This window comes from Leeuwenhoekiella obamensis, from assembly GCF_055391795.1.
In genome coordinates this window covers 1,047,058-1,104,728 of sequence record NZ_AP029251.1, presented here as the reverse complement: position 1 = coordinate 1,104,728, position 57,671 = coordinate 1,047,058, and the positions used below count along the sequence as shown (strand labels likewise).

The window sequence follows — 57,671 nt, the reverse complement described above, 5'->3', positions numbered from 1 at the left end:
TCTTTTTAAGTTCTGCAGCTGCGGCAAGCATGAGCTTTTTACGATCAGCGAAGGATGTTTTTCGCCATGAGCGAAATCTATTATCTGCTGCATTGATAGCGTCATTCACTTGTTTTTTTGTGAAGGACTTAATTTTAAACTCTTCCTTTTGGGTATATGGATTGATCGAAGTAATCATCTTTGAATTTTTCATAAAATTACCCGTTAGCCCGCAGAAATTATGGTGGATTAAGAGTGATTTAACGTTGTTTACAACCGGTTGAAAAGTAAGATGACGAACTTGCAGCGTGAACGATCATTCTGTGTAATTTTAAAAAACCACTTTCAAAAATGATTGACAGAGACCATAACCTACTAGCAATCAGACCTGAAATTCCGAATGCGCAAATTCATGCAAATATGAGTGATGATGAGCGTTTTCAAAATCAGACTCTGCGCCCCGTGGCGAAACTTCAAAACGATTTGCTTATTGAAGCTTTTCGAAACTATGTGGCGAAACACAAAAATGTCTTTTACACCTTAACTTTAGAGAAGCGATTAAACTACATCGCAAACGCTATACAGAAGGATATTAAATTTAGAAATAGTTTAAAGGGAATGATCATTGGCCAATTTACGGTTGATGAATACCTTAAGTATATCGAGAATTCTTCGGCGTTAAACAAACGCATGATGAATATCGTGAGAGAACGTTTGCAAAGCCAGATACAATTGCTAGACAGGCAACCTATCTTGGCATAATATTTTGGCTTAAAGCCAAAAAAATAAACCCACAAAGTCAATGACCTTGTGGGTTTTTATGTTTTAAAGTAAAACGAAATTATACGTTGAAAAGGAAGTGCATGATATCGCCGTCCTTAACGATATAGTTTTTACCTTCTACTCCCATTTTACCAGCTTCTTTAACTTTTGCTTCGCTGCCAAACTGCACGTAATCTTCATAACCGATCACTTCTGCACGGATGAAACCTTTTTCAAAGTCTGTGTGAATCACACCAGCAGCTTGTGGCGCAGTCGCACCGATGTTTACCGTCCAGGCGCGAACTTCCTTCTTACCAGCGGTAAAATATGTTTGCTGATTAAGCAGTTTGTAAGCAGAGCGGATCAATTTTGAAGATCCTGGCTCATCAAGACCGACGTCTTCTAAGAACATTTGGCGCTCTTCAAAATCTTCTAGTTCGTTAATATCAGCCTCTGTCGCAACTGCAAGAACTAGAACCTCTGCGTTCTCATCCTTTACTAGTTCGCGTACCTTTTCTACATGAGCGTTACCAGAAACCGCTGAAGATTCTTCTACATTACAAACATAAAGTACAGGTTTATCTGTAATTAACTGTAATGGTTTTACGAACTCTTCGTAAGTATCTTCATCAAAATCTAAAGCTCTTACAGATCTTCCTTCTTCAAGACCAGCTTTTATAGTTTTAAGTAATGCTTCTTCAGCCTGAGCTTCCTTCTGACCTGTACGTGCAGCACGAGAAACTTTCTCCAGTTTCTTTTCAACGGTCTCAAGATCCTTAAGCTGTAGCTCAATATCTATAGTCTCTTTATCTCTCACTGGATCAACAGAACCATCTACGTGAGTGATGTTATCATTCTCAAAACATCTTAGCACGTGAAGAATCGCATCTGTCTCACGTATGTTTGCTAAGAATTGATTTCCTAGACCTTCACCTTTACTTGCTCCTTTTACAAGACCAGCGATATCTACGATCTCTACAGTTGCTGGCACTACACGCTCTGGATTTACCAGTTCTTCTAGTTTTGCTAAACGTGGATCTGGTACGTTTACCACACCCATATTAGGCTCAATAGTACAGAACGGGTAGTTTGCACTTTGCGCCTTAGCGTTAGATAAACAATTAAAAAGAGTGGATTTTCCAACATTTGGTAGGCCTACGATTCCTGCTTTCATTATTTGTCCTTATTTTTAACGGCCGCAAATATAGTAAAGATGCTAATGATAATGGCTGTGAATATTTAAAAGCACTATGCTTAGTGAAATAATAAAAGGATTTATTCTTATCAGAAATTTCACATTGCTTTTAACTTTTTTAACATTTCAAGCTATTACATTTGTCACTAAGATTTATTTTTGCAATTATCAATAACTATAAAGCAATCTAATTATGAAAAAATTTACCCTAGTATTAGGTCTAGCACTAACCGCAACTGTATCTTCTTTTGCACAAGGAACTGTAAAAGATGACGTTGATGCAGAGCAAACCATCTCTATTAAAGCTGTAGGTAGCGTAGATGGTACAAGCGAGCTTACTCGTGAAAAGCACATCACATGGAAAAAGACTTCTAAGTTTGAAGCTTCAGATAGAGGTCAACAAGATCAAAACCTAGAGGAAGTTTCTTCAACTTATGAAAGAGAAGTAGTTTATTCAACTGGTGGAACTAAGTATGTTCTTAAGAACACAAACAACAGTTACAACGGTTCTATGAACGCAGGAGATGCTAACCTTAAGGCTAAGAAAAACGGTCTTGCTTACTATTTTGACGATGGTGTTATGTCTTCTTACGCTTTCTTTAACACAGATGGTGACCTTGTAGTAAAGACTCACGATGTAAAATCTGATAAAGTAATGGTAGAGACTTACGCGCTAGACAACAGCTCTGACATGTAAGATATCTCACAAGATAAATTAAAGAGTCTCCTTCGGGAGGCTTTTTTTTTGGCTTAAAGCCAAAAGAATTTAGGCTAAGATTAGCAAGTCGTTGTAGATTCTTAACAAAGCTTCTAGGTAATTTTGAATTACTAAATTATAAGAAACATGAAAAATCTATTGCTAATAGGTGCACTGGCGTTATCTGTAACAGCCTTTGCTCAAGAAGATAAAGTAGAAAAAATAGTAACTACAAAAACTACCGTTAACAATGGTAGAGATACAACTACTAACGTCACTAAGAAAATCAAGACCGTTGCTACAAAGGATGTAAAACTAGATCCTCGTGATGCCGGTAAAGTGAATCAAAGAATGGTGCCAACGCAAGCAACCATTAAAACAGATGTGATCTACTCTAATGAAGGAAATTCATACGCATTAGAACAAAATGCTAAAGGATACAATTTTGTCGCTGTAGAAGGAGAAACTAAAACGCCTATGGCAAAACTGCGTAAATTGAGTAACGCAGGATATATCTATATGGACGAAGAAGGAACTTCTTTTGCCCACTTTGATGCAAATGGTAATCTAGTGGTTGAAACTTATGACAACGCTACAGATGAAATTATTGTAAAGAATTTTACGATCAACGGTAAAGCAAAAAAAACTAAGGAAGACGAAGAAGTCTTTATGATCGATGTAAATTAATATTTGGCTCAAGGCCAAAAAATAAAAAGCCCGGCAAAATTTGCCGGGCTTTCTTTATGCTTATGCTTGCAATGCTATTCGTGATGCATAAATGCCTGCTTAGCTAGAAGTTCTTCTTCAGTCTCTTCATGATCCTCATCAGGCACACAACAATCTACAGGGCAAACCGCTGCACATTGTGGCTCTTCATGAAAACCTTTACACTCAGTACATTTATCTGGCACGATGTAATAGATCTCGTCGCTTATAGGTTCCTGAGCTTCATCAGCGTTTACGCTTTTGCCATCAGGAAGCACTACATCTCCTTCAAGATCAGTTCCATCATTATAGCGCCAGTCATCTGCACCTTCATAAATTGCTGTGTTAGGGCACTCTGGTTCACAAGCCCCACAGTTAATGCATTCGTCTGTTATAATGATAGCCATGCTTATTCTTTAGTTTATACTTACTTTTGTGGGCAAAATTAAGGGTTGAACCTCATCCTGCCAAACCATTTATGAATTTAGAACAAAGAATTTCCGCTTTCGCAAAACTGGGTAATTACCTGCAGAAATTTTTAGATTTTGACGCATCAAACGTTGATAGCTTACAAATACTTGAAAATTCTGCTGCAGATCTTAATGAGATCATCATAAGATCTAAAGTTTCTAACGCCTGGTTTACAAACGATCATGTGCGATTTGCTTTAAAAAATTGGGCAGACGCACTTACAGCTGAAAATCTAAATACTTGGCTTAACCCCTACTCTTTAATTGACAAACCTAAACAGCAAACCGTCGCAATAATTATGGCGGGTAATTTACCGCTGGTAGGTTTTCATGATTATCTTTCTGTTTTGATCACAGGACACAAAGCTTTGATCAAATTGAGTAGTGATGATCAATTCTTGTTACCTTATTTACATTCTATTCTTTGTGAGATCGAACCTGGTTTTACAGGCAGCGTAGATTTCGCGAAAGCGAAATTAGAAAACTTTGATGCGGTGATCGCAACGGGTAGCACAAACACCTCTCGCTATTTTGAATATTACTTCAGAAACAAACCTAGCATCATACGCGGCAGCCGCAATGGTGTGGCAGTGTTAACCGGCAAAGAGACTAAAGATCAACTACAATCGCTAGGCGACGATATTTTTACCTTCTTTGGGATGGGATGTCGCAGCGTTTCAAAATTATTTGTGCCGCAGGGTTATGATTTTAAGGATTTCTTTGAGTCGATCGTGAACAAAGGTTACCTTATAGATCATCATAAATACGCCAATAATTATGACTATAACAAGGCGGTGTATTTAATGAGTTTGTTTCCTGTGCTTGATAACAATTTTGTGGTTTTAAAAGAGGATGAGAACTTCTCCTCGCCTATTGCGGTGATCTTTTATGAAACTTATCAAGACACGGCAAAACTTAAATCTCATTTAGACGCCCAGGCCGAAAAGATCCAATGTATTGTTGCTGATGGTTTTGATGAGAATGAGATTCCCTTTGGGCAGGCGCAGCAGCCAAATCTTTGGGATTATGCAGATGGTGTTGATTCCATTGAATTTTTATCAAAAATCTCTTAGAAATAGAGTTTTAATTATTGATTTTTCAGCTGCTATTCTTCTCACATTAAACATCTTTGCAGCTGTCAATTATTAGGTTATAAATTCATGTAATTAAACCTAAAATTGACCAACAAAATGTTTTGAATTGATTAATTTTCAAAATTCAAAACCAATAAAAACCATCTGACCGAAAAATCATTTTACAGATGAAAAAACACAATTTTAGTGCAGGACCATGCATCCTGCCTCAAGAGGTATTTCAACAAGCATCTCAGGCAATATTAGACTTTAATAATCTAGGACTTTCTTTAATTGAAATTTCGCATCGTAGCAAAGACTTTGTAGATGTTATGGAAGAAGCGCGCGAACTTGCGCTAGAGCTTCTAGACCTACAGGGAAAAGGATATAAAGCGCTATTCTTACAAGGTGGTGCTAGTATGCAGTTTTTAATGACTGCTTACAACTTGCTAGAAAACAAAGCAGGTTATATCAACACAGGTACTTGGAGTGATAAAGCAGTTAAAGAGGCTAAGCTTTTTGGCGAAGTTGTAGAAGTTGCTTCTTCTAAGGACAAAAACTATAATTATATCCCTAAAGGATATAGCGTTCCTAAGGATATAGATTATTTACACCTTACTACAAACAACACCATTTTTGGTACGCAGATCAAAGAATTTCCTGATGTAGACTGCCCAATGGTAGCAGACATGAGTTCTGATATCTTTTCGCGTAAGCTAGATTTTACAAAATTTGATCTTATTTATGCTGGTGCTCAAAAAAATATGGGTCCTGCTGGTACAACGCTAGTTGTGATCAATGAAGATATTTTAGGCAAAGTAACTCGCCAGATCCCTTCTATGCTAGATTATGCTACGCATATAAGCAAAGGAAGTATGTTTAACACTCCTCCTGTTTTTGCGGTTTATACTTCGCTATTAACGATGAGATGGCTTAAGAAATTAGGCGGTATCGCTGCTATTGAAGAAGAAAACGAGAAGAAAGCAAAACTGCTTTACTCTGAGATCGACATCAACCCATTGTTTAAAGGATATGCAGAGATCGACGATCGTAGCGCGATGAACGCAACCTTTAATATCGTAGAAGATAATCTTAAAGAAACCTTTGATACCATGCTTAAAGAAGCAGGGATTAACGGTCTTAACGGTCACCGCAGCGTAGGTGGTTACAGAGCATCTATGTATAACGCATTAAGTCTTAAAAGCGTGGGTACACTTGTAGATGTAATGAGCGAACTAGAAAGAAAAGCATAACAAACCAAAATATTAAAACATGAAAGTTTTAGCAAATGATGGTATTTCTCAAAGCGGTGTAGATGCTCTAGAAGCTGCAGGTTTTGATGTAAACACCACAAAAGTTGCTCAAGAGCAGCTTGCCAACTTTATAAACGAAAATGAAATTACGGTTATTCTTGTGCGTAGTGCAACCACTGTGCGCAAAGAACTTATCGATGCTTGCCCTAGCCTTAAAGTTATAGGTCGTGGCGGTGTAGGTATGGATAATATTGATGTACAGTATGCAAAAGACAAAGGTCTATCTGTGATCAATACTCCAGCCGCTTCATCAGAGTCTGTAGCAGAACTTGTTTTTGCTCACTTGTTTAACGGTGTACGTTTCCTTTATGACTCTAACCGTAACATGCCATTAGATGGCGATAGCAAATTTAAAGATCTTAAGAAGGCTTACGCCAAAGGTGTTGAGCTGCGTGGTAAGACATTAGGTGTTATTGGTTTTGGCCGTATTGGTCAGGCAACCGCAAAAGTTGCTCTAGGCGTTGGGATGAAGGTTATTTACTTCGATCCATTTATGGAAACTGCATCTGTAAGTCTCAATTTCTTTGACGGTCAGACCGTTTCTTTTGACCTTAAGAGTCAAAGTAAAGAAGACGTTCTTAAAGAAGCAGATTTTATTACTTTACACGTTCCTGCTCAGAAGGAATATGTTATCGGTAAAAGCGAATTAGAACTTATGAAAGACGGTGCTGGTCTTGTAAACGCTGCTCGTGGTGGTGTTGTAGACGAGGTTGCTCTTGTTGATGCTTTAGAGTCTGGTAAATTATCTTTTGCAGGTCTTGACGTTTTTGAAAACGAACCAAAACCAGCTATCAAAGTCTTAATGAACCAAAAAGTTTCTTTATCTCCACACATTGGTGCTGCGACAAACGAAGCACAAGATCGTATAGGTACAGAACTAGCTGATCAAATCAAAGCTATTTTCAATAGTTAATAATTGATCTATCAGTATATTAAAAGTGAGCTTAACGGCTCACTTTTTTATTTTAATCGTATTATTTTTTCAGTTCTTTTTATATTTAATCAATCGAATCAAAAAAACATAAATCATGTCTGGAATATTAGATTTGCTTAACAGCGAAATAGGTCAAAAATTAATCAACGGTGCCAGCGAAGAAACAGGCGCGTCAAAAGATCAAACAGCAAGCGTTCTAAGTATGGGATTACCGCTACTTATGGGAGCGATGAAAAAAAATGCATCTACTCCAGAAGGAGCTTCTGGTTTACTGGGCGCCTTAGGAAGCGGTAAACACGATGGTGGGATCTTAAATAATCTTGGTAGTATATTAGGCGGCGGTGTAGATAAAGATGTAATGAGTGACGGCGCAGGAATTTTAGGTCACATTCTAGGCGGCAAACAATCTGCTGTAGAAAGCACATTGAGCGCAAAAACCGGTCTTGACGCTGGTACAGTTGCAAAAATCCTAAAAATCGCAGCACCTGTACTTCTAGGACTTATTGGTAAACAGAAGAGAGAAAACAACATTGATAATGGTAATGATCTGTCGTCACTGTTAGGAAGCTTTTTAGGTGGACAACCACAAGAAAATCAAAACCTCATCACCAGTCTTATTGATCAAGACGGCGATGGCAGCGTTCTAGATGATGTTGCAGATATGGTTCTTGGCTCAAAGAAAAAGGATGCCGGTGGCCTAGGCGGAATGCTTGGCGGTCTCTTTGGTAAATAACCTCAGGCAATATTCTTAAAAAGCTGCTAATGCAGCTTTTTTAGTTTCCATACACTGTATTAGTTCGTATATTTAGTAAAAACCGGGTTATGAAAACTACACTCTACGTGGTTTTAGCGCTTCTCCTCGTTTATGGCTGCGCTACAACTAAGAACAATGATGCAAATGGCATGCAAGCAAATACCATCGGTAATGACACCGTGCGCATTACTAACGATAGCTTAGAATATGAGATCATTATTATAGAGCCAGGTTTTAATTCATTTTTAGCAAGCCAGGCAAGACCAGAAGGTTTTTACTCACAAAGCTATCTAGAGAATAAAAACCGTTTTCTCGTGGCAGATTACAACAGCCGCGTGATGCAACCCTCAATGTACGGCCCAGAACTTTATCCACAGCGCATAGATTACAGTCCGCATATAGATTATGGTTATGAAGTGAACTACAAGCTGTATTACTACTTTGTGTATTTTGCTCGCACCTACAATCAGCGATTTAGTGTCTCTACCCGAATTTAGAATGATTCTATTTAAAAAATGCGCACTATATTTGCTTCGTGAAGCGATTTAAACAACACTGGGAAATCTCAAAAAACTGGCAACTCATTCACCCAATTCTAGGTGTGATATTGTCACTATTTTGCGGTTGGCTTATTGCAGATAGAATTTTATCTGGTTTTAGCCTTTCGGCGAAAGCTACGCTGCCAGTATTGATCGCGTTAACATTTATACTTACTTGGCTAATTATTAAGATCTGCCTCTATTGTTTTAAAAAATTAGAAGGCCGCTGGAAGGTTGATGCGCGCTGGGAATTCATAGCCATTTTTATAGCCTTTGCCGTTACTGGCTCTACCGCCGGAAGGATCTCAAGTCCGTTAATGGATTTTATAGGCTTAGGACGTGATACTACTTCCGGATGGATTTACTGGCCATTGCGCATTTTGATCATTTTTCCTATCTATCAAGTTATATTGCTTATCGTGGGATGGATCTTTGGGCAATTCACTTTCTTTTTCAATTTTGCCAAAAAGATGTGGAGCCGCATGGGCTTAGGATTTCTTTTTGGCGAAAGCCAAAAATAGAATCTATCTTCTCTGCCCTTGCTCCTGAGGGTTTTGTTGTGGCTGAGCAAAAAGCTCTTTAAAAGCCTCACTGATATTTTCAATGATATCGCCCGCGATCACTGACTCATAGCCCAACTTACTTGAAGCAATATCGCCCGCGCTACCATGCAAATACACTCCGAAAATCGCAGCATCAAGCGCATCATACTTTTGCGCACGCAAACCGGTAAGAATCCCAGTTAAGACATCACCGGCTCCAGCTGTTGCCATCCCAGGATTTCCTGAGGTGTTTATATACATCATATCCTCATGGATTATAAAGGTGTACGCACCTTTGATTAGCAGAATGAGTTTATACTTTTTGGCGAAAGCCTGTGCCTTTTTAAGTTTATCAAAATCGTCTTCCCACTCGCCTATCAAGCGCTCTAACTCCTTAGGATGCGGAGTAAGAATTGTTTTTTCGGGTAAAAATTCTAGAAATTTTGGATTCTTTGCCAAGATATTGAGACCATCTGCATCAATTACTAAAGGTTCATCATTTTCCTGAAGAAACTCACCAAAGGCCTTTGCTGTGGCATCATCAGTTCCCATACCCATACCTACGCCAATAATGTCAGCATCTGCGTCGATATCAAATTCTTCAATAAATTTCCCGTTTTGACGATCTGCCTCTACCATGGCCTCAGGAATTGCAGTTTGCAAAATATCAACTCCCAACTGCGGAATATAAGCCGTTACGAGTCCAGCGCCAGTTCTAAGCGCTGCTTTTGTGCTCATGGCTACACTTCCCATTTTTCCATAGCTTCCGCCGGCGATGACCGTATGACCAAAAATGCCTTTATGTGAGAACTTAGGTCGTGGTCTGTACAATTGCACAGCGTGCTCCTTCCCTATTAACAGTGTGTTTGATTTGGCTGTAGCCAAATATTCTCTATCCAGACCAATATCCAGAATTTCCCAGCCATTGAACATTTTACCCGTCTCTGGCAAGAAGAAAACCAACTTAGGTACTTGAAAGGTAAGAACCGTAGTCGCATGAATTATCTCTTCATTCTTAGCAGGAGCTTTATCCATATAAAGACCAGATGGCATATCAATACTTAAAATATAGGCTTGTGAAGCGTTGATCTTTTTATAAAGATTCTGCACCCATTGCGGCGCTGGGCGATTAAGACCTATCCCAAATACAGCATCAATAACAAGATCTCTCTCGTCTATTTCTGGCAGATCATCACCTTCTCTTAAGGTTATAGGCCAGTTTTTAGTAGCATTCTTTAAAGAATCATACGCTTTAAGAAAATCCTCGCTGCGCTTATCGCTGTAGTTTACAACATATGTAGTAACGTGATAATTATTCTCAATAAGATATCTGGCAATTACAAGTCCGTCGCCACCATTATTACCAATACCACAAAAAACTTTAATAGGAACCGGCCCATTTTGCAGCCGCTGATGAATCCATTGAAAAGCATACCCACCAGCACGCTCCATGAGGTTAATACTATTAATATCTTCTTTTTCAATGGTTATTTTGTCTGCCTGGCGCAATTGTTCCAGCGATAATATCTTCATTTCTAATACGATTTATTGAAGGATTCATAAAGAATTAAGGATAAAGCAAGTATTATTATGGAAAAACCCGTGTATCTCTAGATGGGTATTAAATCCTCAAAAATGATGTATTGCTTTGCCTTTGTAAGTAAAAATAATACTTTTGATAGCAACAGGATTACAATAATGACCGCAACTACAAATACATATTTTTCCCCTGCTACCATTCTTGGTACAGTTGCTATCATTATTACTATTATTACCCCTTTGGGGTATGCTCTTTAAAATATAACCTTCGTCCTTATTTCGTTTTACACGAAAAAAACTCAAACGCAATCTCTTTAAAAACCTTTGAACCATGCGAGTTCTCAAATTCGGTGGCACTTCCGTAGGCAGTGTTGAAAACATAAATAAAGTGCTTCAAATATCATCTGAAGCCGCACAGAAAGAAAAAATAATCGTTGTTGTATCTGCACTTGGTGGTATCACAGATATGCTCTTAGAAGCAGGTTTACAAGCGAGTCATAAAGAAAGCTACGTAGATACTTTTAATGCTATAAAGCAGAAACATCTTGATTTCACTAAAGGCATTGTTCCAAAAAACAAAGCGGTAAAAGAAGAGATCACAAGTTTACTCGACGATCTAGATTCTTTACTTCAAGGTATCTATTTGATCAACGAGCTTTCGCCAAAAACTAAAGACAAACTCTCTGCCTATGGCGAGATCATGTCTTCTACACTTATTGCTCACGCATTACAAGCTCAAGGTCTTGACGCTGTAAAAAAAGATAGTAGAGACCTGATCACTACAAACGATAATCATACGCTAGCAGCTGTAGATTACAGCGTTACAAACAATCAGTTAAACTATTACTATAGCAGAGCAAATCACCAGATCACGGTAATGCCAGGCTTTATCTCAAGTACTGCAAATGGCGAGATAACAACACTAGGACGTGGTGGTTCTGATTTTACGGCAGCTATTGTTGCAGCAGCCTTAGATGTAAAACAGCTAGAGATCTATACAGATGTAAGCGGTATGTTTACCGCAAATCCTAAAATGGTAAAACAAGCTCGCCCTATTGATTCTATATCATATCATGAGGCGATGGAGCTTTCTCACTTTGGTGCTAAAGTCTTATATCCTCCTACAATCGTACCGGTGATGGCAAAGAACATTCCGATACTCATTAAAAACACCTTAGAAGCAGATGCTCCGGGAACCAAGATCCACAATAGTGATATTGGCAACGGCAGTCCTATAAAAGGGTTGAGTAACATCAGCAACATTGCCCTTCTTACGTTAGAAGGTGGCGGTATGGTAGGAATCCCAGGAATAAGCAAGCGTTTATTTGAGACCCTTTCGGCGAAAGCCATAAATGTAATAATGATCACACAAGCGTCTAGCGAGCACAGCATATGTCTAGGCGTTATGGAAGATGATGCAGAAGCTGCTAAACGCGCCGTGGATACTGAGTTTGAAAACGAAATTTCCCTTAATAAAATTCAGCCGCTTGTGGTTGAAAAACATCTGAGCATTATCGCGCTTGTGGGCGACCGTATGAAAAGCCACCAGGGAATCAGCGGTAAAATGTTTAGTACGCTAGGGCGAAATAACGTCAACATCCGTGCTATTGCGCAAGGAGCTAGTGAGAAAAACATAAGTGCAGTCATCGCTGAGAAAGACGTGAAAAAAGCGCTAAACGTGTTGCACGAAGCTTTCTTTGAAGCACAGCGCAAGCAATTGAACCTTTTTATCACTGGTGTGGGTAATGTAGGCTCTAGACTTTTAGCACAAATCCAGCAACAGCAAAAATACCTGCGCGACGAACTCAACGTAAACCTGCGTGTTCTTGGTTTGAGCAACAGTCGCAAAATGGTAATCCAGAAAGATGGTATCGACCTAGACAAATGGCAAGATGTGCTTGATGCAGGAGCACCGGCAAGTATTGAAGGATATTATGAAGCAATCGTTGCACTGAATCAGCGTAACAGTATTTTTATGGATATTACCGCAAATGCTGAAGTTGCTGATATCTATGGCAAATATTTAAAGCAAAGTATCGCCGTGGTGGCTTGTAATAAAATCGCAGCTTCATCAGATTATGAGAAGTATGCTGAGCTTAAAAAACTTAGTAAAGATTACAACGCTCCGCTCCTATTTGAAACTAACGTTGGTGCGGGATTACCTATCATCGACACGCTGAATAACTTGATTGCTTCTGGAGACAGGGTTCGTAAGATACAAGCGGTGCTTTCTGGAAGTTTGAACTTTGTGTTCAATAATTTCGCTCCAGGCGGAAATTTCCATGACGTCGTTCAGCAAGCCAAAGCAGAAGGTTATACCGAGCCTGACCCACGCATCGATTTAAGCGGTGTAGATGTTGCTCGTAAAATATTGATTCTAGCCCGTGAAAGCGGACTGAAAATGAATCTTGAGGATATCAAGAACAAACCTTTCTTGACAGAAGAAAACCTAAATTCTGACTCGGTTGATGATTTCTTTGAAACATTAAAAACAGACGCTGACCATTTTGAGAAATTGGTAAGTGACGCTGCCGCGGAAGGAAAACGTCTTAAATACGTAGCTGAACTTGATAACGGCAAAGCAAATGTTGGTTTGCAAGCCGTACCACAAGGGCATCCATTCTATAATCTTGAGGGAAAAGACAACATTGTACTTTTCTTTACAGACCGTTACCCAGAGCAACCGCTTATCGTTAAAGGTGCCGGTGCTGGTGGTGATGTAACGGCTTCAGGATTATTCAGCGATGTGATGAGAACCCGCAATATGTAAACGATGGAAAAAATCAGAGTTTTTTCACCAGCTACGGTGGCCAATGTCAATTGCGGTTTTGATGTTCTTGGTTTTGCCTTAGATGGTCTAGGCGATGAACTTGTACTTTCTAAAGTTGACAAACCGGGCATTCATATCACAAAAATCGTGGGAGCCAGCCTTTCGGCGAAAGCTGAAGAAAATGTAGTAGGCGTCGCGGGATTGGCGATGTTAGAGTATTTGGCGCCAGATTATGGTTTTGAAGTAGAGATTTACAAGAACATCCGTCTAGGAAGTGGCGTGGGAAGTAGCGCTGCGAGTGCTGCCGGAATCGTTTATGGCATCAATCAGTTTCTAGAAACTAAGCTTTCTAATCTGGAGCTCACAAAACTGGGCATGAAAGGTGAAGCGCTTGCCAGCGGAAATGAGCATGCTGATAACGTTGCGCCTTGCCTGTATGGAGGTTTTACGCTCATTACCGGCTATCAACCGCTGAATATCGTTGAGCTTCCGGTTCCTGACGAATTGTATGCAACGATTATTCATCCGCATATCGAGATAAAAACAAAAGAAGCCCGCGAAATTCTACCGAAGGAGGTTTCGCTGCAAAGCGCAATATCACAGAGCGGTAATCTCGCCGGCCTTGTCGCCGGACTATATTCTAGCGATTATGAATTGATAAAAGCTGCGACAAAAGATGCACTGATAGAGCCGTATCGCAAACAGTTGATTCCGCATTTTGATGTATTAAAACAAACAGCTTTAGAAGCCGGCGGATTGGCATTTGGGATAAGTGGTTCAGGACCTTCGATGTTTACGCTTTGTAAAGGAGAAGCTTCCGCGAAAGCGGTAGAAACCGAATTAAAAAGTAAACTACAAACTGTAGATCTTGAGGCAGACAGCTACGTAAGCAAGGTTTCAAAACACGGAAATAAGGTGATTGAATAAATGACGAAGGACGAGCGAGAAATGATGAATATTCAATTCGCTAATTATCAAATCAACATATTGATTAATTGACAAATCAACTACAATGAACTATTATAGCCTTAACGGAAAAGCGCCAGTTACAAGCTTTGAAGAAGCAGTAACTCGAGGAATAGCGCCAGATAAAGGATTGTATTTTCCAGAAAAAATAAGTCCACTACCCGATTCATTTTTTGAGAATATCGAGGAAATGGACGACCACGAAATCGCATTTCAAGCGATTCATCAGTTTGTGGCAGGTGCAATTCCTGATGATGAATTGAGAGCGATTATTAAAGACGTACTTTCTTTTGATTTTCCAATTGTAGAAATTGAAAAGAATGTCGCAACGCTAGAGCTTTTTCATGGACCAACGATGGCATTTAAAGACGTTGGCGCACGATTTATGGCGCGTTGCCTAGGTTATTTTTCTAAGCAAAATGAGAATAAAGAAGACGTCACGGTACTTGTCGCGACCAGTGGTGACACCGGTGGCGCTGTGGCTCGCGGATTTTTAAATGTTGACGGCGTTGATGTTGTTATTCTTTATCCTAGCGGAAAGGTGAGCGATATTCAGGAAAAGCAATTGACCACGCTGGGAGCAAACATCGCTGCACTAGAAGTTGATGGCGTTTTTGATGATTGTCAAAGCATGGTGAAGCAAGCTTTCCTAGATGAGAGTATCACTTCTGAGAGGAAATTGACGTCAGCCAACTCCATAAATATTGCACGCTGGTTACCGCAAATGTTCTATTTCATGTTTGCGTACAAACAGGCCAAAAAACATGGCAAAAAACTTGTTTTCTCTGTTCCTAGTGGGAATTTTGGGAATATCTGTGCCGGGATGGTCGCTTATAAATTAGGTATGCCGGTGAAGCATTTTGTGGCTTCGGTGAATAGCAACGATATCGTTCCTGAGTTTTTAAAATCGGGGAAATATTCTCCTAAACCTTCTGTGGCGACGATAAGTAATGCGATGGATGTGGGCGACCCGAGTAACTTTATCAGGATTCAGCAGTTGTTTGATAATGATTTTGAGGCGCTTTCGCGAAAGCTATCCTCATACTCCTACTCTGATGCTGAAACCCGTGAGGCTATGCAAACCGTTTTTGCCGAAACCGGTTATGTAGCAGACCCGCACGGCGCTGTGGGATATTTAGGATTAAAGAACTATCTCAAAGACAATCCTGAAGCCTATGGGATTTTCTTAGAAACTGCGCATCCTGTAAAATTCTTACCCGTTGTAAATGACGTAATTGATAAGGAAATCGAGATTCCTGAGCAAATCAAAGAAGTCATGGACAAAGAAAAAGTGGCGACTAAGATTAAAACATATGATGATTTAAAAGCGTATTTATTGAAGTAATTACTTTCAAATATTGATAGGCTTTATATAATTTGATTCCGTCAACCTGAACTTGATTCAGGTTCTTATTATTAATTGTTTCAAGCAGCATGAGATTCTGAAGTAAATTAAGAATGATGAAGATTCAAAAGTTATAACAACCTATTGTTTTTGGCGAAAGCCAGATTTGAACATTTCTTAGCAAACCTCACAGGTTTTCAAAACCTGTGAGGTTTATCTTTTGGCGAAAGCCACATCAAAATAACACTTATACTCATCAAGTGTTTTTCTTTGCAATTTGAGTACATTTGCACTCTCAAAATTGAACGATGAAAAACACTGCACTTTCACATATACACGAGTCTCTGGGCGCCAAGATGGTAGAGTTTGCTGGTTACAATATGCCGGTACAATACGAAGGCGTAAATGCTGAACATGAAACGGTACGCAATGGCGTGGGCGTTTTTGATGTTTCGCACATGGGAGAATTTTTGGTTAATGGTCCGCAAGCGCTTGATCTGCTTCAAAAAGTATGTAGCAACGATATTTCTAAGATCGCTATTAACCAGGCGCAATACAACTGCATGCCTAATGCAGATGGTGGTATCGTAGATGACCTTATCGTGTATCGTATGAAGGAAGAGCAATATTTACTTGTGGTAAATGCTTCAAACATCGATAAAGATTGGAGTTGGATAGAAAAACACAATGTAGATGGTGCAGAGATGAGAAATATCTCTGATGACTATTCTTTACTTGCTGTTCAAGGACCTAAAGCTACCGAAGCTTTACAGGCATTGACAGATGTAGACCTATCTGCAATAAAGTTCTATCACTTTGAAGTTGCGCCTATGGCAGGAATTGAGCATGTGATTATCAGCGCTACAGGATATACAGGTAGTGGCGGTTTTGAGATCTATTGTAAGAATAGCGAGGCAGAGCAACTCTGGGCAAAAGTTTTTGAAGTTGGAGCTGAATTTGGAATCAAACCTATAGGTCTTGCAGCACGTGATACTTTGCGTCTTGAAATGGGTTATTGCCTTTATGGTAATGACATTAATGATACTACTTCTCCTATTGAAGCAGGTTTAGGTTGGATCACAAAATTCACTAAAGACTTTGTAAATAGTGAAGCGCTACAAGCGCAAAAAGAGAACGGTCCTGATCGCAAACTTGTAGGTTTTGAGCTAGAAGGTCGCGGTATCCCTCGTCATGGTTATGAGATCGTAGATGCTGATGGTAATGTAATTGGCGAAGTGACTTCTGGAACTATGTCTCCATCATTGAGCAAAGGTATTGGTTTGGGTTATGTTCCTAGTGATTTGGCGAAAGCCGGAACAGAAATTTTAATCCAAGTACGCAAGAAAGCGATACCTGCTACCGTTGTAAAATTACCTTTCTACAAAGGGTAAACTTTAAAATTTCAGTCTATTCCTAAGTCTCCTAAAATATTGATCTTAGGTGCCAGTGGTTTCCTGGGCAGCGCGCTCTATAAAGAGCTGTATCGCTATTATGATACTTATGGCACCTATCATACAGGCAAAATATATTCTGACAATAAACACTATATCCATTTTGATATGGTGCAGGATGATATTTATACACTTTTAAACGAGATCAGGCCAAATATCATCATTTCTACCGTGCGTGGCGATTTTGATGCTCAGGTTGAGATGCATGAGCATTTAAGTTATTATGCCGCTCGGGCGGAATGTTTTGTGGTGTATGTATCGTCTTCTAATGTTTTTGACGCATTTACAAACTACCCGTCTTACGAACTTGACAAGACATTTTCTGAGAGTAAATTTGGGAAACTGAAGATACGCTGCGAGAACTTCTTCTTACGCAATTTGCCCGAAAAGCAATATGCCGTGGTGCGTTTACCTATGGTTTTTGGCAAGAATTCTCCACGTGTAAAAGAGATCAAAAATCAGGTTTTGCTTGGTGAACCTATTGAAGTTTTTCCGCATCTTATCATCAATAGCACGACAGATCGCAAATTCTCTCAGCAAATACATTATATCTTAAACCGCAATTTAAACGGTATTTTTCATCTGGGAAGCAGAGATCTTATTCATCATCAAGAGTTGATGAGCGAAGTGATCACAAATCTTGACCTTAAACGTGAACCAAATTATAAAATGGTTTACACATCAAACTACGATCGCTATCTTGCCGTACTGCCGCGAGACAACAAACTTCCAGAACATTTAAATATCACAAATGAGGAAGTCGTAGCAGAATCTCAAGCCTATTAAACTATGAAAATCAAAAAGATCCTGATCTATGCCGCGCTTCTGGTTATTCAGATTTTTTTGATCAAATGGGCAGCAGCAAATCCGGCATGGATCGAGCAATATTATGCTAACGGCCTCTACCCCTATCTTTCTAAATTTGAGCGCTACATTCTGGGTTGGATACCATTTTCAGTAGGCGATGTATTTTATGGCGTTGCTATAATTTATTTTGTTTTGGCTGTAGCCAAATTGTTTAAGAGACGTTTTCGCAACAGCGGAAAATTTATAAGAGACGGTTTATTGATCGCCAATATTGTGTATTTCTCATTCCATTTTTTATGGGGTTTGAATTACTACCGCGAGCCGCTACACAAAGCTTTAAAAATAGAAAGTGAATATTCTACCGAAGCCTTAATTAGCTTGACGCAGCGCATAATTAAAAGAGCAAACACGCTGCATGAAGAGTTGCAGCCAGACGATAGCCTCGCAGTAGTTTTTAAAGACGATATTGACGAAGTGTTTGGCAAAACACTCACGGGTTATAACATCACAGAAGACAATTTCCCAAAACTGGATTATCCGCCAAAGAGCATTAAGAATTCGTTGTTTAGATATCCACTAACGATCATGGGTTTTAGCGGTTATCTTAATCCTATAACAAACGAAGCTCAAGTAAATGGAATGATCCCTAAACATCGCTGGCCACTTGTAAGTTGTCATGAACAGGGACATCAACTGGGTTTTGCTAAAGAAAATGAAGCAAACTTCATCGGCGTTATGGCGACGACAAATAATCCTGATCCATATTTTAAGTATTCAGGATACATTTTTGCTTTGCGCTATTGCCTAAGCGAAGTGTACTTGAGAAATCCGCAAGCCGGTAAGATATTAAGAGCAAAAATTCGCCCAGGAATTCTTAAAAACTATCAGGAATCTTATGACTTCTGGCTAGAACATGAAAATCCTTTAGAACCACTCCTCGAAATCTTCTACGGGCAGTATTTAAAGGTTAACAATCAACCAGACGGAATGATGAGCTACAATTATGTCGTGGCTTTGCTAGTCAACTACTTCAATAGCAGCACACAACTGCCTTAGTGTTAAAAAATCCTTAAACGACCCTTAAAAATTCATTAAATTTTATCTTTAAGGATACACTAAAACAATTAACTGATATGATTAAAAAGCTACTGCTTTTGGGAATTTTCAGTTTCTTGGCCATACCCATAATGGCGCAGGATTACTTCCCAAAAAACGATGGTGTAAAAGCCAGCAAAAACACGAATTATACCGTGTTTAAAAACGTAACGCTTCACCCAAGTCCCGGTGAAACTATTAAAAATGCAACTCTTGTAATTCAAAACGGAAAGATCGTTTCTGCAGGAAAAAGCGCAACTACACCAGCAAACTCTGTAGTTGTAGACTTAGCAGGTAAGCACATCTACCCTTCTTTTGTAGAGCTTTATTCTGGTTTTGGAATTGAGGCTCCTTCTAGAGAAGGTTTTAGAAGAAGCGCACAGTACGGTCCGTCACGAGATGGATATTACTGGAATGATCACATTCGTCCTGAGACAAACGCTCTTGAGGATTTTAAATTCAGCAGCCGTGACGCAGATAGTTACATTAAAGCTGGATTTGGTGTTGTAAATGCACACAAACAAGATGCCATTGCGCGTGGCACCAGTGTGCTTGTAACGCTTAATGAAGAAGGAGACAACGGCAACAGACTTCTAGACACAGAGGCTTCTGAGTTTTTCTCTTTTGAAAGAAGCAACCTGTCTTCTCAATCTTACCCTAGCTCTGTAATGGGTATGACTGCACTAGTTAGACAACTTTATGTTGATGCAGATTGGTATGCAGGTGGTAACGTTGACACGAAAGACCTTTCGCTTGAAGCGCTTAACAAAAACAAAAGTCTTCCACAATTCTTTATTGCAGATGGTCTTTATGCAGATCTACGTGTAAGTAACCTTGCAAAAGAAACAGGAACTAACTGGATCATTGTAGGTGGTGGAGATGAATACAAGCGTGTAGGTGAGATCAAAGCTACAGGTGCAAAATTTGTACTTCCATTAGATTTTCCTGATGCGTATGATGTAGAAGATCCTTATCAAGCTAGTTTTGTTTCGCTTAGCGAAATGAAACATTGGAATCAAGCGCCTACTAACCCAGCTAAACTAGCTGAAGCAGGTGTAACTTTTGCTTTGACTTCTCACGATCTTAAAAGCCCAGATAAATTACTTGACGCAGTAAAAACTGCTATTAAGTATGGTCTTGATGAGAAAACAGCGATGGCTGCTCTAACAACAATTCCTGCAGGATTCTTAAACAAATCTGAAGAAATAGGCTCTATCAAAACTGGTGCTTGGGCAAACTTCCTTATCACTTCTGGTGAAATGTTTGACGAGGAAACAGTGATATATGAAAACTGGGTTCAAGGTTCTAAAAATGTACTTAACGATTATGCGATCACTGATATTGATGGTAGCTACACAGTAAACCTTGACGGTAGTGATGTTTCTATCAAGATCTCTGGTTCTACCGAAAAACCTCGTGTAACTGTAGAAGGTGACTCAAAAAGAGGCGCTAAGATCAGTTATGCAGACGGTTGGGCAAATATCACTTTCACCGGTCCTGCTACAGACAAGAAAGAGTTTATCAGACTTATCGCGCAAGCTGACGAAGATGGTAAACTTGTAGGTAAAGCGATCAAAGCTGATGGTAGCGAAGTAGCTTTCAATGCTACAAAAACTGCTTCGGCTGAAAAAGAAGATAGCGATGACGAGGATAAAGAAGATGCTACTGAAGCACCAGAAGTTCTTCCTTTGAGCTACCCTAATGTTGCTTTTGGCTTTAGCCAAAAACCAGAAGAAGAAACTGTATTATTTAAAAACGCTACTGTATGGACCAGTGATGAAGCTGGTGTTTTAGAAAATACAGACGTTCTTGTTAAAAAAGGTAAGATCGCTAAAATAGGTAAAGACCTAAGCGCTGGCGGTGCAAAAGTAGTTGACGCTACTGGAAAATATCTAACCGCTGGTATTATTGATGAGCACTCGCATATTGCTGCATTTAGCATTAATGAAGGCGGTCACAACTCTTCTGCAGAAGTAAGAATGAGCGACGTGGTTGATCCAGATGATGTTGCGATCTACAGAGATCTTGCAGGTGGTGTAACTACAATTCAGCTTTTACACGGTTCTGCAAACCCTATCGGCGGACAATCTGCTGTGATGAAATTAAAATGGGGATCATCAATTGACGATATGGTTATTGATGATGCTAAGTTTATCAAGTTCGCTCTTGGCGAAAACGTAAAACAATCAAACTGGGACGGAAACAGATTCCCGCAAACACGTATGGGTGTTGAGCAGGTTTTTGTAGACTACTTTCAGAGGGCAAAAGAATATGGAGCGCTTAAAGCAAGTGGACAGCCATATCGTAAGGATTATGAGCTAGAGACTCTTCTTGAGATCCTTAATGGCGAAAGATTTATCACAAGTCACAGTTATGTACAAAGTGAGATCAACATGCTTATGAAGGTTGCAGAATCATTTGACTTCCGTATAAACACATTTACTCACATTCTTGAAGGTTACAAAGTAGCAGACAAGATGAAAGAGCACGGTGTAGGTGGATCTACTTTTAGCGACTGGTGGGCATATAAATATGAGGTAAATGATGCCATCCCTTACAACGCTGCAATCATGCACAGTCAAGGAATTACAGTTGCCATTAATAGTGATGATGCAGAGATGAGCCGTCGTCTTAATCAAGAAGCAGCTAAGACCATTAAATATGGTGGCGTTGAGCCGCAAGAAGCATGGAAGTTTGTTACTATCAACCCTGCAAAACTTCTTCATATAGATGACAGAACAGGAAGTATCAAAGAAGGTAAAGATGCAGATCTTGTACTTTGGTCAGCTAATCCTTTATCTGTTACCGCTGTTGCGGAAAAAACTATGATAGAAGGTGTGACTTATTTTGATATCGAGAGAGATCAAGAACTACGCGAAGAGTTGGAAAAAGAGAAAAATAAACTTACTACAATGATGCTTGCAGCAAAAAACAAAGGTTTAAAAACTCAGCCAGCTAAGAAGAAGGAAGATCAGCAGATGACCTGCGATACAATGGAAACAATACACTAAGAAGATGAATAGATATATATCAACATTTATACTACTTTTCATTGCCAGTATAACATTTGCACAGCAAACTCCGGCTCCTGAACAAAAGGGAACCATAACGCTTACTGGTGCTACTGCCCACATAGGTAATGGAGAAGTAATAGAGCACAGTGTCATCGTGATTAAAGATGGCAAGATCACAGACGTTTATGATGGCACCACTACTAGAAAAAAACTAGAAGGTGAGATCATCAATGTAGACGGTAAACATGTTTATCCAGGTTTTATAGCACTAGATACTACATTAGGTTTAGTAGAGATCTCTGCAGTAAAAGCAACTAATGACGAAGATGAAATAGGTGAATTCAATCCTCATATTGAGGCTGTGATCGCTTATAATGCCGAGTCTAAAGTGGTAGAAAGTATGAGACCTAACGGTGTTCTTGTTTCTCAAAGTGTACCACAAGGAGGTACGATCTCAGGAAGCTCTGCAATAGTACAACTAGATGCATGGAACTGGGAAGACGCGATGATCACAAGAAATGACGGTATTCATTTAAACTGGCCTAACAGTTTCCGTCGTGGTAGATGGTGGATGGGCGAAGATCCTGGTTACAGCTCTAACAAAGACTACGAAAAGGAAATTACTGATGTAAAAAACTTTATCGCACAGTCTAAGGCTTACAACGGTGATACATCTGTGATGAATTTACCTTTCGCAGCAATGCAAGACGTAATTGAAGGTTCAGCGAATCTTTATGTGCATGTAGATGGCGAAAAAGAAATTCTTGATGTCCTTAAGTTTAAAAAAGACATGGGTATTAAGAATGTTGTACTTGTAGGCGCTTACCGTGGTTATGAAGTAGCTAAAGAAATCGCAGCTGCTAATGTACCGGTAATTCTTGCAAGAGTTCATAGCTTACCAGGCGCAGAAGATGACGATTATGATGTTTCTTACAAAATGGCAAAGACATTATACGAAGCAGGCGTTCTTGTTGCTTTAGGTAACAGCGGTGAATTCTGGGAGTCTCGTAACATTCCATTTTATGCCGGGCAAACCGTTGCCGAAGGACTTGAGTGGGAAGAAGCACTACAATTGATCTCTGCAAATGCAGCAAAGATCGTAGGTCTTGGAGATCAATTAGGAACTATCGAAACCGGAAAAGATGCTACTCTATTCATTAGCGAAGGAAACGCACTAGAGATGATGGGTAACATTCCGTTTAAGGCTTATATCAACGGTAGAGATGTAAGCTTAGAAAGTCACCAGACAAAACTTTGGAAACGCTATATGGAAAAATATAGCAGACAAGAGTCTAAATAATTTGGTTTAAAACCAAAACAAAACCCCTTAAGCTAATGCTTAAGGGGTTTTTTATTTCAAGTTATGCAATTGCTTAATCTAGATATTAAACTTCTTAATACGCTTTAATTACAAATGCGTTGTGTGTTATTTTATTTGGCTTTAAGCCAAATAAAGAAAGATATAAACTTATAGGTAGAAACTGAAACCTATAAACTCTAATTCTTAAAGACTGCAAATCATAAATTCACTAAGCTTATTACCTCCTGAAAGTTGGTGTATAGACAATAAAAAACCCGCCAAAAGGCGGGTTTAATTTTATGCTTAAAGGAAAGATTAGTTTCCTTCTAAAGCGTCAAGTTTAGATTTATACTCATCAGCTTTATCCTGATTTTCTAATTGTGTGTAGTAGTTAAACATTGTACGAATTAACTCTACATCCTTAGGATTAGCCTCAACAGCTTTTTCAAAATATGGTAGTGATTCCTTACGGATCTCTAATAACTGAGCTTTGTACTCATCATATTTGATGTTATCAGCTTTAGACATGCCTAGGCTGTTCATCTTATCTACAAGTTCTCTTTCTTGAGAAAGGATAGCAACACCCATGTTCTTGTTTGCAACACCATTAGCTGGATCGATCTCAAGAGCTTTAGCGTAATATTCTTGTGCCTTTTCAGGATTGCCAGCGTTAGCTGCGCTTACACCAAGGTTTACATAAAGAGATGGATCTGATGGATTGTCTTTAAGCATTTCTTGAGCAGCTGCATCATACTCTTCCATCATACCTAGTTGTTGGTAAAGGTTAAGTCTGATTGTTTTAAGCTCAGCTTCATTAGGGTTAAGCTCAATAGCGTCATCAATTACATCAAGAGCTTCTTGATTCTTGCCTTGAGAAGTGTAGATTCTAGCGATCATTTCAAAAATGATAGGTCTTCTAGAGTCTGTTTTAGTTGTTTTAGGATCTTTGTGAGATTTTGCCATTACAGCTATATCCATTTGCTCCTTAGAACCAAAACGTTGCTCTTCTCCACTCTCAGTATCTGTTGCTAGATATTGCGTCTCGATACCTTCGTAACCTAGATCTCTAAGTTCTGTAAGTGTATTAAGAGCGTTATCATAATCCTGAGCTTTGATGTAATCATTAGCTGCATAGAAAAGGTAGCTTGTATCCTTAGGACTTGCAGTATAAAGTTTCTCTAATTTACCTGCTGATTTACCAAAGTTACTAGCAGCTTCATCAGCTTGCACGTCCTTAATTATTGCGTTAACCGCATTTTGAACTAGTGCAGAAGCATCTTCACCAAACTTATCACCGCTATTGTATTCTTTAACTTTAGCTAAGGCTTCAAGACCTTGTAAAAGCTCTTCAGAGTTAGTGTTACCCTCTGCGCCTAAATAAGCTTTACCCTTAAGAAAGTAGAATTCTTCCTTTTGCTTATCATCCATCGCAGACATCATACCTTCTAATGCGGTAAGTTGTGTCTTTGCAGATGCAAATTCTCCTTTATCAATTGATTTGTCTAGCGTTTTCAATTCCTTCTTTTGCGCAGTTGCTGCAGCAGAAAAGCCTAGAGCCGCTATAAATAGAAATTTAAGTTTCATCTTTTTATTAAAAATTAGTTTTGCCAAATTTAATTATTCCTCTTCGTCTTGACCATCTTTTTTGATTTCTTTAATGTTTGAATCAGTCGCTGCTTCTGGCTTTTCAGCGATTTCTTCATCTTCATCAAGATCGTCTTCGTCGTGTTTTACTTTCGCGACAGCGGCAATGCTATCATTATTTTTAAGGTTAATAAGTCTAACACCTTGCGTTGCTCTACCCATAACTCTAATGTCTTCTACAGACATTCTGATCGCAATACCACTTTTGTTGATGATCATAAGGTCATCTTCATCAGTAACGTTGTTGATCGCAACTAAGCCACCTGTTTTGTCTGTTACAGAAATGGTTTTTACACCTTTACCTCCGCGGTTAGTAATTCTGTAATCTTCAACAAGGCTTCGTTTACCATATCCATTCTCTGAAACAACCATTACGTTGCTCTCTGGATCATCAACTGCTACCATTCCGATTACCTCGTCATTATCATCTGCAAGAGTTATGCCACGCACACCTGATGCGTTTCTACCCATAGGTCTAGTCTTGCTTTCTTCAAAGCGAATTGCCTTACCAGATTTAACCGCAAGCATCACCTGGCTATTACCAGTGGTAAGCTTTGCTGCTAGAAGTTCATCATCATCTTTAATGGTAATTGCATTAATACCGTTTGTTCTAGGACGAGAATATTGTTCTAGGGATGTTTTCTTAACCTGACCTTTTTTCGTCGCCATGATCACAAAATGACTATTGATGTAATCTTCATCTTTAAGATCATTAGTACAGATAAAGGCTTTTACTTTATCATCTGGCTCTATATTAATAAGGTTTTGAATCGCTCTACCTTTAGAAGTCTTAGATCCTTCTGGGATTTCAAAGACACGCATCCAGAAACATTTTCCTTTTTGAGTAAAGAAAATAAGATACTGGTGATTCGTTCCTACGAAAAGGTGTTCTAGGAAATCTTCATTACGTGTAGTACTTCCCTTCTGTCCTACTCCACCTCTATTTTGAGTTTTGTATTCAGTAAGCGAAGTTCTCTTGATATATCCAGCGTGAGATATAGTTAGAACTACTTTCTCATCTGGAATAAGATCTGTGATCGTCACATCACCACCCGCAAATTCTATATCTGTGCGACGCTCATCACCGTACTTGTTTTTAACTTCTTCAAGTTCATCCTTGATGATCTGCATTCTGCGCTCTTTCTTTGCAAGAATATCTTTAAGATCTTCAATAGTCTTTAAAAGTTCTTCATATTCTGCTCTTAGCTTATCTTGCTCTAGACCTGTAAGCTGACGAAGACGCATTTCTACAATGGCTTTCGCCTGAATTTCGCTTAGCTCAAATCGCTCGATAAGTTTATTTCTCGCTTCATCTGCATTAGAACTTGATCTTATCAGCGCTATTACTTCGTCAATATTATCTGAAGCGATAATAAGGCCTTCAAGTATGTGTGCTCTGTCTTCAGCTTTCTTGAGTTCGTATTCCGTACGGCGTGTAACAACTTCATGACGGTGATCAACGAAATGAAGAATCATATCCTTAAGATTCAACATTTCTGGTCTACCTTTTACAAGAGCAATATTGTTTACACTAAAAGAAGATTGTAGTGCAGTATACTTATAAAGCGTATTAAGAACGATATTAGGAATTGCATCACGCTTAAGAACATAAACGATACGCATTCCATTTCTGTCAGACTCATCTCTAATAGAAGAAATACCATCTATCTTCTTATCATTAATAAGGTCTGCAGTTTTCTTGATCATGTCAGCCTTATTTACCTGATAAGGTATCTCGCTCACAATGATACATTCTCTTCCTTTTACTTCTTCAATTCTAGCTTTAGCACGCATTACAATACGCCCTCTACCAGTTTTAAAAGCTTCTTTAACTCCTTCATAACCATAGATAGTTCCTCCTGTAGGGAAGTCTGGTGCAGTAATGTGCTGCATCAATTCATCTATAGTAATATCGTGATTGTCAATATAAGCAATAGTGCCATCTACAACCTCAGAAAGGTTGTGCGGTGGCATATTTGTCGCCATACCTACTGCAATACCACTGGCTCCATTAACTAGCAATCCAGGGATACGTGTAGGAAGAACAACAGGCTCTTTTAATGTATCGTCAAAGTTTAATTGATGATCTACAGTATCTTTATCAATATCTGCAAGCATCTCCTCAGAGATCTTCTGCATACGCGCCTCTGTATAACGCATTGCTGCAGGGCTATCACCATCTACAGATCCAAAGTTACCCTGACCATCTACCAATAAATATCTCAAACTCCACTCTTGCGCCATTCGCACCATGGTGTCGTAAACAGATGAATCACCGTGTGGGTGATACTTACCTAACACCTCTCCTACAATTCTAGCAGATTTTTTATGTGACGTGTTAGAACGAACTCCTAATTCATGCATTCCAAATAAAACCCTTCTATGAACAGGTTTTAGACCATCACGCACATCTGGCAGTGCACGTGACACGATGACCGACATCGAGTAATCGATGTAGGCCGATTTCATCTCATCTTCAATGTTTATAGGGATCAACTTTTCTCCTTCGGCCATATATCAATGATTTAATTTTATATCAAAACTTAACGGGCAATATATGGAAAAAATGCCTTGAAACGGGCTATTTCAGCGGTTAGAAGTCCATTTTTTATTAACAAAAATTAACAGCAGTTTTTAATAAGTATCCATTGCTTCCTTTGTATCTTTCAAAACATTTTTGTCAATTTACTTTACACTAACCATCTCCACACTGTTTTGGCAGAATATTTGAAGGATTAAGAATAAAAGAAAGATTGAAAAGATTTATGGATGATAATTTTTCGCCAAGAGTAAAAGACGTAATAGCATACAGCAAAGAAGAAGCTTTGAGATTAGGCCATGATTTTATTGGCACAGAGCATCTTATGCTTGGGCTTTTGCGTGATGGCAGCGGCAAAGCGATAGAGATACTTCAGGCATTAGATGTAGATCTAAGCCATTTAAGAAGAAAAGTAGAGATTCTAAGTCCTGCAACCCCTTCTACCACAGTAAGCGGTAACGAAAAGAAAAATCTACACCTCACAAGACAAGCAGAAAGAGCGCTTAAAACAACGTTTTTAGAAGCAAAACTTTTTCAGAGTTCTTCTATAAATACAGCGCATTTATTGCTTTGCGTATTGCGAAATGAAAACGACCCTACAACCAAGCTTCTTAATAAGCTTAAGGTAGACTACGATAATGTTAAAGATCAATTTAAGCTTATGATGACGAGTGATGATGATTATATAGATCCTATAAAAGATGAGTCATTTAGCGATGATGAAGATACAGGTACAGAGGGGACAAAAGACAATCCCTTTAACGCACCTTCTAATAATAAAGGAAACAAGAAGTCTAAGACTCCGGTTCTAGATAACTTTGGCCGTGATCTTACGGCTCTTGCCGAAGAAGATAAACTTGATCCCGTTGTGGGACGAGAAAAAGAAATTGAGCGTGTTTCTCAAATTCTTAGCCGTCGCAAGAAAAACAACCCATTGTTAATTGGTGAACCAGGTGTAGGTAAATCTGCAATTGCCGAAGGTCTTGCTTTGCGTATAGTGAAGCGCAAGGTTTCAAGAATTCTTTTTGACAAAAGAGTTGTAACTCTAGATCTTGCAAGTCTTGTTGCAGGTACAAAATACCGCGGTCAGTTTGAAGAACGTATGAAAGCCGTGATGAACGAGCTTGAGAAAAATGATGATATCATTCTTTTTATTGACGAGATTCACACAATTGTAGGTGCTGGTGGAGCAACTGGCTCTTTAGATGCTAGTAACATGTTTAAACCTGCTCTCGCTCGCGGCGAAATACAATGCATTGGGGCCACAACGCTAGATGAATATCGTCAATATATTGAGAAAGACGGAGCCTTAGAAAGAAGATTTCAAAAGGTTATGGTTGAACCAACTAACATTGAGGAAACCATCGAAATTCTTAATAACATAAAAGATAAGTACGAAGATCATCATAATGTAATCTATACACCAGAAGCAATTGAAGCTTGTGTGAAACTTACAAATAGATACATGACAGATCGTTTTCTTCCAGACAAAGCGATTGACGCTCTGGATGAAGCCGGATCACGCGTTCACATCACAAATATTGATGTACCAAAAATGATCCTTGATCTTGAGCGCAAGCTTGAAGAGGTTAGAGAACTTAAAAACAGCGTGGTTAAAAAGCAGAAATATGAAGAAGCTGCAAAATTGCGTGATGATGAGAAGAATATAGAAAAAGAGCTTGCAGTTGCACAACAACGCTGGGAAGAAGAATCTAAACTCCACAGAGAAACTGTGGATGAAGATAATGTTGCAGATGTTGTCTCAATGATGAGTGGCGTGCCGGTTAATAGGATCGCTAGAACTGAGAGCAACAAACTTGCACTGCTTCCAGAAGCTATTAAAAATAAAGTAATTGGTCAGGATGAGGCTGTAGCCAAAGTTGCTAAAGCGATACAACGTAACCGCGCAGGTTTAAAAGATCCTAACAAGCCTATTGGCTCGTTCATTTTCCTTGGACAAACCGGTGTTGGTAAAACACAATTAGCAAAAGTTCTTGCTATAGAGATGTTTGACAATGAAGATGCTCTTGTAAGAATTGATATGAGTGAATACATGGAAAAATTCGCTGTATCAAGATTAATTGGAGCACCTCCAGGATATGTAGGTTATGAAGAAGGTGGACAGCTAACTGAAAAAGTTCGTCGCAAACCTTACTCTGTGATCTTGCTAGATGAGATAGAAAAAGCGCATCCAGACGTATTTAATATGTTACTGCAAGTGCTTGATGATGGTTATTTAACAGATTCTCTTGGTCGTAAGATTGACTTTAGAAATTCTGTAATCATAATGACATCAAACATCGGTGCGAGAAAGTTAAAAGATTTTGGTCAAGGTGTAGGTTTTGGAACTTCTGCTAGAAAAGAGCAGGCTGATGAAAACACTAGAAGCATTATTCAGAATTCTTTGAAAAAGGCTTTTGCTCCAGAATTCTTGAACCGTGTGGATGACGTGATCGTATTTAATGCTTTAGATCGTGCTGAGATCCACAAGATCATTGATATTGAACTTAAGAAACTTTACAACCGTATTGAAGGATTAGGTTACCACTTACAACTTAGTGATAAAGCTAAAGACTTCATCAGCGATAAAGGTTTTGATAAAGGTTACGGTGCAAGACCTCTTAAAAGAGCGATTCAAAAGTATATTGAAGATGCTCTTGCTGAAGAGATCATTACTTCAAAACTAGCTGAAGGTGACCGCATCTTTATGGATATTGAAGATGGTAAAGAAGAGCTTACTATTAAAATAGAAAAGCCTCAGGATACTGAAGAACAAGAATCAAAGTAGATTTTAAATTCTTAATACATAAAAAAAAGCGCCTCGTGAATGAGGCGCTTTTCTTTTTGGCGAAAGCCATATTATTTATTTCTAACTAACTCTGGTTGTAAAACTCCGGCTTGTTCCTTTTTTGCAGATAGAACATAGGTGTAAATCCACATCAAAGTAAATGAAGGAATAATGTCTGTAAATGGTAAGATCTCTTCAATAAATACTAAAACCGAAGCTAATTTACCCTTTTTACCGGGATACATTTTATTCATTTTACTGGCTGCAACTGGCGCCCAAGCCATATCAAGAAATGGTCCGATCACAGGAATTGCCATCGTTGCCATACCTACAAGATCATAAAATATCCCTTTGTATAATTTAGTTTGTTTATCGTTTTTCATGGCATATTAATTTGTTACTTAATACATAACAAAAAAAGTGCCAATTTATGATAGATCAGAGCTGATCAATTTTAAGAACTCATTGCGGGTTTCTTGCTTTTCAAACTGACCTCTAAAACCTGAAGTCGTTGTTGTGCTATTCTGTTTTTGCACACCGCGCATCATCATGCACATGTGTGATGCTTCGATCACAACTGCAACGCCTTTTGGTTTAAGCGTATCGTTTAAACATTCAAGGATATCGTGTGTTAATCGTTCTTGCACTTGCATTCTACGTGCAAAAACATCCACAATACGAGGAATTTTACTCAACCCTACAATGTGACCATTGGGAATATACGCTACGTGCGCCTTGCCAAAAAACGGCAACATATGATGTTCACACATTGAGTACAATTCAATATCCTTCACGATCACCATATCATCATAATCTTCTGCAAACATGGCTTCTTTTAAAATCTCAGAAGCATCCATATGATATCCTTGTGTAAGAAACATCATCGCCTTTGCTGCACGCTCTGGAGTTTTAAGGATTCCTTCTCTGGTAATGTCTTCTCCTAAACCAGAAATTATCGCTTCATAATTAGACTTCACTTCGTCTTTAACCTCAATGTTATATTCTTCAAATGATCTGTAAGGCGCCATGTAATTAGTTTGAATATTCTGGTTTTAATTTATCTTGAAAATGCTTTCTGAGTTTATTTACTTTAGGATCGATAATGTATTTGCAATACATCTGCTCCCTATTTTGATTGTAATAATCCCAGTGATCTTCTTCTGCAAGGTAAAACGTTTCGAGCGCAGTAACCTCTGTTACTATAGGATTTTCAAAGATCTTTTGCTCTTCTAGCATTTTTATGAAAGCTTCTGCTTCCTCTTTCTGCGCATCTGTTGTATGAAAAATAGCGCTTCTATATTGCGTTCCCACATCGTTACCTTGACGGTTTAACGTTGTAGGATCGTGGGTAGAAAAGAAAACAGTAAGAAGATCTTTATACGAAATCACCTCAGGATCAAACTCCATTCGTATTCCCTCAGCGTGGCCAGTGCGACCCGTGCAAACTTCACGATATGGCGGATTTTTAACAAATCCACCGGTATATCCGCTCACAACATTATAAACACCTTGCAGACGTTGAAAAACAGCTTCGGTACACCAGAAGCATCCATTTGCAAAAACTGCAGTCTCTAGATTGTTTGTCATCTCGCAAAGATAGCCCACGAAAAGGGCAACTTTTGGCGTTTAACTTTATATTAATACGCTGCTTTTCGCCGCAAGGCAAGCAATTAAAACATCTATCTTATCTTTGAACTTCAAAACCCAAAATGCGCAAATGATACAGGCCAATAATATTGTAAAAACCTATGGCGACCTTAAGGTTCTTAAAGGCGTTGATCTCACTATTGAAGATGCAGAAGTTGTAAGTATCGTGGGCGCCAGCGGTGCTGGTAAAACTACATTGTTACAGATTTTAGGAACGCTAGATCGTGCTGATAAGTCAAACAACACCAGCCTGATCATTAATGATACAGATGTGTCACGCTTACGCGAAAAGGACTTAAGTAAGTTCAGGAATCTGAATATTGGGTTTATTTTTCAATTCCACCAGTTGCTGCCAGAATTTACAGCGCTTGAAAATATTTGCATCCCAGCATATATCGCAAAAAAGGAAAAATCACCTACCGAAAAACGCGCAGAAGAATTACTTTCTTTCTTAGGATTATCTGGAAGAAAAGACCACAAACCTAGCCAACTTTCTGGTGGTGAGCAGCAGCGTGTGGCTGTAGCCCGAGCACTGATCAATGATCCTGGTTTAATTCTCGCTGATGAACCCAGCGGAAATCTGGACAGTGAAAGTGCTGAAAATCTACACAAACTATTTTTTAAGCTTCGTGAAGAATTTGGCCAAACCTTTGTGATCGTAACTCATAACGAGGATCTCGCAACCATGGCAGATAGAAAATTAACAATGGTAGATGGCAAAATCCTTTAAACTCAAAAAATCTGAATTAAAAGATTTTCTGGATGAAAAGGCACATTTCTATGAAAATCCAAAATTTATAGAGAGCGACCCTATACAGATCGTTCATCAATTCTCGTCAAAGGAAGATCAAGAGATCGCCGGATTTTTAACGGCTACGATCGCCTGGGGAAATCGTAAAAGCATCATCAACAATGCAACAAAGATGATGCAGTTGATGGATAATGATCCTTTTGACTTTGTACTTAACCATAAAGAAACTGATCTAGATAATCTTTCAAATTTTGTGCACCGCACTTTTAATGGTGAGGATCTTAAAACCTTTGTACGCGGACTTCAACATATTTACACAAAACACGGTGGCCTAGAAGAAGTCTTTTTGGCGAATGCCAAAGAGAATGATCTTCAAACTTCTATTCATCATTTTAAAAAGCATTTTTTTGAGATCGATCATTTACAGCGAACGCAAAAACACATTAGCGATCCTTTAAAAAAATCTGCGGCAAAGCGCATTAACATGTACCTGCGCTGGATGGTAAGACCAGCTGATGCTGGAGTAGATTTTGGCATTTGGCGAAAGCTAAAACCCGCGCAACTCTCTTGTCCGCTTGATGTACATTCTGGTCGTGTGGCGCGGCAATTGGGACTTTTAAAGCGTAAACAAAATGATGCCACTGCCCTGCTCGAGCTAGATACTGCCTTAAGAAAATTAGATCCTGCTGATCCTGTGAAATATGATTATGCGCTCTTTGGTTTAGGCGTTTTTGAGAAGGATATTTTTTAATTCTCAGATTATTTTGAGTTGTCGCTAATTATGGTGCATTAATTCGCAAATAACCCGTATTTTCGTCAGGACAATTCAGGAATATGTTGTTTCGATACCCACAGGTACTTTATGCACTCTTTCTTCTACTCATTCCTATAATTGTTCACCTATTTCAGCTACGCCGATTTAAGAAAACATACTTTACAAATGTTGCCTTTTTACAACGTGTTACTCAAAATACGCGCAAAAGTTCACAGATAAAAAAATGGTTGATCCTCATCACTAGAATGCTTGCGCTTGCCGCGATCATATTAGCATTTGCGCAACCCTATTTACCCAATTCTGAAAAAGCAACAAGATCTAGCGAACTCGTATTTTTTGTAGACAATTCGTTTAGCATGCAGGCTAAAGGCGAAAAAGGCCCTTTGCTTTCGCAAGCTGTTCAAGAGATCATTGCAAATGTGCCAAGTCAGCAGAGCTTCAGCGTTCTGACTTATGATGATGCTTTGCGTAATATTGATCTCGAAACTTCACAAAACGACCTTCTCGACATTAGTTACGCACCAGCAACAATCGATGCAGAGGCGCTGAGTTTACAACTTAAGAATTTGTATTCTAAGAATTCTGAGACACTTAAACAGTTGGTTTTTATTTCAGATTTTCAGGATGTAGATGTTTTGGCTTTAAGCCAAATGAAAGACGTTGATCAACATTGGGTTAAACTCGATCCTGAAGTTAGCGAGAATCTAGCGATAGACAGTTTAAGCATCATTCCTGGCGCGACAGATTATAGTTTAGAGGTTTTTGTGCGCAGTAGCGAACCTATTGAAAGATCTGTGCCGCTTTCGCTTTATGACGATGAGAAACTGGTGGGCAAAGCTGCTGCAAAATTCACTGATAATGTGACGGCGACAGCTACGTTCACAATTTCGGCAAATGAAGCTTTTAACGGCAGGATCACAATAAATGACCCTAATTTACTTTTTGACAACGACTTTTTCTTCAGCATTAATACTCCTAATCCGCTTAAGGTTCTAAGTGTGAATAATGCTGATGGTGATTTTCTTAAGCGCATTTATCTTGAGCCAGAATTTGAGTATCAAGCGGTAGAAGTTTCAGGGTTAGATTATGGTTTGATCTCAGAGCAAAACGTTATCATTCTCAACGAACTTAAAAACGTTGAGCCCGCTCTGGTCAACACGCTCACAGCTTTTGCAAACAATGGCGGCAAAGTCGTTTTCATTCCGGCTGCAGACGTTAGTCCGCAGAATTATGATGCATTGTTAGGAGCGTTTGGTTTTATGCCTTTTGGCGAAAGCCAGAAAAACACAAAAAGAATTACTGGTATTAATTATGACCATCCACTGTATAATAATGTGTTTAGCAAACGTGTGGATAACTTGCAATATCACACGGTTGAGAATGCGTACAACTGGCAAGCCAATGATGTGATCTTGTCGCTTGAAGATAGCGGCGCTTTTCTTGCAGAAAGTAACGGTCTTTTTGCTTTTGCTGGCGCAATAGATAGCGAGAATAGTAATTTTATAAACGGTCAACTTATCGTTCCTACATTCTACAAAATGGGAATTTCTGCCCTCGCTCTGCCGCAGTCTTATTATAAACTAGGGCAAAATAATAGTTTTGAGATCGAGACTACAGTGAATAATGACTCTGCTTTAAGCCTTTCAAAAGATGATGTAAATATCATCCCTAGACAAGAAAGAAATGGCGATAAGATCAGAATTTTTACTGGAGAAGGAATCCCAGAAGCTGGCATTTATACTGTAAAAAGCAAGGAAGATGCAATTGCCACAGTTGCTTTTAATTACGACCGCACAGAAAGCACAATAAAAAATACAACGCTAGAATCTCAAGAAAACATCACCGTTTCAGATTCTGTAGAAAATACACTAGACACGCTCAAAGCGCAGAACGATGTGCACAACCTTTACAAATGGTTTATTATTTTTGCCATCGCAATGCTCGCTATTGAGATGCTCATCTTAAAATTTCTTAAATGAAAATATTGCTCTCTAATGTAAAAATTCTGGATGCTACAAGTTCGCTTAACGGCAAAACTACTAGCATTCGCATTGAGAATGGCACCATACAAGAAATAGCAAACGATCTTAAACCTCAAGATGGTGAGAAGGTAATAGATCACAAAGGTCTTACTGTTTCTCCCGGGTGGTTTGATGCAAGCGTTAGCGTAGGTGAACCAGGTTATGAAGACCGCGAGAATTTGCAAAACGCACTTAAAGTCGCTGCAAAAAGTGGTTTTACTGCAATGGCTGTAAATCCTAATAACGATCCTATTCCTGATAGCGGCGCAGACATCAGCTACCTTATAAGAAAGTCTGAAGGCAATGCGGTAAAAGTTTATCCTATTGGCGCGCTTACGCTAAAAGGACAAGGCGTTGACCTTGCAGAATTGCACGATATGAAACTTGCCGGAGCAGCTGCTTATGGCGATTATCAACATCCGGTTGAGAATCCTAATCTTTTAAAGATCGCTTTGCAATACACTCAAGGTTTCGACGGACTGGTTTTGAGTTTTCCGCAAGAAAATCAACTGGTAGGAAAAGGAATCGTGCACGAAGGAGAAGTGTCTACTCGCTTAGGCTTAAAAGGTATTCCCGCTTTCGCGGAAGAACTTCACATTGCCCGTGATCTTAAAATTTTAGAGTACACAGGTGGCAAATTGCACATCCCAACCATCTCTACTAAAGGAGCTGTTGAGCTAATTAAAAAAGCAAAAGCTGATGGTTTACAAGTAACCTGTGGCGTTGCTGTAGCAAACCTGATCTTCACAGATGAAAAGCTTGAAGATTTTGACACACGTTATAAAGTAATGCCTCCACTAAGAGATGAGTCTCATAGACAAGCCTTAATTGAAGGCGTAAAAGACGGTACAATTGATCTAATTTGCAGTGACCACAATCCGTTAGATATTGAGAAAAAGAAATTAGAATTTGATAATGCCATGTTCGGTACGGTTTCTCAAGAGGCAACATTTGGAGCTCTTAACGCTTTGCTAGGTGAAGAACTTACCATTAAAATGCTTACCGCTGGGAAGAGTATTTTTGGCGCAAAGCCTAACACTATTGCAGCTGGTGAAGAAGCAGATCTTACACTTTTTACCACTGAAGAAGAAGAATATACTTTTAAATCTACTGATGTCCTTTCAAAATCAAAGAATGCGGCATTTCAAGGTTCAAAATTAAAAGGAAAAGCGATAGGGATCATCGCAAACAATCAGGTTATTTTATGAATGAAACCACGATAAAAAATGGGAAGAACACTGCGATCATCGCATATCTTACCATCATAGGTTGTATCATCGCCATTTTTATGAATCAAGAGCCTAAAAATGCGTATGCGCGATTGCATATTCGTCAGGCTTTTGGGATTCATATTACTTATTTCTTGCTAGGCTTTTTAGTAAGTATGTTTAACAGTTGGTTTATCTCTGCGCCGTTTTACATTTTTGTATTCGTTCTTTGGGGATTTGGACTTGTAAATGCCATTCAAGGTGTTGCTAGACCTGTTCCGCTCGTGGGCGAAAAGTTTCAACAATGGTTTACATTTATTGATTAATGAAAGATCTTAGCCTTTACCACATCATCCGCAAACCGCAAACTGAAAGCGATGAGAAGCCACCGCTGCTTTTACTTCTTCACGGATACGGAAGCAATGAAGAAGATCTTTTTTCTTTTGCGTCAGAATTGCCGGCAAAATATTTTGTGATCTCTGCCAGAGCGCCCAGACCTATGATTCCGTCAGGAAATGCGTGGTATTCTATCTATTGGGATGAAGCGCCAAAAGGCAAATGGTCTGATGATGAAGAAGCGATTGAGTCTCGTGATCTTATTCATAAATTCATCAACGAAGCCATCTCTGCTTATGATCTAGAAGATGGTAATGTTACGCTTTTAGGCTTTAGCCAAGGTACGATATTGAGCTATGCCGTCGCGCTTACCTATCCTGAGAAAATTAAAAATGTAGTTGCGCTTAGCGGTTACATCAATGAGCCGATTATCAATGTGAAAAATGATCATTCGGCTTATGCCAAATTAAATATCTTCTGTTCCCACGGTAGCGTAGATCAGGTAATACCTGTAGAAGCCGCGAGAATGGCACCACCATTTCTTGAAAACCTTGGAATACAAACCAGTTTAAAAGAATATCCCGTAGGTCACGGCGTGCATCCACAGAACTTTTTTGACGCGAAAGCTTGGCTAGAAAACCACTAACCTATTCTTGCGGATAAAGAATAGTTTGTAAGTTCTCGTACGAGATCTCACCAGCATCAGAAATATCATAGCGCAATAAAACTTCACCCCAATTAATATTATTGGTAAAGTCTGCAATGATCCATTTGTGGTTCAATACTTCTACTTTATTGATACGGTAGCCGCCGTTAGAACTTTCATATGGAACAAGGCTATTTCCTTCTGCAGTGTTCTTGCTTATGATATCATCTTCTAAACGCTTTTCAAGATCTTTAAAATCTACATTGAAAGCATCAAAATACGCATATGCTTTCTCATTGCCCTTTAATTTAAAGTAGCGAGAAGACGCAGCTTCCTGACTGTTTAGAGAGTCTAGCTGAGAAACTTTGGCCTCGAGCCTAACTATTTTATTTTCCTGTCTTTCAAAAACATTTTTGCCATAAACGTACTGATATACGATCCACAGTACAGCAAAAAAGAACAGATACATAAAAATAGATTTCCTCATTTTTTAGATTTCAATTTTAAGACCATCATAGGCCAGATTTACATTAGGCGGAAGCCCCTTTTCTACTTCATCATGAAAGCCAAGCAGATGACTTATGTGTGTAAAATACGTTTGTTTTGGTTTAACCAAAGCCACAAAATCAAGTGCTTCTTGAAGATTAAAGTGTGAGTAATGCGGCTCTTCTCTAAGCGCACTTACCACAAGCACATCAAGGTTTTGAAGCTTCTTAAGCTCTTCTTGCGGCACCGCTTTTACATCTGTGAGATACGCAAAATCATTAAAGCGATAACCAAAGACCTGCAATTTACCATGAAGCACATTTATAGGTTGAATATTGAGATCACCTATTTTAAAAGCCTCGTCGTTCTTGACTTCGTTAATTTCAACATCTGGCGCTCCAGGATATTTATCTTCACGCTGAAAAATATACGCAAAGCGAATTCTTAACTGCTCAATAACACGCGCATGCGCATAAATAGGAATATCGCCCTGTCTAAAGAAAAATGGCCTGATATCATCTAAACCTGCTGTGTGATCTGCATGTTCATGGGTAAAAAGAAGCGCATCCATACGTGTGATATTCTCACGCAACATCTGCTGTCTAAAATCAGGGCCGCAATCAACCACGATATTTTTATCACCGTCACTTACCAAGATAGAAACTCTAAGCCTTTTATCTTTAGGATTTTTACTGTGACATACGGGATGATCGCTACCTATTATAGGTATTCCCTGAGAAGTTCCGGTGCCAAGAAAGGTTATTTGCAACATGTGAAATTTAGCACAAAAATACTGTTATTTTTTCGTAACCACCATTGATTTGCTACCTTTGACCCGCACTACATAACAAGGTTCAAACTATTAAAAAATAAGCTATGCCTAGTACCATACCAGGTGACAAGGAGTTTGAAAATATTCCTTCAATTGAAGCGAAAGCGTTAAGGATAAACCTCAATCAAAACATCTACGGTAGCTTTGCCGAGATAGGCGCTGGCCAAGAAACAGTAAGACATTTTTTTAGAGCTGGTGGAGCTAGCGGTACGATCGCAAAAGCAATGTCTGCTTACGATAAAGATTTTAGTGATGCTATCTACGGTATAGAAGATGACCGCAGATATGTTACTGAAGCGCGCTTAAAAAAGATGTTGACACACGAGACAAATCTGCTGCAAAACAGGATCTCTCGTGAGAAAAACCCTAACAAACTTTACTTTACCTACGCGAATACAGTGGCCACCATTGATTTTGCTAAGAAATATAAAGGTCACGGTTGGGTAGGAATCAGATATCAGGTTGAGCCAGATAGTGATTTTAATGAGATCATTCTTCACGTTCGTTTTCACGAAAACGATGCACGTCTACAGCAGTTAACACTAGGTGTAATGGGTGTTAATCTTGTATACGGAGCCTATTACAAATATGATTCTCCTAAGAAATTGCTTCGTTATTTATATGACCATATAGATAAGGATAAGATCGAGATCGACACCATTAACTTTAGTGGACCACAGTTTGATAAAGTAGACAACCGTTTAATGAGCCTGCAATTGCTTAAAAACGGCTTTACAGAGGCGGTGATGTTTGGTCCTGATGGTAACAACATCCTTGCCGGTAAAATACTTTATAAGAAAAATATTCTCGCTTTACGCGGAAGCTTTAGACCAGTGACCAAGGTTAACATGGATATGTATGACAAGTCGCTAGAGCTATTTCTTAAAGAAAACAGAGTTAAGAAAGATAAGACCGAAGTTATTTTTGAGATAACACTTTCTAACCTTCGTGCTGAAGGTGAAATAGACGAGAAAGACTTCATGGATAGAGCTCAGTTACTCTGTAATCTGGGACAAACCGTGATGATCTCAAACTTCCAGGAGTATTACAAATTAGTAGAATTCTTCTCTAGATATACTAAAGAACGTCTTGCTCTTGCAATGGGCGTAAACAACCTAGTAGATATCTTTGATGAGTCTTATTATAGACATTTAAGTGGTGGTATTCTTGAGGCATTTGGTAAACTATTCTTTAAAGATCTTAGAGTTTACTTATACCCTATGCAAGATCCAGAAACTGGTGAACTTACAACTAGCGAAAATTTAAAAGTGCATCCTAGAATGAAAGAACTTTATAAGTTCTTTAAATATAATGGTAGAGTAATGGATATAGAAAACTATAATCCAGAGATCCTTACCATCTTCTCAAGAGAGGTTCTTAAGATGATTTCTCAAGGTCAGAAAGGCTGGGAAAAGCTGCTTCCTGAAGGAATTGCAGCTATGATAAAAGAGAAAAATCTGTTTGGATATAAACAAACTAAGCTAGAAGAAGCGTAGGAAGCTTACTACATTCTCAAATAATATTCTCAAAACCAATCAATTAAACGATTTAATTGATTGGTTTTTTCATTTAAAATGGTTCATTACGTTAAAAAATTGACATTTTATTAAGAGTAACATGTTTTTTATCGACAAAATGTGAATCTTATCCAATAAATCATTAATTTTGAGCGCTTAAAAGCATACCCTAAATTAATTCAGACCTACTGCATGTATAGCAATACTTTTCCCTATAAGGTATTTTATGCGTTTGTGCTTCTACTTCTGGCCTTGCCCAGTGGAGTGAATGCACAATATTGCTCTAGCTATGGTAATTCTTCTGACGGTTATCAAACTAACATTAGAAGAGTAAGATTTAATACCATTGATAATTCATCCAATTCTTCTGATTCTGGGTATGCGAATTACACATCTATTTCTACAAACTTAACCGCTGGGGCGAGTTACACTCTGAGAGTTAATGTAAATACTGATGGTAATTACACAACTAGTACAATGGTATTTATTGATTGGAATCAAGATGGAGATTTCGACGATTCTAATGAAAGTTACACACTTGGAACCGCTACAAATACTTCAAATGGTCAAACTAGCGCTTCGCCATATACTTTAAGTGTACCATCAAGTGCATTATCTGGTGTAACAAGAATGCGAGTTTCTACACGATGGAATGGTTACCCAGGATCCTGTGAGCAAAATTTTGACGGAGAAGTTGAAGAATACTCTATAAATGTTTCTGGAGTGAGTCAACCTGAAATAGCTGTTTATGGTTTTGGAACTGAGATTGCTGATGGTGATACAACTCCATATCGCGGTGATGATACTGATTTTGGAAGCACAGCGATAAACACTTCAATTACTAAAACATTTACAATAGAGAATTTTGGGTCTGCCAATCTCTCTCTTTCAGGTGCTAGCCCTTATGTTTCTATTTCTGGAACTAATGCGGCTAACTTTAGTATTACAACTGCACCGGCTAACTTGATCGCTTCGGGGAATAGCACCACTTTTCAAGTAACATTTACAGCTGCGACTGCTGGCATGTACACTGCTCAACTTTCAATTTCTAATAACGATAGCAACGAGAATCCATACAATTTCTCTATTTCGGCGACAGCCACACCAGACCCTGACAGTATTTATACGATATATTATGAAGATTTTGATCAAGATAATGGCGGTTGGTCTTCTGTTGTAAATAATAGCGATTATTGGACATGGACAGATAATTTTGGCGGAAGCGCAGAACTAGGAGAAGGTGGTTTCTGGAGAAATAATTCTTATGATAATTATCTTGACAATACCTATATAGTTCTTCAAAGTGCATCATACGATCTTTCTGGATACACAGATATGCGACTGCAATTAGATGTGCGTCACGACACTGAAAGCGCTCAGGACGGTATGAATATCTATTATACTACTGATGGCGGAGCTAATTTTTATTTGTTAGGCAATAACTCTGGGCTTAATTGGTATAATGGCAATGTTGCAGCATTATCGGCAGATGGATGGAGTGATACTAATAACGGCTCTGGAAGCACTGTAAATAAATTCATGAATGCTTCTACTGATCTAGATAATGCTTCTTTTGCTGGTCAAAGCAACGTGATATTCTTTGTAATATTCAGAACAGGCGGCAGCAATACAGACAATGGTGTGGCAATAGACAACTTCCAGATCACAGGAACCCCTACTGTCGCAGTGCAAGAAGCTTCAAACGGGCCAGCTGATATCACTGGGAATTTGAGACTTTGGTTAAAAACCACTAATGGAATTTCAACAACATCTGGTAATCCTATTGTAAACTGGGAAGATCAAGCATACGATACCAGCAGAAGCGATCTACTTGACAAAGAAGATGCAACTGCTCGTACAGTGGATGCTCCTACTTATTATGATGATTTAAATAAAAACCTTAACTATAACCCCGCTGTTGATTTTGACAATTCGTCAACCACAGTGATGAAAGGTAAAGGCGGTTATTTTAGTAAAGAATATTATGTCGTAGTGAAGTCTGATGATGTAGTAAGTAATTCTACAGGTAGCGGTGGCGCTCAGTATCCTATTGGAGGTAAATTCAAAACAGACGATTACACTACAGAACCTACAGGTCTTGGACTAGGAAGCGTATCTGTAAGATATTCTAACGAAGTGGTTTCTCACACTATAAATGCTGTAAATGCAAATGGTAGCGCTTCTCCAGATGATGGGATAAATACTGAGGCTTATGGTAGCGCCTTCAGCTCTTCTTCTACTTCTTATGATCAAGAAACGCTTATTCTTACGGTAAAAAATAATCCTACAAACACAGGTTCTGAGATCTACAAAAACGGTTTGCAGATCAACGACACTCCTGGTAGAGCTAATAATGGCGGCGAACTTTATTTTAACGAGTTCAATAACCTCGCTTACATGCTTGGTGCTGACAAAGTATCACTATCTACCTCACAAAACCGCAGACTTAATGGTAGATTGGGCGAGGTTATATCCTACAGCGTCCCAAAATCTGAAAGCGACCAACTTAAGATCCAGTCTTATTTAGGGTTAAAATTTGGTGTTACGCTTCACGCGAAAAACAGTACGACAGTAACTCGCGAAGGTGATGTAGATTATGTAGATAGTAATGGCAATACCATCTGGGACAGCTCTGCAAATAGCGGATTTAACTACGACATTGCTGGTATAGGGCGTGATGATGATTCTGGCTTAAGCCAAAAACAATCACAAAGTGACAACACCGGAAGCTACGTAACGATGTCTCTGGGATCTCGTTTTAATACAAATAGCACAAACACAAATAACTTTGATAACGACAAAGATTTCCTGATCTGGGGTAATGACAATGGCCCTATGACCGCAGGAACTCCGGTTAATGTTGATCTAAGTTCAGGTATGGGTGATCCTGCACTTGCAACAGGTGTAGAATTTATCCCGATCAATAGAATATGGAAGGTTGTTGAAACAAAACAAGCTGGCGATGGTGTTCCTACCGTTACTGTGAGTATTGATGAAACAGCTTTAACTTCTGTACTTACACCTCCTGGAAATTTCTTGATGTTTATCTCTAATGGTGCCGCTTTTGATCCATCAGCAGAATTTAGAGTAATGAAATTGAACGGCTCAAAATTAGAGTGTACGTATGATTTTGATGGAACAAAGTATATCACATTTGGTTACGCTCCCGAAAGAGTTTATGAACGTTCAATACTCTTCAATGGAACTACAGATTTTATGGATGCTGACGATCATATGGATCTTGCTTCAAACTTTACACTTTCAGCATGGATACGACAAACAGGAGCAGGAACTATCATTTCTAAAAACAACGAACCTTTCACTGCTGGATATGAGTTAAATATTGACAGTGACTCTCAAATTAATTTTGAATATAAAGGTTCTTTTGGCGTAAGCTATACCTTAAACTCTACCATCGCGATACCTAATGACGAGTGGCATCACGTAGCCGTAAGCTATGATGGAAGTTACATCCAACTGTATATTGACGGTGTTGCAGATGAAAGAGTCGCGGCAAGCTTTACACCAGAGAATAACAGTTCATCATTTTTAATTTCGGCTTCTGGAAGCACCAAGAACCCTACTGATTTCTTTGGTGGTCATATTGATGAAGTTCGTGTTTGGAACACTGCGCTAAGCAAGAAACAGATACGCTACATCATGAATCAGGAAATTGAAGAATTTACTGATGCCACTGTAAATGGTCTTGTTATACCTCAAGATATTTTGAAGAATAACGTAAGTAGTATTCCCTGGACGGATCTTGCGGGTTATTACCCTATGACGACTTACACGTATACTAACGTGAAGGATCATTCATCGTATGATAATTATGCTGCGCTTAGAAATTTAAAGACAGTAGATTATCAAACGGCTCCACTACCCTACATTTCGCAAGCAGACGGAACTTGGGAAACTGATGCAACTTGGTTAAACAATGCCGTTCAACAAATACCAGCTTCTGCTTCTATTGTAGATCCATCTACAACCGTAAATTGGAACATTGTGAGAACGAATCACGTGATCAATACAACAGATAACGTAAAAGTCTTAGGACTTTTCCTTGAATCAAACTCTATCACTACAGGAAACAGCGCTAAAGTTGATATCACGCATTATTTTGAGTTAGACGGTCTTCTTGACCTTAAAGATGAATCGCAATTAATACAGCGCAATGAAAGCGTTTTAAAACCTTCAAGCTCTGGTTATATTTTACAAAGACAACAGGGTACGCCTAATAAATACAATTACAATTACTGGTCCTCACCTGTTAATCCACAAAACACGCTTGCGAATAATACAGACTACTCTGTAAAAGGCATTATGAAAGACGAAACTACCGGAACTGTGAGTAATTTATGGTTTACTGGTGGTTACGATGGCTCACCTTCTAGCCCAGCAACTATAAGTACCTTTTGGCTGTACAGATTTGCCGATCTTAATAATGATTATGATAACTGGCAGAAAATAGGAGAAAATACTCTGCTTAAACCAGGTCAAGGTTTCACCATGAAAGGTCCAGGTTCTGGTACAACAGAGCAACCTTATGTTTTTAGTGGCAAACCAAATAACGCCACATCAATCTCTCCTGTTGAACTTACGATAACAGCAGGAAACAGTTATTTAGTAGGTAACCCATTCCCATCTGCTATGAATGCTGATAACTTTATAAATGACAACACGCATTTATCAGGAACATTATATTTCTGGGAGCATTGGGGAGGAAATTCACACGTTTTGAGAGAGTATCAAGGCGGTTATGCCATGTATAATCTATCTGGTGGGGTTGCGCCTATGGCTCATCCAGATGTAAGTCAGGTAAACGCTGCTGGTTCTCTTAAAGGCGCACCTTCTAAATATATTCCTGTGGGACAAGGTTTCTTTGTTGATGCAGATGTAAGTGGCACGATAATTTTTGATAACACGCAACGCACTTTTGTTCGCGAAAGCACAAGCAGCACAACATTTTTTAGAGCAAAAACAGCAAAAGGAAAAGCTCCTGTAAACAGCAATATGCTACCGCCAGATGATAGCGCTAACGACGTTGAAGACACAAGACCTAAACTAAGGTTAGGTTTTGATAACGAAGATAAAAGACACCGTCAATTACTTGTTACAGCAGACCCTAACACCACGATGGGTTATGACAGGAAGTATGATGGTAAGGTTTATGAAGACTTGTCTGACGACCTTCACTGGAAGCTTGAGGACGATGAGTACATCATTCAAGGAATTCCAGAATTTTACTCTGAGTTAGTTTTACCGCTTACAGTTAAGCTTACGCGAAAAGAAGACTTCACAATAAACATTGATTCGCTTCAAAATTTCCCAGAAGATCTAGGCATTTACATTAAAGATAAAACCACAGAAACCTATACAGATCTGCGTGCAACAATGTTTAGCGCAAATCTTGAAGAAGGAAAATATTCTGATAGATTTGAACTTGTCTTTAGAACTGACGAAAGCTTAAGCGTAGAAGATCAACCTGTAACTTCAAATGATCTATTTGTATTCTACCGCAAAGACGATAGAAAGATCGTGATCAGAAAGAATAGCGCTTTCAATATTGAAGGAGCGAGACTTTATAATTTACTGGGTCAAGAAATACAGCGATTTAATACAGACGCAAGCGCAGCAGAAAGTGAATTGCAAGTCAATATGATCGCAACAGGAACTTATCTCCTACAGCTCGACACAGATAAAGGTCAAGTTTCTAAAAAACTAATAATCCAGTAAACTAAGCTTTTCTAGAAGCTGCTAAAGTTTTCACAAGCTCAACAGCATCTACTTTATGCTGGTCGCCCGTTTTCATGTTCTTTAAAGTAAGGAAACCTTCTTCCATTTCTTGAGTTCCTGCAAGAACCACAAATGGAATATTGCGACGATCTGCATAAGTCATTTGCTTTTTCATTTTGGCCGCATCAGGATAAAGCTCTGCCATCACATTACCAGAACGCAAAGTTTTGATAATTTTCATGCAGTAAAGTGCTTCCTTTTCCCCAAAGTTTAAAAACAATACATCTGTTTCTTTTATAGCCGTCGCCGGAAAAAGATCTAACTCTTCTAAAGCAAGATAAATACGGTCTAGCCCAAAAGAGATACCAACACCGCTCATATTCTTAAGTCCAAAAATACCAGTAAGATCATCATAACGACCACCACCACCTATGCTTCCTAACTTAACCGAAGCTGGTGCAGCAACCTCAAAAATAGAACCGGTGTAATAGTTCAATCCACGAGCAAGAGTAACGTCTAGATCTAGCGTAGCAGTTTCAAGTTCAAGAAGTTTTGTTGCACTAAGAATAAATTCAGCTTCTCTTATTCCTTCTTTTCCTATTGCCGAAGAACCAATAATAGCATCCAACTGCTCTAGCTTTTGTAACGGCTCACCGCTAAGGGAGAAAATAGGTCTTAATTTGGCTATAGCCACATCATCAATACCGTTCTCTTGCATCTCTTTGATCACACCGTCTTCTCCTATTTTATCTAATTTATCAAGCGCCACGGTAAATGGAATAAGCTTATCGCTTGCCCCTATGATCTCTGCAATTCCCGAAAGGATCTTACGGTTATTGATGCGAATAGAAACACCTTGCAAATTCAGTTTTGTAAAAACCGTATCGTACAACTGTATAAAATCTATTTCTTGCATTAAAGAGGTAGAACCCACAGCATCTGCATCACACTGGTAGAATTCGCGAAAGCGCCCCTTTTGAGGACGATCTGCTCTCCAAACAGGCTGCACTTGATAGCGCTTAAAAGGAAAAGTAAGTTCGTTTTGATGATGCACAACATAACGCGCAAAAGGCACCGTTAGATCGTATCGCAGGGCTTTCTCAGATATTTCAGAAGTAAGCGCATTACTGTCTTTTGCAGCGTAAGTCTCATCATTTACTTTAGAGAGATAATCACCACTGTTAAGGATCTTAAAGATCAATCTATCACCTTCATCACCATATTTCCCCATAAGGGTGCTGCTGTTTTCAAAAGAAGGAGTTTCTATGGGTTGAAACCCAAATTGCTCAAAGCTTGATTTAAGCGTATCGATGATATAATTTCTTCGTAAAACTTCTTCTGGAGAAAAATCTCTGGTTCCCTTAGGAATACTGGGTTTTTGTGACATTAAGCTGTATTTTGTGCGATGCAAATATCTTAAAAATTGGTGGCAAGTACACCTTATTTTTAAAATCGAGTAACTTTATGGTGTATTTTGCTACTCATGGGTAACAACGCTTAACTATGCTATCACTTTTAGGAGAAAATATAAGAATTGCATTTCAGGCAATTAAGAGTCAATTATTGCGTACAATTCTTACGGTTTTAATTATTGCCATTGGTATAACTGCGCTTGTAGCGATATTAAGTTTAGTGCAAGCACTGGGTAATACAATCACAAGTGACTTCTCGTCTATGGGAGCCAATACCTTTAATATTCAGCAATATGAGTTTACAACTCAAAGACGCGGAAGTGGCGAAACTCAAAAGATCAATCCTGTAATTAGCTATCGTCAGGTTAAAGAATTTAAAGAGAATTATAATTATCCCGGCAGTCAGGTTTCTATTGCTTTTACAGGAGCAGGAAGTGCAGAAGTAAAATATGAAGGCAAAGAGACCGATCCAGAAGTTACCGTGATGGGTGTGAACGAGAATTTCTTAGACAACTCTGGCCTTAACCTTGATGGCGGTAGAAATTTTAATCTCTTTGACATACAGAACAACAATATGGTTTGTGTGTTGGGAAGCGATTTTAAAAAGAACCTTTTTAAAAATGTTGATCCCATAGGCAAAACCATAAACATTCGCGGTAATCGTTTTAAAGTAATAGGTATTCTAGAAGAAAAAGGATCCACCTTTGGCAACAATCAAGATCTAAGAGTTCTTATCCCCATTGAAGTTGCGCGCGGCGTTTATACACAACCTAACATTAATTATCAGGTAAGTATTAAGATCAACGATAAAAACATGCTAGAAGGCGCTCAAGACGAAGCTATCATCGCTTTTAGAAAAATTAGAGGCCTCTCTCCTACTCAAGAAAATAATTTTGGCATCATGCGCAGTGATGATCTCTTAAATCAAGTTGCGGAGATCACAGGCGTTCTAGGTTTAGTTGCTTGGATCATAAGCGGTATCACGATCATGGGATCTTCAATCGCATTAATGAATATCATGCTCGTTTCTGTAACAGAGCGCACGCGCGAAATAGGCGTTCGCAAAGCGCTAGGCGCACGCAAAGGTCTTATTGCCGGTCAATTCTTGATCGAGACGATAATCGTGGGACAATTAGGCGGAATTCTAGGAATTATTCTCGGGATGTCAATCGGACTATTGATCAGTTCGCTGGCTTCCTTTGACTTTAGCATACCGTGGTTTGCAATGATCGCAGCAACGCTCATTACACTTGTTGTTGCAATAGTTTCAGGATTATTCCCAGCGCTTAAGGCTGCGAGATTAGATCCTGTAGAATCCTTAAGATACGAGTAAGTAAGGGTTTTTATTTCGCTATAGCGAAAAGGACTATTTTACCTTCTGAGCCATCCATTCATACAGTTCACCTTTTGTGATGGTAGCTCCTTGTTTGATCAATGCAAAAATATCTGCATTGCGATCTTCATTGATAAGTTTTGCAGAAGTGTACAAGTTCACTGAATCTTTCATAAGGTTTTGCTGCAACCATTGATATCCCAATTGTGTGGTGATATCTATATTCTTGTCTTCAATCTCTATAGAAATAAGATGGATCTGGATGGTATCTATCTTAAATAAGAACATGTGTTGCGGAGAAAAATGTTCTAGATATTCTACCTTTTGTAATACACCTTCCCAAACAAGATCACTAAAAACATCTAGCTCCTGCTCTGCTACTTCAGGTTTTTCTTCTTTGATCTTTGCCCACTCATCTGCAGTGATAGATTGTGTTGCCAGGAAGTTTATAAACTCCTGATGCATTTCTTCAAATTGTTCTTTAGTAAGCCTTGTGTATTTCATTTTGTAAAATTTTGGCGTAAGCCTAAAAAGTAAAAATAAAAAAGCTCCCGCCAGTAGACGGAAGCTTTAATCTATATCTAAGAGCTGATTAAGCCTCAGCTACAACTTCAAAAGTATAGTTTACAACTACATCACGGTGAAAACGTAGCGTAGCCTCATATTGACCTAAACGCTTGATTGCTCCACCAGCAACGTTGATGTATTTTTTCTCTAGCTCAACACCTTCTTTTGCAAGAGCATCTGCTAGATCTGCATTTGTTACACTACCGAATAGTTTATCCTCAGCACCAGCTTTTGCAGTGATCTTAACGTCTACATTGTTAAGTTTATCTGCTTGAGCTTTTGCATCCTTAACTACTTTTTCTTCTTTGTGAGCACGTTGCTTAAGATTCTCAGCAAGTACTTTTTTTGCAGAAGGAGTAGCTAGAATAGCAAATCCTTGAGGGATAAGATAGTTACGAGCGTAACCGTTTTTTACAGTTACTAAATCGTCTGTGAACCCTAGGTTCTCAACGTCTTGTTTTAATATCACTTCCATTGTTGTCCCTCTTTTTATTTATACAAATCGGTTACATATGGCATAAGTGCAAGGTGACGAGCACGCTTAACAGCCTGGCTCACCTTACGCTGATACTTAAGAGAAGTACCTGTTAGCCTGCGAGGTAAAAGTTTACCTTGCTCATTTACAAAAGACGCTAAGAAATCTGCATCCTTGTAATCTATATATTTAATACCACTACGCTTAAAACGGCAGTATTTTTTAGCCTTAGAAGTCTCAATATTTAATGGAGTAAGATATCTGATCTCTCCATCTTTCTTGGCTTTTGCTTGTTGTTCAATAGATGATGCCATAATTATGCTTTTTCTTTGATTCTTTTTCTACGCTTTTCTGCCCATTCTACGGCATACTTGTCTAGTTTAACAGTTAAGAAACGCATGATACGCTCATCTCTCCTAAACTCTAGCTCAAAGTTTGTAATTACTTCTCCAGGAACCTGGAATTCAAATAGGTGATAAAAACCACTCTTTTTGTTCTGGATTGCGTAAGCAAGCTTCTTAAGCCCCCAATCCTCTTTTGATATCATCTTGGCACCGTTAGAAACAAGAAAATCTTCAAATTTCTTTACTGTTTCCTTTATCTGATCATCAGATAAAACGGGATTCAAGATGAAAACAGTTTCGTAATGATTCATTTGTGAATATTTATTTAAAAATGAGTGCAAAAGTATTTCTTTTTCTTCAAACAAACAAAAACATTAAATCTTGATTTTTCTTAAAATTATCAGAGAGGTAAAAAATCCTATATATCACTGGGGATATCGTAAAATTTTATCGACGAACTACACAATTTTTTTGTCTAATAACTTTAAACTCCCTATTTTTGACTATTAAACTATACCTAAAACCTAACAAAAACCTTTTGGAAGAATTAATTTTAGACTGTGCTGTTGTTGATGATTCCACCTTACAGCGGTTAGCTATCGTTAAGCTTATTAAGGATCACCCCAATCTTAAGCTGGTTGCGCAGTATAACAATGCGATCGAAACTAAGAATGGCTTACTGGAAACTAAGGTAGATCTCATATTCCTTGATATTGAGATGCCTATCCTCACAGGTTTTGACCTGCTTGATGATCTGGTACATAAACCTCAGATCATATTCGTTACCGGTAAAACTAAATATGCTTACGAAGCTTTTAAGTATAACGCGATAGATTATCTACGTAAGCCTATCACAAAAGATCGTTTTTTAAACGCGGTGCACAAAGCAATTAGCATGCACAAACTTAAGAATGACGGTGCCGTTGAAGATGATGAGTATATCTTTGTAAAAAGCAACCTTAAGAAGAAAAAGGTATTCTTAAACGAGCTTAAATATATTGAAGCACTAGGTGATTATGTTAAGTTGGTAACCTATAATGAACCTATCATTGTACTATCTACCATGAAAGCTTTTGAAAAGCAATTGCCCGTAGATCGTTTCATGAGAATTCATAAGTCGTATATTATCAACATAGATAAAATAGAAAAGTATAATAGTAGAAATATTGAGATTGACGGAGATAAAATACCGCTAAGTAGACATAAAAAAGCAAAGCTTATGGAAGTGTTATCTTAAAAAATAGCACTCTCATAACCTTGTGGAAAGCTTCATTGAAAAATGGAGCTTTCTTTTTTTTAATAATTATCTACATTGATCACAACACGCACGCTTCGGTATTGCGCAATTGCTGCGAAACTGGCGTTTACTTTGCGTATTGCCCCTTTTGTTTTCTCTAAGTTTTGCTTCCGCGAAAGCTTAACTAGGATGTTCCTATAGTATTCATTGCGAATGCGTGCGACTGGCGGAGCTTCTGGCCCCAACACGTATTCTCCAAAAAGATTACGCAACGCACTTGCCATCCACTGTGAAGCTTCTTCAACCTTCTGAAAATCTCTGTGACGCAAAGTGATCTTTATCAAGCGATAAAATGGCGGGTATTTATAAATATGTCGCTCTTCTAACTGCTCCAAAAACATTTCCTCATACTTATTCATTGACACCTGTTGCAGGATCTGATGATGCGGATTATACGTTTGTATATAAACCTTACCGCGTTTTTGAGTACGCCCTGCCCTACCAGAAACCTGCTGAATCAATTGAAAACTTCGTTCATGCGCTCTAAAATCTGGTATATTGAGCATACTATCTGCATTGAGAATACCCACGAGACTCACATTTCTAAAATCAAGCCCCTTTGTCAACATCTGTGTTCCCACAAGTATATCTAATTCCTCTTGCTCAAAGGCGGCGATTATTTTCTCAAAACCATATTTTCCTCTTGTCGTATCGCTATCCATCCGGCCTATTCTTGCATCAGGATACAACTCTCGCAACTCGAGTTCTATTTGCTCTGTACCAAATCCTTTTGTATCCAACTCAACACTGCCACAAGCCATACATTTTTCTTGCATCGCCATGTGATAACCACAATAATGACAACGCAGCTGATTGCGGTATTTATGATAGGTCAAACTCACATCACAATTAGGACATTGTGGAGAGTGACCACAAGTATTACATTCTAAAATAGGTGAAAAACCACGCCTATTTTGAAATAGAATCACCTGTTCATCTTCTTCTAAAGCATCAGTAATTGCGCGTAAGAGATCATCGCTAAAATGACCTGTCATTCGCTTTTTACGGTATTTTTCTTGCAGATCGATGATCACATTTTCAGGCATCAGAACATTACCAAAACGCTTTTTCATCACCACAAGTCCGTATTTTCCTTGTCTTGCGTTGTAATAACTCTCTAGCGATGGCGTAGCAGAACCCATGAGCAGTTTTGCCTTTTGCATATAAGCAAGAACAACTGCAGCATCTCTAGCTTGATAACGCGGTGCAGGATCAAACTGCTTGTAACTTGTTTCGTGCTCCTCGTCTACTACAATGAGCCCCAAATTTTCAAAAGGCAATAAAACAGCACTACGCGCGCCAAGCACAAGTTGGGCTTTGCTTCGCTTATTCAAAACATTATTCCAGACTTCTACGCGCTCATGCACGGAGTATTTAGAATGATAAACAGCCAGGCTTTCGCCAAAATAGATCTTCAATCTATTTACCAATTGCGTTGTCAAGGCAATTTCTGGAACCAAAAATAAAACCTGCTGGCCTGCATCAAGGTATTTTTTGATGAGATTTACATAAACCTCTGTTTTTCCTGAAGATGTTACACCATGAAGCAAACACACTTCTTTATTTTTAAAAGAATCTTCGATCTCTCCTAAAGCCCTTTCTTGCTCTTCGTTAAGCTCCTTTATTTCGGAGTCCTGACTTTTTGCATAACTCAGTCTATCAGTCTGGATTTTATATATTTCAAGGATACCTTTATCTGTAAGCGACTTAAGTTGCACATTCGAAGCATCAGCAACTTTAAGAAGGTCTTTTGCCTTGATAGGCTTTGTACTTTTCGCTTTAAGCGAAAAATAATTGAGTAAAATCTCTCGTTGTTTTGGCGCTCTGCTTAATTCATCTAGCGCCTGATGCATCATTTCTTCCTTCTCATAATCTGCGGCCAACTTGATGTATTTTACCAGTTTTGGCTTATAAGCCTCATAGATCTCTTCTTCAACATCTACAAAACCTTGATCCATTAAACTTCTAATTTGCGGTAACACCTTTTTCTTTTGCAGAATATTCATCACTTCCTGCACCTTAAGAATAGGACTTGATTGCAGCGCTTCTAGAATTAAATATTGATCTTCCTCAAGCTCCTCTGGAATTTCTTCAAGAATGGTTTTACGCTTGATGATCGTCTCACTTTCTATCAAAAAAGCACTAGGCAAAGAAGCCCGCATCACCTCACCAATGGTACACATATAATAATTTGCGATCCATTGCCAAAAATGCATTTGAACTTGCGTTACCACAGGTTCATCATCTAGTATTTGTTCAATGTCTTTTGCCTCATAAACCGTAGGCTCTTCTTGATGCACATGTACCGCCAAAGCCGTATAGATCTTGCTTTTACCAAAAGGCACAGCGATGCGCATACCGGGTTTGATAAATTCAAACTCGGCGGCATTGATCTTATAGGTGAAGGTATTTTCTACCGGGACAGGCAGAATGACATTTACAAAATACATGGCGATAAAGATATAAAACAACAAAGGTCGCTGCGATGCTTGCAGCGACCTTTTTATATACAAAATGCTTTGTTAGTTATACGCGAGTCCAGTATTGTGTTCTACCTAGAAGGCTAAAACCAATATACCCTCTAACTTTGAGTTTATTAGCTCCTTCTAACTCAATATAACATTTATAAAGTTTTCCAGAAACTGGATCAAGAATTTTACCGTCATTGTATTCATCACCATCTTTTTCAAGACCTTTAATGATCACAAGACCTTCAATAGGTTTGCCTTTATCACTTCCTGGACATTCTTCACATTTTCTATCCTTTTTTGCAGGATTTAGAATTTCAATGATCTTACCATAAATCTTACCGTCTTTTTTGTAGATCTCGACAATAGATTTTGCTTCTCCGGTTTCATCGTCAATCGTTTTCCATTTACCGGTTACATCTTGTGCAAAAGCACCAGTTGCAAAAAGCATCGCAATAAGGATCAGGGATAATCTTTTCATCGTAATAATTTTAAGGTTCAACGTAAATCTAGATAATATTTTTTAATAATTCCCCAATATTAACAGGGCTTAATTATCATTTTACGAAATATTATGCAATTCCTGTGCCTTTTTTTCATTACGCCGTTTTTTTAACTGATTGAGCGTAGCGTTCAATTCAAAACCTAGCAATAAAAGATTAGAATTTAACCATATATAGACCATCATTATTAATAGCGCTCCTACAGATCCATATAACTGGTTATAATTGCTAAAATTGTTGATATAAAGTCCAAAAAAGAACGTAGTTACAATATATAATAATGTTGTCATTACCGCTCCTGCGGAAAAGAATCTAAACTCCTTGCCTTGCTTAGTCCCGAAGTAATATAAAGTCCCAACAACACAATAGACCATTATAAAGAGAAAAATTAGCCGAAGAGTATTAGATATCCAGAGGTTATCTTCATTTAGAATGCCTCTTCTTTTCATCTCTACAACACTAACCTCCATATATGCTATAATGATAACGGTGGTCAGTAGGAAAAGAGCTAAAATGATCGAAACTCCTAGCGCCACAAAATACTGTCTCCAGATCGATCTATTAATATGTGTATGATAACTAAACTCAAAACCTGTAAAAATTGCGTTGATACCATTTGCCATCAAAAAGATCGCAAATATCAATGTGAACGAAAGAAGACTACCTCTAGGGTTTGCCGCAATATCTAAAAGAATAGGCTCAAAAAAATCAGCAGTTTGAGCAGGTAAAAGGCCATCTACAAACTCAAGAAATTTTTCCTGAAAATCATGGACAGGAACATATGGAACCAAGTTAAGTATGAACAGAAAAAAAGGAAACAACGCCATAAAAAAGCTAAAGGCAATTGCACTGGCACGTGTTGAGAACGTTCCTTTTACAATGCCCACAATATACATTTCCCAAAAATCATAAAGCGATAACCCTTCAAAACCGGGTAGAATAATGGATTTATTCCACTGTATCACTTTGTTGATGACAGGAAAACGCGCTGCAGCTTTTTCAATATCGTCGTTCATTACAACGCTTTAAGACTTAGATCCATATTGTAAACTGAATGTGTCAATGCTCCACTAGAGATATAATCTACACCACATTCCGCGTAGGCGCGAATGGTATCTTCTGTAATACCGCCAGAAGATTCTGTAAGTGCTCTATCTCCTATTAAATCGACAGCTTCTCGTGTTTGCTCATAATTAAAGTTATCTAGCAAAATTCTATACACTCCGCCAGCATTAAGAATTTCTTGAACTTCGTCAATATCTCTTGCTTCAACAATGATCTTAAGGTCAAGACCGTGATCTGCCAGATATTTTTTAGTCTGCTCAATCGCTTCCGGAATTCCGCCTGCAAAATCTATATGATTATCCTTAAGCATCACCATATCATACAATGCAAAACGATGATTCTCTCCACCTCCTATTTTTACAGCCCATTTTTCTAAAGCTCTAATTCCGGGTGTGGTTTTACGTGTATCAAGGATCTTTGTATTTGTACCTTCTAGAAGTTTTACAAAATAATTAGTCTTTGTAGCGATCGCGCTCATACGTTGCATCGCGTTTAAAACAAGCCGCTCACCTTTTAAAATTCCTTGTGCGCTACCATAGATATTAAATGCGATGTCACCGTGTTTTACAGGACTTCCATCTTCAATAAGTTTTTCAAACTCCATTGAAGGTTCTAGATATGTAAAGACCATTTCGGCAAATTCTACGCCGGCGATCAAACCTTCGTCTTTAACTAATAGTTTCGCACCACCTTTGGCGGAAGCCGGAATACACGCCAGCGAACTGTAATCTCCTGGACCTACATCTTCTCGTATTGCATTTGCTATAATGAGTTCTAGCTCGTTATTGAACTTTGATTTTAAAATCATGCATTTAGGTTTTGCGCTAAGTTAAAGATTAACCTTGAATCTGCTATTTTTGAAGCATGAACATACAGCTTTTATGCATAGGAAAAACAGATAATCAAGATCTGGAGACGCTTATTTTGCTTTACAGCAAAAGGTTATCACATTATATCAATTTTGATTTGGAGGTAATTCCTGATCTTAAAAAGACAAAAAATCTAAGCGAAGATCAGCAAAAGGAAAAAGAAGGCGAATTAATCTTGAATAAATTAGGTCCATCTGATCATTTGATCTTGCTTGACGAAAAGGGAAAAGAGATGAACAGCGTTGTATTTGCAGATTATTTGCAGAAAAAGATGAATAGCGGTATTAAGAACTTGATCTTTGTTATTGGCGGGCCTTACGGATTTTCTCCTGCTGTTTATGCTAAAGCACAAGGCAAGATCTCATTATCAAAAATGACCTTTAGCCACCAGATGGTGCGTCTTTTTGCCACCGAGCAGATCTATCGCGCGTTTACCATTTTAAGAAATGAACCCTATCACCACAGATAATTTACACCTATGAAAACCTTAGTTTTTGCAACGCATAACCCTAATAAACTGAAAGAAATTCAGGCGATGATGCCTACATCTATAGAGCTTAAAAGCTTAACAGATATAGGCTGTGATGAAGAGATCATTGAAGATGCAGACACGCTAGAAGGTAACGCGCTTATAAAATCTCGCCATGTTAAAGAAAAATACGGTTATGATTGTTTTGCAGATGACACAGGTCTAGAAGTTGAAGCTTTAAACTGTGATCCTGGCGTTTACAGCGCGCGTTATGCTGGTGAGCAAAAAAATGCTGAAGACAACATGCAAAAACTTCTTGAGAATTTAAATGGTAAATATAATAGAGCTGCACAGTTTAGAACAGTGATCGCATTTTCAGTAGGAGATAAAGAATATACCTTTAACGGAATTTGCAAAGGAGCGATCACAACAGAAAAATGCGGAGAAAAAGGTTTTGGTTATGACCCGATCTTCAAACCAGAAGGCGAAAAAAGAACCTTTGCAGAGATGCCTATGGAAGAAAAAGCCGTTATGAGTCACCGTGGTAAGGCATTTAGAACCTTTATTGACTTTGTGAAAAAATCAAATTTATAGCACTTTATCACGTTAATTAGGTTTTGGCTGCAGCCAAAACAATATTTTACCGCCATAATTATCAATTTATCAGCATATTTGATAATTCTTTGCGCGCCT

At 38.6% G+C, this 57,671-nt stretch carries 50 protein-coding genes (1 of these 50 running past the window's edge); 30 read left to right on the top strand and 20 right to left on the bottom strand.

What is annotated here, in order from left to right; all coding sequences use genetic code 11:
• Positions 1-178, bottom strand: partial view of an NAD-dependent succinate-semialdehyde dehydrogenase gene (locus tag ACZ5L8_RS04910; RefSeq protein ID WP_464440168.1) — the beginning only. 1,181 nt of this gene lie to the left of the window's left edge; only the first 178 of its 1,359 coding nucleotides appear in the window; the start codon lies at positions 176-178; the stop codon falls past the left edge of the window.
• Between the two features lie 152 nt (positions 179-330).
• Between ACZ5L8_RS04910 and ACZ5L8_RS04905 the strand changes: the two genes are divergently transcribed.
• Positions 331-741 carry a glyoxalase gene (locus ACZ5L8_RS04905; protein ID WP_464440167.1) on the top strand — a complete coding sequence of 137 codons (411 nt, stop codon included), beginning with the start codon at positions 331-333 and terminating at the stop codon, positions 739-741.
• A 79-nt stretch (positions 742-820) separates the two neighbouring features.
• Here ACZ5L8_RS04905 and ychF read toward each other — a convergent pair whose 3' ends face one another.
• Entirely contained in the window at positions 821-1,915 is a 1,095-nt protein-coding gene (gene ychF / locus ACZ5L8_RS04900; protein WP_464440166.1) for a redox-regulated ATPase YchF, read from the bottom strand.
• Between the two features lie 214 nt (positions 1,916-2,129).
• Between ychF and ACZ5L8_RS04895 the strand changes: the two genes are divergently transcribed.
• Positions 2,130-2,633: a hypothetical protein gene (locus tag ACZ5L8_RS04895; RefSeq protein WP_464440165.1), complete on the top strand. Its 504-nt coding sequence runs from the start codon at positions 2,130-2,132 to the stop codon at positions 2,631-2,633.
• A 147-nt stretch (positions 2,634-2,780) separates the two neighbouring features.
• Positions 2,781-3,320, top strand: coding sequence for a hypothetical protein (locus ACZ5L8_RS04890; RefSeq protein ID WP_464440164.1), 540 nt, complete (start codon positions 2,781-2,783; stop codon positions 3,318-3,320).
• A gap of 74 nt (positions 3,321-3,394) precedes the next feature.
• On the opposite strand, the gene ACZ5L8_RS04885 is transcribed toward ACZ5L8_RS04890, so the two are convergent.
• Positions 3,395-3,745: a 4Fe-4S dicluster domain-containing protein gene (locus ACZ5L8_RS04885; RefSeq protein ID WP_464440163.1), complete on the bottom strand. Its 351-nt coding sequence runs from the start codon at positions 3,743-3,745 to the stop codon at positions 3,395-3,397.
• 71 nt (positions 3,746-3,816) lie between these two features.
• On the opposite strand from ACZ5L8_RS04885, the gene ACZ5L8_RS04880 reads away from it, so the two are divergent.
• The 6 genes from ACZ5L8_RS04880 to ACZ5L8_RS04855 all read left to right on the top strand — a co-directional run bounded on the left by ACZ5L8_RS04880 (position 3,817) and on the right by ACZ5L8_RS04855 (position 8,942).
• Positions 3,817-4,881 (top strand): acyl-CoA reductase, encoded by a 1,065-nt coding sequence (locus tag ACZ5L8_RS04880; RefSeq protein WP_464440162.1) that lies wholly within the window; start codon positions 3,817-3,819, stop codon positions 4,879-4,881.
• A 188-nt stretch (positions 4,882-5,069) separates the two neighbouring features.
• Entirely contained in the window at positions 5,070-6,134 is a 1,065-nt protein-coding gene (gene serC / locus ACZ5L8_RS04875; RefSeq protein WP_464440161.1) for a 3-phosphoserine/phosphohydroxythreonine transaminase, read from the top strand.
• Positions 6,135-6,153: 19 nt separating this feature from the next.
• Entirely contained in the window at positions 6,154-7,107 is a 954-nt protein-coding gene (locus tag ACZ5L8_RS04870; protein WP_464440160.1) for a D-2-hydroxyacid dehydrogenase, read from the top strand.
• Positions 7,108-7,222: 115 nt separating this feature from the next.
• Positions 7,223-7,861: a DUF937 domain-containing protein gene (locus tag ACZ5L8_RS04865; protein ID WP_464440159.1), complete on the top strand. Its 639-nt coding sequence runs from the start codon at positions 7,223-7,225 to the stop codon at positions 7,859-7,861.
• Between the two features lie 89 nt (positions 7,862-7,950).
• Positions 7,951-8,379: a DUF6146 family protein gene (locus tag ACZ5L8_RS04860; protein ID WP_464440158.1), complete on the top strand. Its 429-nt coding sequence runs from the start codon at positions 7,951-7,953 to the stop codon at positions 8,377-8,379.
• Positions 8,380-8,417: 38 nt separating this feature from the next.
• Positions 8,418-8,942 carry a DUF6787 family protein gene (locus ACZ5L8_RS04855; RefSeq protein WP_464440157.1) on the top strand — a complete coding sequence of 175 codons (525 nt, stop codon included), beginning with the start codon at positions 8,418-8,420 and terminating at the stop codon, positions 8,940-8,942.
• A 3-nt stretch (positions 8,943-8,945) separates the two neighbouring features.
• On the opposite strand, the gene ACZ5L8_RS04850 is transcribed toward ACZ5L8_RS04855, so the two are convergent.
• A complete protein-coding gene (locus ACZ5L8_RS04850; protein WP_464440156.1) occupies positions 8,946-10,496 on the bottom strand; it encodes an NAD(P)H-hydrate dehydratase in 1,551 nt (516 codons plus the stop codon).
• Positions 10,497-10,833: 337 nt separating this feature from the next.
• Between ACZ5L8_RS04850 and thrA the strand changes: the two genes are divergently transcribed.
• From thrA to ACZ5L8_RS04810, 8 genes are all read left to right on the top strand, one after another.
• On the top strand, positions 10,834-13,272 hold the full coding sequence (thrA, locus tag ACZ5L8_RS04845) for a bifunctional aspartate kinase/homoserine dehydrogenase I (protein ID WP_464440155.1): 2,439 nt from the start codon (positions 10,834-10,836) through the stop codon (positions 13,270-13,272).
• Between the two features lie 3 nt (positions 13,273-13,275).
• A complete protein-coding gene (locus ACZ5L8_RS04840) occupies positions 13,276-14,199 on the top strand; it encodes a homoserine kinase (RefSeq protein ID WP_464440154.1) in 924 nt (307 codons plus the stop codon).
• Positions 14,200-14,284: 85 nt separating this feature from the next.
• Positions 14,285-15,583, top strand: coding sequence for a threonine synthase (gene thrC, locus ACZ5L8_RS04835; RefSeq protein WP_464440153.1), 1,299 nt, complete (start codon positions 14,285-14,287; stop codon positions 15,581-15,583).
• A gap of 308 nt (positions 15,584-15,891) precedes the next feature.
• Entirely contained in the window at positions 15,892-16,974 is a 1,083-nt protein-coding gene (gene gcvT, locus ACZ5L8_RS04830) for a glycine cleavage system aminomethyltransferase GcvT (RefSeq protein ID WP_464440152.1), read from the top strand.
• Between the two features lie 39 nt (positions 16,975-17,013).
• Complete coding sequence (locus ACZ5L8_RS04825) at positions 17,014-17,820, top strand: sugar nucleotide-binding protein (RefSeq protein WP_464440151.1); 807 nt, start codon at positions 17,014-17,016, stop codon at positions 17,818-17,820.
• Positions 17,821-17,823: 3 nt separating this feature from the next.
• Positions 17,824-18,897 (top strand): DUF3810 domain-containing protein, encoded by a 1,074-nt coding sequence (locus ACZ5L8_RS04820; protein WP_464440150.1) that lies wholly within the window; start codon positions 17,824-17,826, stop codon positions 18,895-18,897.
• Between the two features lie 77 nt (positions 18,898-18,974).
• A complete protein-coding gene (locus tag ACZ5L8_RS04815; protein WP_464440149.1) occupies positions 18,975-21,947 on the top strand; it encodes an amidohydrolase family protein in 2,973 nt (990 codons plus the stop codon).
• Between the two features lie 4 nt (positions 21,948-21,951).
• Positions 21,952-23,250, top strand: coding sequence for an amidohydrolase family protein (locus tag ACZ5L8_RS04810; RefSeq protein ID WP_464440148.1), 1,299 nt, complete (start codon positions 21,952-21,954; stop codon positions 23,248-23,250).
• Between the two features lie 315 nt (positions 23,251-23,565).
• On the opposite strand, the gene ACZ5L8_RS04805 is transcribed toward ACZ5L8_RS04810, so the two are convergent.
• Positions 23,566-24,834: a tetratricopeptide repeat protein gene (locus ACZ5L8_RS04805; RefSeq protein WP_464440147.1), complete on the bottom strand. Its 1,269-nt coding sequence runs from the start codon at positions 24,832-24,834 to the stop codon at positions 23,566-23,568.
• Positions 24,835-24,867: 33 nt separating this feature from the next.
• On the bottom strand, positions 24,868-27,408 hold the full coding sequence (gene gyrA, locus ACZ5L8_RS04800; RefSeq protein WP_464440146.1) for a DNA gyrase subunit A: 2,541 nt from the start codon (positions 27,406-27,408) through the stop codon (positions 24,868-24,870).
• Between the two features lie 251 nt (positions 27,409-27,659).
• Here gyrA and ACZ5L8_RS04795 point away from each other — a divergent pair, with 251 nt between their 5' ends.
• Positions 27,660-30,221: an ATP-dependent Clp protease ATP-binding subunit gene (locus ACZ5L8_RS04795; RefSeq protein WP_464440918.1), complete on the top strand. Its 2,562-nt coding sequence runs from the start codon at positions 27,660-27,662 to the stop codon at positions 30,219-30,221.
• 71 nt (positions 30,222-30,292) lie between these two features.
• Here the strand turns inward: ACZ5L8_RS04795 and ACZ5L8_RS04790 are convergent, their stop codons facing one another.
• The 3 genes from ACZ5L8_RS04790 to msrA are packed head-to-tail and all read right to left on the bottom strand — an operon-like array spanning position 30,293 to position 31,808.
• A complete protein-coding gene (locus ACZ5L8_RS04790; RefSeq protein WP_462598566.1) occupies positions 30,293-30,604 on the bottom strand; it encodes a hypothetical protein in 312 nt (103 codons plus the stop codon).
• A gap of 45 nt (positions 30,605-30,649) precedes the next feature.
• The gene (gene folE / locus ACZ5L8_RS04785; RefSeq protein WP_464440145.1) at positions 30,650-31,249 is read right to left on the bottom strand and encodes a GTP cyclohydrolase I FolE; all 600 of its coding nucleotides are present in this window, start codon (positions 31,247-31,249) and stop codon (positions 30,650-30,652) included.
• A gap of 4 nt (positions 31,250-31,253) precedes the next feature.
• Positions 31,254-31,808, bottom strand: coding sequence for a peptide-methionine (S)-S-oxide reductase MsrA (msrA, locus tag ACZ5L8_RS04780; protein ID WP_464440144.1), 555 nt, complete (start codon positions 31,806-31,808; stop codon positions 31,254-31,256).
• A gap of 130 nt (positions 31,809-31,938) precedes the next feature.
• Between msrA and ACZ5L8_RS04775 the strand changes: the two genes are divergently transcribed.
• The 6 genes from ACZ5L8_RS04775 to ACZ5L8_RS04750 all read left to right on the top strand — a co-directional run bounded on the left by ACZ5L8_RS04775 (position 31,939) and on the right by ACZ5L8_RS04750 (position 37,605).
• Positions 31,939-32,598, top strand: coding sequence for an ABC transporter ATP-binding protein (locus ACZ5L8_RS04775; RefSeq protein WP_464440143.1), 660 nt, complete (start codon positions 31,939-31,941; stop codon positions 32,596-32,598).
• Complete coding sequence (locus tag ACZ5L8_RS04770; protein WP_464440142.1) at positions 32,582-33,370, top strand: TIGR02757 family protein; 789 nt, start codon at positions 32,582-32,584, stop codon at positions 33,368-33,370. The genes ACZ5L8_RS04775 and ACZ5L8_RS04770 overlap by 17 nt, the downstream gene beginning before the upstream one ends.
• 83 nt (positions 33,371-33,453) lie before the next feature.
• A complete protein-coding gene (locus tag ACZ5L8_RS04765; RefSeq protein ID WP_464440141.1) occupies positions 33,454-35,373 on the top strand; it encodes a BatA domain-containing protein in 1,920 nt (639 codons plus the stop codon).
• Positions 35,370-36,623, top strand: a complete 1,254-nt coding sequence (locus tag ACZ5L8_RS04760) for a dihydroorotase (RefSeq protein WP_464440140.1) — start codon at positions 35,370-35,372, stop codon at positions 36,621-36,623. The genes ACZ5L8_RS04765 and ACZ5L8_RS04760 overlap by 4 nt, the downstream gene beginning before the upstream one ends.
• Positions 36,620-36,949, top strand: a complete 330-nt coding sequence (locus ACZ5L8_RS04755) for a magnetosome magnetite crystal formation protein family (RefSeq protein ID WP_464440139.1) — start codon at positions 36,620-36,622, stop codon at positions 36,947-36,949. Before ACZ5L8_RS04760 ends, ACZ5L8_RS04755 begins: the two co-directional genes overlap by 4 nt.
• Entirely contained in the window at positions 36,949-37,605 is a 657-nt protein-coding gene (locus tag ACZ5L8_RS04750; RefSeq protein WP_464440138.1) for an alpha/beta hydrolase, read from the top strand. The genes ACZ5L8_RS04755 and ACZ5L8_RS04750 overlap by 1 nt, the downstream gene beginning before the upstream one ends.
• A 1-nt stretch (position 37,606) precedes the next feature.
• Here ACZ5L8_RS04750 and ACZ5L8_RS04745 read toward each other — a convergent pair whose 3' ends face one another.
• On the bottom strand, positions 37,607-38,092 hold the full coding sequence (locus ACZ5L8_RS04745) for a hypothetical protein (RefSeq protein WP_464440137.1): 486 nt from the start codon (positions 38,090-38,092) through the stop codon (positions 37,607-37,609).
• Positions 38,093-38,095: 3 nt separating this feature from the next.
• On the bottom strand, positions 38,096-38,860 hold the full coding sequence (locus ACZ5L8_RS04740; protein ID WP_464440917.1) for an MBL fold metallo-hydrolase: 765 nt from the start codon (positions 38,858-38,860) through the stop codon (positions 38,096-38,098).
• A gap of 107 nt (positions 38,861-38,967) precedes the next feature.
• Here ACZ5L8_RS04740 and ACZ5L8_RS04735 point away from each other — a divergent pair, with 107 nt between their 5' ends.
• Both ACZ5L8_RS04735 and ACZ5L8_RS04730 read left to right on the top strand, forming a co-directional pair.
• Positions 38,968-40,419 (top strand): TonB-dependent receptor, encoded by a 1,452-nt coding sequence (locus tag ACZ5L8_RS04735; protein ID WP_464440136.1) that lies wholly within the window; start codon positions 38,968-38,970, stop codon positions 40,417-40,419.
• Between the two features lie 213 nt (positions 40,420-40,632).
• The gene (locus tag ACZ5L8_RS04730; RefSeq protein WP_464440135.1) at positions 40,633-46,176 is read left to right on the top strand and encodes a DUF8202 domain-containing protein; all 5,544 of its coding nucleotides are present in this window, start codon (positions 40,633-40,635) and stop codon (positions 46,174-46,176) included.
• Between the two features lies 1 nt (position 46,177).
• Here the strand turns inward: ACZ5L8_RS04730 and hisS are convergent, their stop codons facing one another.
• Positions 46,178-47,563: a histidine--tRNA ligase gene (gene hisS / locus ACZ5L8_RS04725; protein ID WP_464440134.1), complete on the bottom strand. Its 1,386-nt coding sequence runs from the start codon at positions 47,561-47,563 to the stop codon at positions 46,178-46,180.
• A gap of 116 nt (positions 47,564-47,679) precedes the next feature.
• On the opposite strand from hisS, the gene ACZ5L8_RS04720 reads away from it, so the two are divergent.
• Complete coding sequence (locus ACZ5L8_RS04720; RefSeq protein WP_464440133.1) at positions 47,680-48,921, top strand: ABC transporter permease; 1,242 nt, start codon at positions 47,680-47,682, stop codon at positions 48,919-48,921.
• A 33-nt stretch (positions 48,922-48,954) separates the two neighbouring features.
• Here ACZ5L8_RS04720 and ACZ5L8_RS04715 read toward each other — a convergent pair whose 3' ends face one another.
• The 4 genes from ACZ5L8_RS04715 to rpsF form a co-directional block, all read right to left on the bottom strand.
• Entirely contained in the window at positions 48,955-49,425 is a 471-nt protein-coding gene (locus tag ACZ5L8_RS04715) for a DUF6495 family protein (RefSeq protein ID WP_464440132.1), read from the bottom strand.
• A gap of 88 nt (positions 49,426-49,513) precedes the next feature.
• A complete protein-coding gene (gene rplI / locus ACZ5L8_RS04710) occupies positions 49,514-49,963 on the bottom strand; it encodes a 50S ribosomal protein L9 (protein WP_462598581.1) in 450 nt (149 codons plus the stop codon).
• 14 nt (positions 49,964-49,977) lie between these two features.
• The gene (rpsR, locus tag ACZ5L8_RS04705; protein WP_462598582.1) at positions 49,978-50,277 is read right to left on the bottom strand and encodes a 30S ribosomal protein S18; all 300 of its coding nucleotides are present in this window, start codon (positions 50,275-50,277) and stop codon (positions 49,978-49,980) included.
• A 2-nt stretch (positions 50,278-50,279) separates the two neighbouring features.
• Positions 50,280-50,618: a 30S ribosomal protein S6 gene (gene rpsF, locus ACZ5L8_RS04700; protein ID WP_462598583.1), complete on the bottom strand. Its 339-nt coding sequence runs from the start codon at positions 50,616-50,618 to the stop codon at positions 50,280-50,282.
• A 227-nt stretch (positions 50,619-50,845) separates the two neighbouring features.
• On the opposite strand from rpsF, the gene ACZ5L8_RS04695 reads away from it, so the two are divergent.
• Entirely contained in the window at positions 50,846-51,544 is a 699-nt protein-coding gene (locus tag ACZ5L8_RS04695) for a LytR/AlgR family response regulator transcription factor (RefSeq protein ID WP_462598584.1), read from the top strand.
• A gap of 59 nt (positions 51,545-51,603) precedes the next feature.
• Here the strand turns inward: ACZ5L8_RS04695 and priA are convergent, their stop codons facing one another.
• From priA to nadC, 4 genes are all read right to left on the bottom strand, one after another.
• Positions 51,604-54,054 (bottom strand): replication restart helicase PriA, encoded by a 2,451-nt coding sequence (gene priA / locus ACZ5L8_RS04690; RefSeq protein WP_464440915.1) that lies wholly within the window; start codon positions 54,052-54,054, stop codon positions 51,604-51,606.
• Positions 54,055-54,130: 76 nt separating this feature from the next.
• The gene (locus ACZ5L8_RS04685) at positions 54,131-54,553 is read right to left on the bottom strand and encodes a DUF2147 domain-containing protein (RefSeq protein WP_464440131.1); all 423 of its coding nucleotides are present in this window, start codon (positions 54,551-54,553) and stop codon (positions 54,131-54,133) included.
• Between the two features lie 81 nt (positions 54,554-54,634).
• Complete coding sequence (locus ACZ5L8_RS04680) at positions 54,635-55,591, bottom strand: YihY/virulence factor BrkB family protein (RefSeq protein ID WP_464440130.1); 957 nt, start codon at positions 55,589-55,591, stop codon at positions 54,635-54,637.
• A complete protein-coding gene (nadC, locus tag ACZ5L8_RS04675; protein WP_464440129.1) occupies positions 55,591-56,448 on the bottom strand; it encodes a carboxylating nicotinate-nucleotide diphosphorylase in 858 nt (285 codons plus the stop codon). The genes ACZ5L8_RS04680 and nadC overlap by 1 nt, the downstream gene beginning before the upstream one ends.
• 56 nt (positions 56,449-56,504) lie before the next feature.
• Here nadC and rlmH point away from each other — a divergent pair, with 56 nt between their 5' ends.
• Together rlmH and ACZ5L8_RS04665 are read left to right on the top strand one after the other, a co-directional pair.
• On the top strand, positions 56,505-56,978 hold the full coding sequence (gene rlmH, locus ACZ5L8_RS04670) for a 23S rRNA (pseudouridine(1915)-N(3))-methyltransferase RlmH (RefSeq protein ID WP_464440128.1): 474 nt from the start codon (positions 56,505-56,507) through the stop codon (positions 56,976-56,978).
• 9 nt (positions 56,979-56,987) lie between these two features.
• Positions 56,988-57,572: a non-canonical purine NTP diphosphatase gene (locus ACZ5L8_RS04665; protein ID WP_464440127.1), complete on the top strand. Its 585-nt coding sequence runs from the start codon at positions 56,988-56,990 to the stop codon at positions 57,570-57,572.
• The last annotated feature ends 99 nt before the right edge of the window (positions 57,573-57,671 follow it).

Bases quoted from the DNA above. Each gene is read 5' to 3' on its own strand.
- ychF (WP_464440166.1), bottom strand. From the start codon at position 1,915: ATGAAAGCAGGAATCGTAGGCCTACCAAATGTTGGAAAATCCACTCTT.
- gcvT (WP_464440152.1), top strand. From the start codon at position 15,892: ATGAAAAACACTGCACTTTCACATATACACGAGTCTCTGGGCGCCAAG.
- ACZ5L8_RS04890 (WP_464440164.1), top strand. From the start codon at position 2,781: ATGAAAAATCTATTGCTAATAGGTGCACTGGCGTTATCTGTAACAGCC.
- ACZ5L8_RS04775 (WP_464440143.1), top strand. From the start codon at position 31,939: ATGATACAGGCCAATAATATTGTAAAAACCTATGGCGACCTTAAGGTT.
- ACZ5L8_RS04665 (WP_464440127.1), top strand. From the start codon at position 56,988: ATGAAAACCTTAGTTTTTGCAACGCATAACCCTAATAAACTGAAAGAA.
- ACZ5L8_RS04885 (WP_464440163.1), bottom strand. From the start codon at position 3,745: ATGGCTATCATTATAACAGACGAATGCATTAACTGTGGGGCTTGTGAA.
- nadC (WP_464440129.1), bottom strand. From the start codon at position 56,448: ATGATTTTAAAATCAAAGTTCAATAACGAGCTAGAACTCATTATAGCA.
- ACZ5L8_RS04790 (WP_462598566.1), bottom strand. From the start codon at position 30,604: ATGAAAAACGATAAACAAACTAAATTATACAAAGGGATATTTTATGAT.
- ACZ5L8_RS04720 (WP_464440133.1), top strand. From the start codon at position 47,680: ATGCTATCACTTTTAGGAGAAAATATAAGAATTGCATTTCAGGCAATT.
- rplI (WP_462598581.1), bottom strand. From the start codon at position 49,963: ATGGAAGTGATATTAAAACAAGACGTTGAGAACCTAGGGTTCACAGAC.
- ACZ5L8_RS04810 (WP_464440148.1), top strand. From the start codon at position 21,952: ATGAATAGATATATATCAACATTTATACTACTTTTCATTGCCAGTATA.
- ACZ5L8_RS04755 (WP_464440139.1), top strand. From the start codon at position 36,620: ATGAATGAAACCACGATAAAAAATGGGAAGAACACTGCGATCATCGCA.
- ACZ5L8_RS04905 (WP_464440167.1), top strand. From the start codon at position 331: ATGATTGACAGAGACCATAACCTACTAGCAATCAGACCTGAAATTCCG.
- ACZ5L8_RS04880 (WP_464440162.1), top strand. From the start codon at position 3,817: ATGAATTTAGAACAAAGAATTTCCGCTTTCGCAAAACTGGGTAATTAC.
- ACZ5L8_RS04895 (WP_464440165.1), top strand. From the start codon at position 2,130: ATGAAAAAATTTACCCTAGTATTAGGTCTAGCACTAACCGCAACTGTA.
- rpsR (WP_462598582.1), bottom strand. From the start codon at position 50,277: ATGGCATCATCTATTGAACAACAAGCAAAAGCCAAGAAAGATGGAGAG.
- ACZ5L8_RS04765 (WP_464440141.1), top strand. From the start codon at position 33,454: ATGTTGTTTCGATACCCACAGGTACTTTATGCACTCTTTCTTCTACTC.
- rlmH (WP_464440128.1), top strand. From the start codon at position 56,505: ATGAACATACAGCTTTTATGCATAGGAAAAACAGATAATCAAGATCTG.
- ACZ5L8_RS04680 (WP_464440130.1), bottom strand. From the start codon at position 55,591: ATGAACGACGATATTGAAAAAGCTGCAGCGCGTTTTCCTGTCATCAAC.
- serC (WP_464440161.1), top strand. From the start codon at position 5,070: ATGAAAAAACACAATTTTAGTGCAGGACCATGCATCCTGCCTCAAGAG.
- thrC (WP_464440153.1), top strand. From the start codon at position 14,285: ATGAACTATTATAGCCTTAACGGAAAAGCGCCAGTTACAAGCTTTGAA.
- ACZ5L8_RS04860 (WP_464440158.1), top strand. From the start codon at position 7,951: ATGAAAACTACACTCTACGTGGTTTTAGCGCTTCTCCTCGTTTATGGC.
- ACZ5L8_RS04745 (WP_464440137.1), bottom strand. From the start codon at position 38,092: ATGAGGAAATCTATTTTTATGTATCTGTTCTTTTTTGCTGTACTGTGG.
- ACZ5L8_RS04850 (WP_464440156.1), bottom strand. From the start codon at position 10,496: ATGAAGATATTATCGCTGGAACAATTGCGCCAGGCAGACAAAATAACC.
- gyrA (WP_464440146.1), bottom strand. From the start codon at position 27,408: ATGGCCGAAGGAGAAAAGTTGATCCCTATAAACATTGAAGATGAGATG.
- ACZ5L8_RS04770 (WP_464440142.1), top strand. From the start codon at position 32,582: ATGGCAAAATCCTTTAAACTCAAAAAATCTGAATTAAAAGATTTTCTG.
- ACZ5L8_RS04685 (WP_464440131.1), bottom strand. From the start codon at position 54,553: ATGAAAAGATTATCCCTGATCCTTATTGCGATGCTTTTTGCAACTGGT.
- ACZ5L8_RS04820 (WP_464440150.1), top strand. From the start codon at position 17,824: ATGAAAATCAAAAAGATCCTGATCTATGCCGCGCTTCTGGTTATTCAG.
- rpsF (WP_462598583.1), bottom strand. From the start codon at position 50,618: ATGAATCATTACGAAACTGTTTTCATCTTGAATCCCGTTTTATCTGAT.
- priA (WP_464440915.1), bottom strand. From the start codon at position 54,054: ATGTATTTTGTAAATGTCATTCTGCCTGTCCCGGTAGAAAATACCTTC.
- ACZ5L8_RS04795 (WP_464440918.1), top strand. From the start codon at position 27,660: ATGGATGATAATTTTTCGCCAAGAGTAAAAGACGTAATAGCATACAGC.
- ACZ5L8_RS04730 (WP_464440135.1), top strand. From the start codon at position 40,633: ATGTATAGCAATACTTTTCCCTATAAGGTATTTTATGCGTTTGTGCTT.
- ACZ5L8_RS04815 (WP_464440149.1), top strand. From the start codon at position 18,975: ATGATTAAAAAGCTACTGCTTTTGGGAATTTTCAGTTTCTTGGCCATA.
- ACZ5L8_RS04760 (WP_464440140.1), top strand. From the start codon at position 35,370: ATGAAAATATTGCTCTCTAATGTAAAAATTCTGGATGCTACAAGTTCG.
- ACZ5L8_RS04805 (WP_464440147.1), bottom strand. From the start codon at position 24,834: ATGAAACTTAAATTTCTATTTATAGCGGCTCTAGGCTTTTCTGCTGCA.
- ACZ5L8_RS04735 (WP_464440136.1), top strand. From the start codon at position 38,968: ATGCCTAGTACCATACCAGGTGACAAGGAGTTTGAAAATATTCCTTCA.
- ACZ5L8_RS04840 (WP_464440154.1), top strand. From the start codon at position 13,276: ATGGAAAAAATCAGAGTTTTTTCACCAGCTACGGTGGCCAATGTCAAT.
- folE (WP_464440145.1), bottom strand. From the start codon at position 31,249: ATGGCGCCTTACAGATCATTTGAAGAATATAACATTGAGGTTAAAGAC.
- ACZ5L8_RS04715 (WP_464440132.1), bottom strand. From the start codon at position 49,425: ATGAAATACACAAGGCTTACTAAAGAACAATTTGAAGAAATGCATCAG.
- thrA (WP_464440155.1), top strand. From the start codon at position 10,834: ATGCGAGTTCTCAAATTCGGTGGCACTTCCGTAGGCAGTGTTGAAAAC.
- hisS (WP_464440134.1), bottom strand. From the start codon at position 47,563: ATGTCACAAAAACCCAGTATTCCTAAGGGAACCAGAGATTTTTCTCCA.
- msrA (WP_464440144.1), bottom strand. From the start codon at position 31,808: ATGACAAACAATCTAGAGACTGCAGTTTTTGCAAATGGATGCTTCTGG.
- ACZ5L8_RS04865 (WP_464440159.1), top strand. From the start codon at position 7,223: ATGTCTGGAATATTAGATTTGCTTAACAGCGAAATAGGTCAAAAATTA.
- ACZ5L8_RS04870 (WP_464440160.1), top strand. From the start codon at position 6,154: ATGAAAGTTTTAGCAAATGATGGTATTTCTCAAAGCGGTGTAGATGCT.
- ACZ5L8_RS04750 (WP_464440138.1), top strand. From the start codon at position 36,949: ATGAAAGATCTTAGCCTTTACCACATCATCCGCAAACCGCAAACTGAA.